Source organism: Plantactinospora sp. B5E13 (assembly GCF_039871775.1).
Taxonomy (GTDB): Bacteria; Actinomycetota; Actinomycetes; order Mycobacteriales; family Micromonosporaceae; genus Plantactinospora.
Genome location: NZ_JBDPLT010000010.1, coordinates 1 through 54564, shown reverse-complemented (window position 1 = coordinate 54564; position 54564 = coordinate 1). Strand labels below are relative to the sequence as shown.

The 54564-nt window shown below is 69.2% G+C and carries 64 protein-coding genes, 3 tRNA genes and 1 pseudogene; 10 read left to right on the top strand and 58 right to left on the bottom strand.

The window, feature by feature from the left end:
* Positions 1 to 12: 12 nt before the first annotated feature.
* The 34 genes from rpsD to rpsL all read right to left on the bottom strand — a co-directional run bounded on the left by rpsD (position 13) and on the right by rpsL (position 20934).
* Positions 13 to 639 (bottom strand): 30S ribosomal protein S4, encoded by a 627-nt coding sequence (gene rpsD, locus ABGB05_RS11870; RefSeq protein ID WP_347653295.1) that lies wholly within the window; start codon positions 637 to 639, stop codon positions 13 to 15.
* Positions 640 to 655: 16 nt separating this feature from the next.
* A complete protein-coding gene (rpsK, locus tag ABGB05_RS11865) occupies positions 656 to 1063 on the bottom strand; it encodes a 30S ribosomal protein S11 (protein WP_030329919.1) in 408 nt (135 codons plus the stop codon).
* 208 nt (positions 1064 to 1271) lie between these two features.
* A complete protein-coding gene (gene rpsM / locus ABGB05_RS11860) occupies positions 1272 to 1652 on the bottom strand; it encodes a 30S ribosomal protein S13 (RefSeq protein ID WP_347653294.1) in 381 nt (126 codons plus the stop codon).
* Between the two features lie 232 nt (positions 1653 to 1884).
* Entirely contained in the window at positions 1885 to 1998 is a 114-nt protein-coding gene (rpmJ, locus tag ABGB05_RS11855) for a 50S ribosomal protein L36 (RefSeq protein ID WP_012184307.1), read from the bottom strand.
* Between the two features lie 120 nt (positions 1999 to 2118).
* On the bottom strand, positions 2119 to 2340 hold the full coding sequence (infA, locus tag ABGB05_RS11850; RefSeq protein WP_123554963.1) for a translation initiation factor IF-1: 222 nt from the start codon (positions 2338 to 2340) through the stop codon (positions 2119 to 2121).
* A gap of 215 nt (positions 2341 to 2555) precedes the next feature.
* Positions 2556 to 3122, bottom strand: coding sequence for a DUF1707 domain-containing protein (locus tag ABGB05_RS11845; RefSeq protein WP_347653293.1), 567 nt, complete (start codon positions 3120 to 3122; stop codon positions 2556 to 2558).
* 130 nt (positions 3123 to 3252) lie between these two features.
* Positions 3253 to 4107, bottom strand: a complete 855-nt coding sequence (gene map, locus ABGB05_RS11840; protein WP_347653292.1) for a type I methionyl aminopeptidase — start codon at positions 4105 to 4107, stop codon at positions 3253 to 3255.
* Between the two features lie 9 nt (positions 4108 to 4116).
* Complete coding sequence (locus tag ABGB05_RS11835) at positions 4117 to 4770, bottom strand: adenylate kinase (RefSeq protein WP_331215504.1); 654 nt, start codon at positions 4768 to 4770, stop codon at positions 4117 to 4119.
* Positions 4771 to 6102, bottom strand: a complete 1332-nt coding sequence (secY, locus tag ABGB05_RS11830) for a preprotein translocase subunit SecY (RefSeq protein WP_347653291.1) — start codon at positions 6100 to 6102, stop codon at positions 4771 to 4773. It abuts the gene before it with no gap.
* 234 nt (positions 6103 to 6336) lie between these two features.
* Entirely contained in the window at positions 6337 to 6780 is a 444-nt protein-coding gene (rplO, locus tag ABGB05_RS11825; protein ID WP_347653290.1) for a 50S ribosomal protein L15, read from the bottom strand.
* Positions 6780 to 6962, bottom strand: a complete 183-nt coding sequence (gene rpmD, locus ABGB05_RS11820) for a 50S ribosomal protein L30 (protein WP_331215502.1) — start codon at positions 6960 to 6962, stop codon at positions 6780 to 6782. The genes rplO and rpmD overlap by 1 nt, the downstream gene beginning before the upstream one ends.
* Complete coding sequence (gene rpsE, locus ABGB05_RS11815) at positions 6962 to 7576, bottom strand: 30S ribosomal protein S5 (protein WP_331215501.1); 615 nt, start codon at positions 7574 to 7576, stop codon at positions 6962 to 6964. Before rpsE ends, rpmD begins: the two co-directional genes overlap by 1 nt.
* A gap of 30 nt (positions 7577 to 7606) precedes the next feature.
* Positions 7607 to 7996 carry a 50S ribosomal protein L18 gene (gene rplR / locus ABGB05_RS11810; RefSeq protein WP_347653289.1) on the bottom strand — a complete coding sequence of 130 codons (390 nt, stop codon included), beginning with the start codon at positions 7994 to 7996 and terminating at the stop codon, positions 7607 to 7609.
* Positions 7997 to 8060: 64 nt separating this feature from the next.
* Complete coding sequence (gene rplF / locus ABGB05_RS11805; RefSeq protein ID WP_347653288.1) at positions 8061 to 8603, bottom strand: 50S ribosomal protein L6; 543 nt, start codon at positions 8601 to 8603, stop codon at positions 8061 to 8063.
* A gap of 13 nt (positions 8604 to 8616) precedes the next feature.
* On the bottom strand, positions 8617 to 9024 hold the full coding sequence (gene rpsH, locus ABGB05_RS11800) for a 30S ribosomal protein S8 (protein ID WP_347653287.1): 408 nt from the start codon (positions 9022 to 9024) through the stop codon (positions 8617 to 8619).
* A 139-nt stretch (positions 9025 to 9163) separates the two neighbouring features.
* Complete coding sequence (locus tag ABGB05_RS11795; protein ID WP_007073023.1) at positions 9164 to 9349, bottom strand: type Z 30S ribosomal protein S14; 186 nt, start codon at positions 9347 to 9349, stop codon at positions 9164 to 9166.
* A gap of 4 nt (positions 9350 to 9353) precedes the next feature.
* Positions 9354 to 9920, bottom strand: coding sequence for a 50S ribosomal protein L5 (rplE, locus tag ABGB05_RS11790; RefSeq protein ID WP_347653286.1), 567 nt, complete (start codon positions 9918 to 9920; stop codon positions 9354 to 9356).
* Positions 9920 to 10234, bottom strand: coding sequence for a 50S ribosomal protein L24 (gene rplX, locus ABGB05_RS11785; protein ID WP_347653285.1), 315 nt, complete (start codon positions 10232 to 10234; stop codon positions 9920 to 9922). Before rplX ends, rplE begins: the two co-directional genes overlap by 1 nt.
* Before the next feature lie 2 nt (positions 10235 to 10236).
* Complete coding sequence (rplN, locus tag ABGB05_RS11780) at positions 10237 to 10605, bottom strand: 50S ribosomal protein L14 (RefSeq protein ID WP_007073026.1); 369 nt, start codon at positions 10603 to 10605, stop codon at positions 10237 to 10239.
* Between the two features lie 114 nt (positions 10606 to 10719).
* On the bottom strand, positions 10720 to 11001 hold the full coding sequence (gene rpsQ / locus ABGB05_RS11775; protein WP_347653284.1) for a 30S ribosomal protein S17: 282 nt from the start codon (positions 10999 to 11001) through the stop codon (positions 10720 to 10722).
* Positions 10998 to 11234, bottom strand: a complete 237-nt coding sequence (rpmC, locus tag ABGB05_RS11770) for a 50S ribosomal protein L29 (RefSeq protein WP_331215496.1) — start codon at positions 11232 to 11234, stop codon at positions 10998 to 11000. Before rpmC ends, rpsQ begins: the two co-directional genes overlap by 4 nt.
* Positions 11234 to 11659, bottom strand: coding sequence for a 50S ribosomal protein L16 (rplP, locus tag ABGB05_RS11765; RefSeq protein ID WP_347653283.1), 426 nt, complete (start codon positions 11657 to 11659; stop codon positions 11234 to 11236). The genes rpmC and rplP overlap by 1 nt, the downstream gene beginning before the upstream one ends.
* Before the next feature lie 3 nt (positions 11660 to 11662).
* Complete coding sequence (rpsC, locus tag ABGB05_RS11760; protein WP_347653282.1) at positions 11663 to 12532, bottom strand: 30S ribosomal protein S3; 870 nt, start codon at positions 12530 to 12532, stop codon at positions 11663 to 11665.
* A complete protein-coding gene (gene rplV, locus ABGB05_RS11755) occupies positions 12532 to 13011 on the bottom strand; it encodes a 50S ribosomal protein L22 (protein WP_347653281.1) in 480 nt (159 codons plus the stop codon). The genes rpsC and rplV overlap by 1 nt, the downstream gene beginning before the upstream one ends.
* Before the next feature lie 37 nt (positions 13012 to 13048).
* Positions 13049 to 13330 carry a 30S ribosomal protein S19 gene (rpsS, locus tag ABGB05_RS11750; RefSeq protein WP_091290357.1) on the bottom strand — a complete coding sequence of 94 codons (282 nt, stop codon included), beginning with the start codon at positions 13328 to 13330 and terminating at the stop codon, positions 13049 to 13051.
* A gap of 12 nt (positions 13331 to 13342) precedes the next feature.
* Entirely contained in the window at positions 13343 to 14182 is an 840-nt protein-coding gene (gene rplB, locus ABGB05_RS11745; protein ID WP_347653280.1) for a 50S ribosomal protein L2, read from the bottom strand.
* A 12-nt stretch (positions 14183 to 14194) separates the two neighbouring features.
* Complete coding sequence (rplW, locus tag ABGB05_RS11740) at positions 14195 to 14497, bottom strand: 50S ribosomal protein L23 (RefSeq protein WP_347653279.1); 303 nt, start codon at positions 14495 to 14497, stop codon at positions 14195 to 14197.
* Positions 14494 to 15147, bottom strand: coding sequence for a 50S ribosomal protein L4 (gene rplD / locus ABGB05_RS11735; RefSeq protein ID WP_347653278.1), 654 nt, complete (start codon positions 15145 to 15147; stop codon positions 14494 to 14496). Before rplD ends, rplW begins: the two co-directional genes overlap by 4 nt.
* Positions 15144 to 15809 (bottom strand): 50S ribosomal protein L3, encoded by a 666-nt coding sequence (gene rplC, locus ABGB05_RS11730; RefSeq protein WP_347653277.1) that lies wholly within the window; start codon positions 15807 to 15809, stop codon positions 15144 to 15146. The genes rplD and rplC overlap by 4 nt, the downstream gene beginning before the upstream one ends.
* A gap of 11 nt (positions 15810 to 15820) precedes the next feature.
* Positions 15821 to 16129, bottom strand: coding sequence for a 30S ribosomal protein S10 (gene rpsJ / locus ABGB05_RS11725; RefSeq protein ID WP_007073037.1), 309 nt, complete (start codon positions 16127 to 16129; stop codon positions 15821 to 15823).
* A 342-nt stretch (positions 16130 to 16471) separates the two neighbouring features.
* Entirely contained in the window at positions 16472 to 17665 is a 1194-nt protein-coding gene (tuf, locus tag ABGB05_RS11720; RefSeq protein ID WP_347653276.1) for an elongation factor Tu, read from the bottom strand.
* A gap of 227 nt (positions 17666 to 17892) precedes the next feature.
* Positions 17893 to 19998 (bottom strand): elongation factor G, encoded by a 2106-nt coding sequence (gene fusA / locus ABGB05_RS11715; RefSeq protein ID WP_347653275.1) that lies wholly within the window; start codon positions 19996 to 19998, stop codon positions 17893 to 17895.
* An 89-nt stretch (positions 19999 to 20087) separates the two neighbouring features.
* Positions 20088 to 20558, bottom strand: a complete 471-nt coding sequence (gene rpsG / locus ABGB05_RS11710) for a 30S ribosomal protein S7 (protein WP_347653274.1) — start codon at positions 20556 to 20558, stop codon at positions 20088 to 20090.
* Position 20559: 1 nt separating this feature from the next.
* Complete coding sequence (gene rpsL / locus ABGB05_RS11705; protein ID WP_101368150.1) at positions 20560 to 20934, bottom strand: 30S ribosomal protein S12; 375 nt, start codon at positions 20932 to 20934, stop codon at positions 20560 to 20562.
* 429 nt (positions 20935 to 21363) lie between these two features.
* On the opposite strand from rpsL, the gene ABGB05_RS11700 reads away from it, so the two are divergent.
* Entirely contained in the window at positions 21364 to 21531 is a 168-nt protein-coding gene (locus tag ABGB05_RS11700; RefSeq protein ID WP_347653273.1) for a hypothetical protein, read from the top strand.
* Between the two features lie 45 nt (positions 21532 to 21576).
* On the opposite strand, the gene ABGB05_RS11695 is transcribed toward ABGB05_RS11700, so the two are convergent.
* From ABGB05_RS11695 to ABGB05_RS11605, 19 genes are all read right to left on the bottom strand, one after another.
* Positions 21577 to 22542 (bottom strand): hypothetical protein, encoded by a 966-nt coding sequence (locus ABGB05_RS11695; protein WP_347653272.1) that lies wholly within the window; start codon positions 22540 to 22542, stop codon positions 21577 to 21579.
* A 259-nt stretch (positions 22543 to 22801) separates the two neighbouring features.
* Positions 22802 to 23155 (bottom strand): hypothetical protein, encoded by a 354-nt coding sequence (locus tag ABGB05_RS11690; protein ID WP_347653413.1) that lies wholly within the window; start codon positions 23153 to 23155, stop codon positions 22802 to 22804.
* 99 nt (positions 23156 to 23254) lie between these two features.
* Positions 23255 to 27151, bottom strand: a complete 3897-nt coding sequence (locus tag ABGB05_RS11685) for a DNA-directed RNA polymerase subunit beta' (RefSeq protein ID WP_347653271.1) — start codon at positions 27149 to 27151, stop codon at positions 23255 to 23257.
* 127 nt (positions 27152 to 27278) lie between these two features.
* Positions 27279 to 30710 (bottom strand): DNA-directed RNA polymerase subunit beta, encoded by a 3432-nt coding sequence (locus tag ABGB05_RS11680; RefSeq protein WP_347653270.1) that lies wholly within the window; start codon positions 30708 to 30710, stop codon positions 27279 to 27281.
* A gap of 651 nt (positions 30711 to 31361) precedes the next feature.
* Complete coding sequence (gene rplL, locus ABGB05_RS11675; RefSeq protein WP_347653269.1) at positions 31362 to 31745, bottom strand: 50S ribosomal protein L7/L12; 384 nt, start codon at positions 31743 to 31745, stop codon at positions 31362 to 31364.
* Between the two features lie 56 nt (positions 31746 to 31801).
* The gene (gene rplJ, locus ABGB05_RS11670; RefSeq protein ID WP_347653268.1) at positions 31802 to 32344 is read right to left on the bottom strand and encodes a 50S ribosomal protein L10; all 543 of its coding nucleotides are present in this window, start codon (positions 32342 to 32344) and stop codon (positions 31802 to 31804) included.
* 442 nt (positions 32345 to 32786) lie between these two features.
* Positions 32787 to 33476 (bottom strand): hypothetical protein, encoded by a 690-nt coding sequence (locus ABGB05_RS11665; RefSeq protein ID WP_347653267.1) that lies wholly within the window; start codon positions 33474 to 33476, stop codon positions 32787 to 32789.
* Positions 33473 to 34354, bottom strand: coding sequence for an ABC transporter ATP-binding protein (locus tag ABGB05_RS11660; RefSeq protein ID WP_347653266.1), 882 nt, complete (start codon positions 34352 to 34354; stop codon positions 33473 to 33475). Before ABGB05_RS11660 ends, ABGB05_RS11665 begins: the two co-directional genes overlap by 4 nt.
* A gap of 102 nt (positions 34355 to 34456) precedes the next feature.
* Positions 34457 to 35170, bottom strand: a complete 714-nt coding sequence (gene rplA / locus ABGB05_RS11655; protein ID WP_347653265.1) for a 50S ribosomal protein L1 — start codon at positions 35168 to 35170, stop codon at positions 34457 to 34459.
* 80 nt (positions 35171 to 35250) lie between these two features.
* A complete protein-coding gene (rplK, locus tag ABGB05_RS11650) occupies positions 35251 to 35682 on the bottom strand; it encodes a 50S ribosomal protein L11 (protein WP_347653264.1) in 432 nt (143 codons plus the stop codon).
* Between the two features lie 295 nt (positions 35683 to 35977).
* Complete coding sequence (gene nusG, locus ABGB05_RS11645; RefSeq protein ID WP_347653263.1) at positions 35978 to 36694, bottom strand: transcription termination/antitermination protein NusG; 717 nt, start codon at positions 36692 to 36694, stop codon at positions 35978 to 35980.
* Between the two features lie 38 nt (positions 36695 to 36732).
* Positions 36733 to 37062, bottom strand: a complete 330-nt coding sequence (gene secE / locus ABGB05_RS11640; protein ID WP_347653412.1) for a preprotein translocase subunit SecE — start codon at positions 37060 to 37062, stop codon at positions 36733 to 36735.
* Positions 37063 to 37388: 326 nt separating this feature from the next.
* Positions 37389 to 37461, bottom strand: a tRNA-Trp gene (locus tag ABGB05_RS11635).
* Between the two features lie 184 nt (positions 37462 to 37645).
* The gene (locus ABGB05_RS11630; protein WP_347653262.1) at positions 37646 to 38038 is read right to left on the bottom strand and encodes a MaoC family dehydratase; all 393 of its coding nucleotides are present in this window, start codon (positions 38036 to 38038) and stop codon (positions 37646 to 37648) included.
* A 1-nt stretch (position 38039) separates the two neighbouring features.
* Entirely contained in the window at positions 38040 to 38486 is a 447-nt protein-coding gene (locus ABGB05_RS11625; RefSeq protein WP_347653261.1) for a MaoC family dehydratase N-terminal domain-containing protein, read from the bottom strand.
* Positions 38487 to 38715: 229 nt separating this feature from the next.
* On the bottom strand, positions 38716 to 38883 hold the full coding sequence (gene rpmG / locus ABGB05_RS11620; protein ID WP_046567246.1) for a 50S ribosomal protein L33: 168 nt from the start codon (positions 38881 to 38883) through the stop codon (positions 38716 to 38718).
* A gap of 133 nt (positions 38884 to 39016) precedes the next feature.
* Positions 39017 to 39089 (bottom strand) — tRNA-Met (locus ABGB05_RS11615).
* 26 nt (positions 39090 to 39115) lie between these two features.
* Positions 39116 to 39188, bottom strand: a tRNA-Thr gene (locus tag ABGB05_RS11610).
* Positions 39189 to 39301: 113 nt separating this feature from the next.
* A complete protein-coding gene (locus tag ABGB05_RS11605; protein ID WP_347653260.1) occupies positions 39302 to 41839 on the bottom strand; it encodes a bifunctional diguanylate cyclase/phosphodiesterase in 2538 nt (845 codons plus the stop codon).
* Between the two features lie 853 nt (positions 41840 to 42692).
* Here ABGB05_RS11605 and abc-f point away from each other — a divergent pair.
* Together abc-f and ABGB05_RS11595 are read left to right on the top strand one after the other, a co-directional pair.
* Positions 42693 to 44363, top strand: a complete 1671-nt coding sequence (abc-f, locus tag ABGB05_RS11600; protein WP_347653259.1) for a ribosomal protection-like ABC-F family protein — start codon at positions 42693 to 42695, stop codon at positions 44361 to 44363.
* Complete coding sequence (locus ABGB05_RS11595; protein WP_347653258.1) at positions 44356 to 45249, top strand: virginiamycin B lyase; 894 nt, start codon at positions 44356 to 44358, stop codon at positions 45247 to 45249. The genes abc-f and ABGB05_RS11595 overlap by 8 nt, the downstream gene beginning before the upstream one ends.
* Before the next feature lie 160 nt (positions 45250 to 45409).
* Here ABGB05_RS11595 and ABGB05_RS11590 read toward each other — a convergent pair whose 3' ends face one another.
* Positions 45410 to 46669, bottom strand: a complete 1260-nt coding sequence (locus ABGB05_RS11590; RefSeq protein WP_347653257.1) for a hypothetical protein — start codon at positions 46667 to 46669, stop codon at positions 45410 to 45412.
* A 69-nt stretch (positions 46670 to 46738) separates the two neighbouring features.
* A complete protein-coding gene (locus ABGB05_RS11585; RefSeq protein ID WP_347653256.1) occupies positions 46739 to 47638 on the bottom strand; it encodes a BTAD domain-containing putative transcriptional regulator in 900 nt (299 codons plus the stop codon).
* 140 nt (positions 47639 to 47778) lie between these two features.
* Here ABGB05_RS11585 and ABGB05_RS11580 point away from each other — a divergent pair, with 140 nt between their 5' ends.
* From ABGB05_RS11580 to ABGB05_RS11570, 3 genes are all read left to right on the top strand, one after another.
* Complete coding sequence (locus ABGB05_RS11580; protein ID WP_347653255.1) at positions 47779 to 48282, top strand: hypothetical protein; 504 nt, start codon at positions 47779 to 47781, stop codon at positions 48280 to 48282.
* A gap of 72 nt (positions 48283 to 48354) precedes the next feature.
* Complete coding sequence (locus tag ABGB05_RS11575) at positions 48355 to 48780, top strand: YciI family protein (RefSeq protein WP_347653254.1); 426 nt, start codon at positions 48355 to 48357, stop codon at positions 48778 to 48780.
* The gene (locus ABGB05_RS11570; protein ID WP_347653253.1) at positions 48777 to 49973 is read left to right on the top strand and encodes a DUF6596 domain-containing protein; all 1197 of its coding nucleotides are present in this window, start codon (positions 48777 to 48779) and stop codon (positions 49971 to 49973) included. Before ABGB05_RS11575 ends, ABGB05_RS11570 begins: the two co-directional genes overlap by 4 nt.
* Before the next feature lie 55 nt (positions 49974 to 50028).
* On the opposite strand, the gene ABGB05_RS11565 is transcribed toward ABGB05_RS11570, so the two are convergent.
* Positions 50029 to 51219 carry an epoxide hydrolase family protein gene (locus tag ABGB05_RS11565; protein ID WP_347653252.1) on the bottom strand — a complete coding sequence of 397 codons (1191 nt, stop codon included), beginning with the start codon at positions 51217 to 51219 and terminating at the stop codon, positions 50029 to 50031.
* Positions 51220 to 51633: 414 nt separating this feature from the next.
* On the opposite strand from ABGB05_RS11565, the gene ABGB05_RS11560 reads away from it, so the two are divergent.
* From ABGB05_RS11560 to ABGB05_RS11545, 4 genes are all read left to right on the top strand, one after another.
* Positions 51634 to 52248 carry a hypothetical protein gene (locus ABGB05_RS11560; RefSeq protein ID WP_347653251.1) on the top strand — a complete coding sequence of 205 codons (615 nt, stop codon included), beginning with the start codon at positions 51634 to 51636 and terminating at the stop codon, positions 52246 to 52248.
* Between the two features lie 13 nt (positions 52249 to 52261).
* Positions 52262 to 53149 carry a methyltransferase domain-containing protein gene (locus ABGB05_RS11555; protein WP_347653250.1) on the top strand — a complete coding sequence of 296 codons (888 nt, stop codon included), beginning with the start codon at positions 52262 to 52264 and terminating at the stop codon, positions 53147 to 53149.
* A gap of 56 nt (positions 53150 to 53205) precedes the next feature.
* The gene (locus tag ABGB05_RS11550) at positions 53206 to 53484 is read left to right on the top strand and encodes a hypothetical protein (RefSeq protein WP_347653249.1); all 279 of its coding nucleotides are present in this window, start codon (positions 53206 to 53208) and stop codon (positions 53482 to 53484) included.
* Between the two features lie 177 nt (positions 53485 to 53661).
* On the top strand, positions 53662 to 53985 hold the full coding sequence (locus tag ABGB05_RS11545) for an integrase core domain-containing protein (RefSeq protein WP_347653248.1): 324 nt from the start codon (positions 53662 to 53664) through the stop codon (positions 53983 to 53985).
* A gap of 136 nt (positions 53986 to 54121) precedes the next feature.
* Here ABGB05_RS11545 and ABGB05_RS11540 read toward each other — a convergent pair whose 3' ends face one another.
* A complete protein-coding gene (locus ABGB05_RS11540) occupies positions 54122 to 54436 on the bottom strand; it encodes a DUF2750 domain-containing protein (RefSeq protein ID WP_347653411.1) in 315 nt (104 codons plus the stop codon).
* Between the two features lie 6 nt (positions 54437 to 54442).
* Positions 54443 to 54564, bottom strand: a pseudogene (locus ABGB05_RS11535) (IS630 family transposase); the annotation flags it as partial.

Genomic DNA, 54564 nt, shown 5'->3' with positions numbered 1-54564 from the left:
GGGGGCCAGAAACTAATTGCGGTAGAGCTCGACGATCAGCTGCTCCTGGACCTGGGTGTCGATGACCCCACGGGCCGGAAGCGTGTGCACGAGCACCTTCATCTGGCTGGGGATGGCCTCCAGCCAGGCCGGCACCGTCTTCGAGCCGGCCTCGGCCTGTGCGACCAGGAACGGGGTCAGCTCCTTGGACTTGCCCCGGACCTCGACGATGTCGTGCTCCTTGACCCGGTACGACGGGATGTCGACCTTCTTGCCGTTCACCGTCAGGTGACCGTGCTTCACGAGCTGACGCGCGTGGTCACGGGACTTGGCCAGGCCGGCCCGGTAGACGACGTTGTCGAGCCGCGACTCGAGGATCTGCAGGAGGATCTCGCCGGTCTTGCCCTTCTTGGCGACGGCCTCCTCGTAGTACCCGCGGAACTGCTTCTCCAGCACGCCGTACACCCGGCGGGCCTTCTGCTTCTCACGCAGCTGCAGCAGGTACTCGGTCTCCTTGGTACGACCCCGGCCGTGCTGTCCGGGCGGGAACGGCCGGGACTCGAACGGGCACTTCGGGCCATCGCACTTGCTGCCCTTGAGGAACAGCTTCATCTTCTCCCGACGGCAGCGACGGCAGTCGGGACCGGTGTAACGAGCCATCTTTGTCTACTACCTCTCAGACCCGACGACGCTTCGGCGGACGGCACCCGTTGTGCGGCTGTGGCGTGACGTCGGCGATCTGGCCGACCTCCAGACCCACAGCCTGCAGCGAACGGATGGCGGTCTCCCGGCCGGAGCCGGGGCCCTTGACGAACACGTCGACCTTGCGCATGCCGTGCTCCATCGCCCGTCGCGCGGCGGCCTCGGCGGCCAGCTGGGCGGCGAACGGGGTCGACTTGCGGGATCCCTTGAAGCCGACCTGGCCAGCGGAGGCCCAGGAGATGACGGCACCGGTCGGGTCCGTGATCGAGACGATGGTGTTGTTGAACGTGCTCTTGATGTGCGCCTGCCCGTGGGCGACGTTCTTGCGTTCCTTGCGCCGGACCTTCTTGACGGCGGCCCCGGCGCGAGCCTTCGGTGGCATAAGTCTGTGCGCTCCTAGTTGACTTCCCGGTGCGGGTAGGAGTCCGGACGACCTCGACGGACGCCGACCCGGATTCCGGTTAACTCTCCGGTACGGGTAGGAGTCCGGACGACCTCGACGGACGCCGACCCGGATTCCGGTTAACTCTCCGGTACGGGTAGGAGTCCGGACGACCTCGACGGACGCCGACCCGGATTCCGGTTAAGTTTTACTTCTTGCCGGGCTTCTTCTTGCCGGCGACGGTCCGCTTCGGGCCCTTCCGGGTCCGGGCGTTGGTACGGGTCCGCTGACCACGGACGGGCAGGCCCCGGCGGTGCCGGATGCCCTCGTAGCAGCCGATCTCGACCTTGCGGCGGATGTCCGCGGCGACCTCGCGGCGCAGGTCACCTTCTACCTTGAAGTTCGCCTCGATGTGGTTCCGGAGCTGCAGCAGCTCCTCGTCCGTGAGGTCCTTGGCGCGCTTGTCCGGGGAGATGCCGGTGGCGGCGAGCGTCTCGAGCGCCCGGGTCCGTCCGACCCCGAAAATGTAGGTGAGCGCGATCTCCATCCGCTTGTCGCGGGGGAGGTCGACGCCGACTAGCCGTGCCATGTGCGGGCGTACTCCTCGTGGTGTTCGCGGAGGTCTGGACCCGCCCCACCCCGCCTGCCCCGACGGGCCCCGGCCTCCGACCGGGGGTCAGCCACGACTCGCGTTCTCGCCAGGCGTTCTCGCCAGACGTTCTCGCTGCTCGCGGCTGGGACGAGCTTGTGTTGTTGTGCGGGATCTACGACCCGGGTGACCACGACGCGCCGCCGGCGGCGTGCCGGCCGGCGACCGTGGTTCAGCCCTGGCGCTGCTTGTGGCGCGGGTCGGTGCAGATGACCATGACCCGGCCGTGCCGGCGGATCACCCGGCACTTGTTGCAGATCCTCTTGACGCTCGGCTTGACCTTCACGGTTGCCTTACTTCCCATCTAGTACCCGGCAGCGCGACGCCGTCGAGTCGTGAGGACGGACACGGATGTCCGGTCGTCGTCAGGCGAACCCCTCCGGACCGGCGAGCGGTCCGGTGACGTTCACTTGTAGCGGTAGACGATCCGCCCGCGGCTCAGGTCGTACGGCGAGAGTTCGACGACAACCCGGTCCTCGGGCAGGATGCGGATGTAGTGCTGCCGCATCTTGCCGCTGATGTGAGCCAGCACCTTGTGGCCGTTGGCGAGCTCGACCCGGAACATCGCGTTCGGGAGTGGCTCGATGACCCGGCCTTCCATCTCGATGGCTCCGTCTTTTTTCGGCATGTCCTCCGCTGTCCTGACGTCGGTTACTCCGGACGGCTCACAACGTCTTCCTGGATGATGGCCATCCAGGCCAGCCGCGGACCCCGGCTCCCACCGAAGCGCGGGTGGGCATGCCGGAGTGGACGCTGTGCGCCGATCAGCCAGTGTACGCGCGCACGTGCAGCAGCGCCAACCCGAGGTGGCTCGGGTTGGCTGATCGGACGAATCCGACTATATCAGGCGGCCTCCCCGTCACCCGGCCGCTCGGTCCGACGGCGCTCCCGGCGCTCGGCCCTGGCCCGCTCCCGAGCCGCCCGGCGGGCGGCCCGGCGCTGCGGCGCACCGTTGGCCAGACCCGAGACCGTCACCACCAGCAACACCACTCCCCAGGGCCCGGCGACCCAGCCCGGCCAGAAGTAGTTGATATCGCCGGCCATCACGCAGATGACCGCCCAGATCCCGACGACCACCGCGACCGTGCTGAAGTAGGGACCCCAGGTTTCCCGCAGCCAGTCCCGTACCACGGTGCCGGGAGAGGACGGCGTAGGTCCGGTCGAACCGCCCGGGACGGCCACCCCTCCGGTTCCGGTCGGCGCCAGCCGTGACCGCTCCTCCGGCGCCGGGGCGGGCAGGTCGGCGAGCAACCCGTCCAGGTCACCGTACGTCTTCGCCGCGTACGTCCGCTGGAGTCGGTTGTCGTACTCGCCGAGGTCGAGCCGGCCCTCGTCCAGGGCGCGACGGAGCCGGTCGGCGACCGCCGCCCGGTCCGAGTCCGCGGCACGCATCCGGTCCCGCTGCTCCATGACTCAAAGTTTGCCATCACCGGGCCACCGGGCACAGCAGTGCATGATCGGCCTGCTGCTTCCGCAGAACCGGAACCGGGCTCGCCCCGGCCCGGCACCCGGCGCGAGCGGCGCCCCAGCCCGGCGGAACTCAGCCCGCCGGGGCGGAAGGAGCCGGTTCGCGGGCGGTCACCAGGTCACCGAGCCGGGCGCGGCCACCGTCCGGCGCGGTCAACACCCAGACCCCGTCGTCGAGCAACGCCATCGAGTGCTCGACGTGCGCCGCGACCGAACCGTCCCGGGTGACCACCGTCCAACCGTCGGACAACTCCACGCTCCGCGGCGAACCCATCGTGATCATCGGCTCGATCGCCAGCGCCATTCCGGGGACCAGGCGCGGCCCGCGTCCCGGCCGACCATGGTTGAGGACGTGCGGGTCCTGGTGCATCTCCGTACCGATGCCGTGCCCGCCGTAACCCTCGACAATGCCGTACCGGCCGGCGGCCCGGACCGCCCGCTCCACCGCGAACGAGATGTCGGTGAGCCGGCCCCGGCGGTTGAGCATGCCCCGGGCGGCGGCGGCGATCCCGGCCCACATCGCGTCCTCCGCGACCTCGGCCATCCGGAGCAACTCCGGGCGCACCTCGCCGACGCCGACGGTGATCGCCGCGTCGCCGTGCCAGCCGTCGAGTACGGCGCCGCAGTCGATCGAGATCAGGTCCCCCTCCCGGAGCACCTGGTCGGCGGCGGGGATCGCGTGCACGATCTGCTCGTTCACCGAGGAGCAGATCGTCGCCGGGAAGCCGTGGTAGCCCTTGAACGAGGGAACCGCGCCGGCGCCGCGGATCACCGACTCGGCGATCGCGTCGAGGTCGGCGGTGGAGACCCCGGGCGCGACCGCGGCCCGCATCCGGGCCAGCGCGTCCGCGACGACCAGCCCGGCCGCCCGCATCTTCTCGATCTGCTCCGGGGTCTTCAGCTGGATGTCCAGCTGGTGACGACGCATGGAACCAGCCTATCCGCCGTACGAGCGCAGGGCGTCGATCGCCCGGACGGTGACGTCCTCCACCGGCCCGGTCGCGTCGATCCCGACGAGCTTGCCCTGCGCGCCGTAGTAGTCGATCAGCGGAGCGGTCTTGCTCGCGTACTCCCGGAGCCGCTCGGCGATGGTCTCCGCCTTGTCGTCGTCGCGCTGGAAGAGCTCGCCGCCGCACCGGTCACAGATCCCCGGCGTGGTGGTCGGGTCGAACTCGACGTGCCAGATCTTCTGGCAGCCCCGGCAGGTACGCCGACCGGAGAGCCGCCGGATCACCTCGTCGTCGTCGACCACCAGCTCCAGGACCAGATCCAGGGCGGTGCCCAGGTCGGCCAGGAGCTTGTCCAGCGCAGCGGCCTGCGGAGTCGTCCGGGGAAAGCCGTCGAGCAGGAAGCCCTCGGCGGCGTCCGGCTCGGCGAGCCGGTCCCGGACCATGTTGATCGTCACCTCGTCGGGCACCAGCTTGCCGGCGTCCATGTACCGCTTCGCCTCGACCCCGAGCGGGGTCCCCTGGCTGACGTTCGCCCGGAAGATGTCCCCGGTCGAGATCTTCGGCACGGCGAGGTGGGCGGCGATGAACTCGGCCTGGGTCCCCTTGCCCGCCCCGGGGGGACCGACCAGAACGAGTCGCATCTACCGCAGGAACCCTTCGTAGTTCCGCTGCATGAGCTGGCTCTCGATCTGCTTCACCGTCTCCAGGCCGACGCCGACCATGATCAGAACGGCCGTGCCACCGAACGGGAAGTTCTGGAACTGCTGGTTGTCCAGCCAGATGAAGAAGAAGTTCGGCAGGACGGCCACGAGACCCAGGTAGAGCGAGCCCGGCAGGGTGATCCGGCTCAGGATGAAGTCGAGGTAGTCAGCGGTGGGCTTGCCCGGCCGGATACCCGGCACGAACCCGCCGTACTTCTTCATGTTGTCCGCGACCTCGGTCGGGTTGAACGTGATCGAGACGTAGAAGTACGTGAAGAAGATGATCAGCAGGAAGTAGACGATGATGTACGTCGGGCTGTCCGGCTGCACCAGGTGGTTCTGCACCCAGGTCTGCCAACCGTTCAGGTTGTTCTGGTCGAAGAACTGGAGCAGCAGCGTCGGCAGGTAGAGCAGCGACGAGGCGAAGATGACCGGGATGACACCGGCCTGGTTCACCTTCAGCGGGATGTACGTGGAGGTGCCGCCGTACATCCGCCGGCCGATCATGCGCTTCGCGTACTGGACCGGGATCCGCCGCTGCGCCTGCTCGATGAAGACCACCAGGGTGATGACGACCAGGACCAGGACCAGAACCAGGGCGAACATCCCCCAGCCCTTGTTGTTCTTGATCGTCCAACCCTCGCTGGGCAGCCGCGCCGCGATCGAGGTGAAGATCAGCACGGACATGCCGTTGCCGACGCCCCGGTCGGTGATCAGCTCGCCCAGCCACATCACCACACCGGTGCCCGCAGTCATCGTGATGACCAGGACAGTGACGGTCAGCCAGCTCGGCAGCCCGGTCCCCTCGGGGATGATCGGGAACTCCTGGCACATGCCGTTGAAGAGCTGCCCGGAGCGGGCCAGCGCCACGAACGCGGACGCCTGCAGGACGCCGAGGCCGAGAGTCAGGTAACGGGTGTACTGCGTGATCTTCGCCTGACCCGCCTGGCCCTCCTTGCGGAGCTGCTCCAACCGGGGAATGACCACGGTGAGCAGCTGAAGGATGATCGAGGCGGTGATGTAGGGCATGATGCCCAGCGCGAAGACCGACAGCGACAGCAGCGCGCCACCGGAGAAGAGGTTGAGGAGGTTGAAGACCCCGTTACCCTCCCCCGTCTCCATGGTCTGGATGCACTTCTGCACGTTGCCGTACGAGACACCCGGACTGGGCAGGGTCGCGCCGAGCCGGTAGACCGCGATGATGGCTACTGTAAACAGCAGCTTCTTGCGCAGGTCAGGCGTGCGGAACGCACTGAGAAAGGCGGAGAGCAACTTCTTCCTCCTGCGCGAGGCGGGCCGCCGCTGGTGCGTGGCGGGACGGGGTGGTGTCGGGCGATCGGCCCGAAACCCATGCTGGGATCGGACTCTAACAGTCCGGCGCGCTCTCGGGCAGATCCACCCGGGAGCATTCACCGGCTCCGATATTAGCGGGGCGAACGAGCCCCCCAGTAGACCGGGGCGCCCGCCAGTTGCTCAAGAACTGGACGAGCGCCACGACCCGTCGTCTTACAGCTCGGTGACCGAGCCACCGGCAGCGGTGACCTTCTCCTTGGCCGACGCGCTGAACGCGTGCGCCGACAGCTGGAGAGAGACGCCACCCAGGTCCCCGGTACCGAGGACCTTCACCGGCTGACCCTTGCGGACGGCGCCGGCCTCGACCAGCTCCGCCGGCCCGACCTGGCCGCCCTGCGGGAACAGCTCGGCCAGCCGGTCCAGGTTGACCACCTGGTACACGACCTTGAACTTGTTCTTGAAGCCCTTCAGCTTCGGCAGCCGCATGTGGATGGGCATCTGCCCACCCTCGAACGCCGCCGAGATGTTCTTCCGGGCCTTGGAACCCTTGGTACCTCGACCGGCGGTCTTGCCCTTGGAGCCCTCACCGCGACCCACCCGGGTCTTCGCGGTCTTGGCGCCGGGAGCCGGACGCAGGTGGTGGACCTTGATCGTCATTAGTCGACCTCCTCGACCTTCACGAGGTGGCTCACGGTGAAGATCATGCCCCGGATCTCGGGACGGTCCTCCTTGACCACCACGTCGTTGATCCGCTTGAGACCGAGCGACCGCAGCGACTCACGCTGGTTGTGCTTGGTCCCGATGCCGGACCGGACCTGGGTGACCTTCAGGCGCGCCATCAGGACGTCACCCCCGCCTGGGTCGCGAGCATGGCGGCCGGCGCCACGTCCTCGACCGGCAGACCCCGCCGCTTCGCGACCGCCTCCGGCGACTCCAGCCCCTTCAGGGCCGCGACGGTGGCGTGCACGATGTTGATCGGGTTGGACGAACCGAGGCTCTTGGAGAGCACGTCGTGGATACCCGCGCACTCCAGGACGGCACGCACCGGACCACCGGCGATGACACCCGTACCGGCGCTGGCCGGCTTGAGCAGCACCACGCCGGCGGCGTCCTCGCCCTGCACCGGGTGCGGGATCGTGGAGGCGATGCGCGGCACCTTGAAGAAGTGCTTCTTGGCCTCCTCGACACCCTTGGCGATCGCCGCGGGCACCTCCTTGGCCTTCCCGTAGCCGACCCCGACCGTACCGTCGCCGTCGCCCACGATCACCAGGGCGGTGAAGCTGAAGCGACGACCACCCTTCACGACCTTCGCGACCCGGTTGATGGCGACGACCCGCTCAAGATGCGGCGTCTTCTCGGCGGGCGCGTTTCCGCGACCGCCCTCACGGCGGTTGTCGCGGCGACCACCCTCGTTGCCACCGGACCCGCCGCCACGGCGCTGTTGACCTGGCATCAGCAGCCTTCCTCTCTCTTCGTGACGGGGTTAGAACTCGAGCCCGGCTTCACGGGCAGCGTCGGCCAGCGCGGCGATCCGCCCCGCGTACTTGTTACCTCCGCGGTCGAAGACGACCTTGGAGATACCCGCGGCCTTGGCCCGCTCGGCGAGCAGCGTCCCGACCTTGCCGGCCAGGGCGCTCTTGTCGCCCTCGGCGCCACGGATCGAGGCGTCCAGGGTCGAGGCCGACACCAGGGTGTGCCCCCGGTTGTCGTCCACGATCTGGGCCACGATGTGCCGCAGCGAACGGGTGACGACCAGACGCGGCCGCTCGGCGCTGCCGAACACGGTCTTGCGGACCCGGAAGTGCCGACGCGCCCGCCCGACGGCGCGCTGGGCGGCGACGCCGCGACGGCGCTTGAGCAGCGTGGCGGTCACTTCTTACCTGCCTTTCTCCCGGCCTCGCGGCCGGCGGATGCCCTCGCCCTGGCGTTCGTGGCGGTCACTTCTTGCCCGCCTTTCCAGCCTTGCGGCGGATGACCTCGCCCTGGTACTTGACGCCCTTGCCCTTGTACGGCTCCGGCGGGCGGATCTTCCGGATGTTGGCGGCTACCTCGCCGACCTGCTGCTTGTCGATCCCGCTCACGTGGAACAACGTGGGCCGCTCGACGGTGAAGGTGATCCCGTCCGGGGCCTTCACCTGCACCGGGTGCGAGAACCCGAGCGCGAACTCGAGGTCGCTGCCCTTGGCGGTCACCCGGTAACCGGTGCCGGCGATCTCGAGGGTCTTGCGGTACCCCTCGGTCACGCCGACGATCATGTTGGCCACCAGGGTCCGGCTCAGGCCGTGCAGCTCCTTGGCGCGCCGCTCGTCGTTCGGCCGGCTGACGTGCAGCTGGCCGTCCTCGCCCCGCTCCGCCGTGATCGGCTCGGCCAGGGTGTGCGACAGCTCGCCCTTCGGGCCCTTGACCTTGACGGTCGCACCGTCGATGGTCACCTCGACACCGGTCGGCACCGGGATCGACTTACGTCCAATACGCGACATTTCTCTTCTCCCGTTACCAGACGAAGGCGAGGACTTCCCCGCCAACGCTCCGCTTGCGGGCCTGCCGGTCGGTCAGCAGCCCCTGGGACGTCGAAATGATCGCCACGCCCAGTCCGCCGAGCACCCGGGGGAGCCCGTCCGACTTGGCGTACACCCGCAGACCGGGCTTGGACACGCGCTTGATGCCGGCCAGGCTCCGCTCCCGGTTCTGGCCGTACTTCAGCTCGACGACCAGTCGCTTGCCGACGGTGCCCTCTTCGGGCTCCTCGACCGACCAGGTGGCGATGTAACCCTCGGCCTTGAGGACCTCGGCGATGTTCGCCTTGATCTTCGAGTAGGGCATCGTCACCCGGTCGTGGTACGCCTGGTTGGCGTTACGCAGACGCGTCAGCATGTCTGCGATCGGGTCGGTCATCGTCATGGATCTCGTCAGCCTTTCTCGCCGGGGTTCCCGGGGCGTTGGCCCGGGCCTACGGCGTTGCGATCCTCGCCCCGACCTTCAGTCGGGACGCGGCTGGGCCCTACCAGGGCGCTCCACCGGAATCGGGTGGGGCGCAGCGTCACCAGGAAGCCTTCGACACACCGGGCAGCTCGCCCCGGTGGGCCATCTCCCGGATGCACACCCGGCAGAGGCCGAACTTGCGGTAGACCGCCTTCGGCCGCCCGCACCGCTGGCAGCGGGTGTACGCGCGAACCGAGAACTTCGGCTTCGCGGCCGCCTTGAGGATCAGCGCCTTCTTCGCCATTCGCTCAGTTCTCCTTGAACGGGAAGCCCAGGAGCTTGAGCAGCGCCCGGCCCTCGTCGTCGGTCGTGGCCGTGGTGACCACCGTGATGTCCATGCCCCGTACCCGATCGATCCGGTCCTGGTCGATCTCGTGGAACACCGACTGCTCGGTCAACCCGAACGTGTAGTTGCCGTGCCCGTCGAGCTTGCGCCCGTCCAGGCCGCGGAAGTCACGGATACGCGGCAGCGCGATCGACAGCAGCCGGTCCAGGAACTCCCACATCCGGTCGCCCCGCAGGGTGACCTTCGCGCCGATCGGCATGCCCTCGCGGAGCTTGAACTGCGCGATCGACTTCCGGGCCCGCCGCACCTGCGGCTTCTGCCCGGAGATGGTGGCCAGGTCCCGGACGGCGCCGTCGATCAGCTTCGCGTCCCGGGCGGCCTCGCCGACGCCCATGTTGATGACGATCTTCACCAGGCCGGGTACCTGCATGGGGTTCCCGTAGCCGAACTGCTCACGCAGCTGCCCGGCGATCTCGTTGCGGTACCGCTCCTTGAGCCGCGGCATCGTCTTCGTTTCGGTTGCCGTCATCACAGGTCCTTACCGGTGCTGCGCGCGATGCGGACCTTCTGGCCGTTGTCGTCGATCCGGTACCCGACCCGGGTCGGGTTGCCGTCGGAGTCCAGGACCTGCACGTTCGAGACGTGGATCGGGGCCTCCTGGGTGACGATGCCACCGGTCTTCGCACCGCGTTGGGTGGTGGTCACACGGGTGTGCTTCTTGATCCGGTTCACGCCCTCGACCAGAACCTTGTCCTGCCGCGGGTAGGCCGCGATGACCTTGCCCTTGGCGCCCTTGTCCTTGCCGGCGATGACGACGACCGTGTCGCCCTTCTTCACCTTCACGGCTACAACACCTCCGGGGCGAGCGAGATGATCTTCATGAACCGCTTGTCCCGCAGCTCCCGGCCGACCGGGCCGAAGATACGGGTACCACGCGGGTCGCCACCGTCCTTGATGATCACGGCGGCGTTCTCGTCGAACCGGATGTACGAGCCGTCCGGCCGCCGCTTCTCCTTCGCGGTACGGACGACAACCGCCTTGACGACGTCGCCCTTCTTCACGCCCGCGCCGGGGATGGCGTCCTTGACCGTGGCCACGATGACGTCGCCGATGCTCGCGTACCGCCGACCGGAGCCACCGAGCACCCGGATGCACAGGATCTCCCGGGCACCCGTGTTGTCGGCGACACGCAGTCGCGACTCCTGCTGAATCACGTCAATCTCCTATGTCTGCCAGTTCTCAGCCGGCGGCCTCCCCGACCGCACCTCCCGGACACGGGAGGGAGGGCCGGCTGAGCTTGGCGGAACCCTGAGCCTGCGGTACGGCTCTTACTTGGCCTTCTCGAGGATCTCCACGACCCGCCACCGCTTGGTGGCGGAGAGCGGACGGGTCTCCATGAGCAGCACCCGGTCGCCCACGCCGCACGCGTTCTGCTCGTCGTGCGCCTTCAGCTTGCTGGTGCGGCGCATGACCTTGCCGTACAGCGCGTGCTTGACCCGGTCCTCAACCTCGACGACCACGGTCTTGTCCATCTTGTCGCTGACCACGAGTCCCTCGCGAACCTTGCGCTGGGCCCGCGGCGTCGCGGTGGTGGTGGTCTCTTCACTCATGATGCAGTCACCTCAGTCGGCGCGGCCGAAAGCCCCAGTTCGCGCTCACGCATGATCGTGTAGATCCGGGCGATCTCCCGACGGATGACCTGCAGCCGGCGGTTGTTGTCCAGCTGCCCGGTCGCCGCCTGGACGCGCAGGTTGAACAGCTCCGCCTTGGCCTCCCGCAACCTGCTGACCAGCTCCTCTTCGGAGAGTTCACGCAGCTCGCCGGCCTTCACGCCCGCGGCCATCAGCTTTCACCCACTTCGCGCGTAACAATGCGGCACTTCATCGGGAGCTTGTGGATCGCGCGACGCATCGCCTCTCGCGCGACCTGCTCGTTGGGGAAGGACATCTCGAAGAGCACCCGCCCCGGCTTCACGTTGGCGACCCACCACTCGGGCGAGCCCTTACCGGAACCCATCCGGGTCTCGGCGGGCTTCTTGGTCAGGGCCTGGTCCGGGAAGACCGTGATCCAGACCTTGCCACCACGCTTGATGTGCCGGGTCATCGCGATACGGGCCGACTCGATCTGCCGGTTCGTCACGTACGCGGGCTCGAGCGCCTGGATTCCGAACTCGCCGAACACCACCCGGTTGCCGCCCTTCGACGCGCCACTGCGGTCGGGGTGGTGCGGCTTGCGGAAGCCCTTCGGGGGCTTACGCGGCATCAGCATCTGTCAGCCCTCCTGCGCTGAGCTGTCCGTTCCGGCGGAGCCCGCCGGAGTCGCCGCGGCGGAACCCGCTGCGGCGCTGTCGTTCGTGGCCTCGGCGGAGATCTCCGCCTGGGCCGCCCGGCCGGCCTCGGTCCCGCCGGGAGTGGTGCCGGACGAGCCGGACCGACCACGACGCGGCCGGTCGGGACGGTCGCCCCGCTCCCGGCGCGGACGCGCCGGACCCGCCTCGGCCGGAGCCTCCCGGCCCGGTACGGCGTCGCCCTTGTAGATCCAGACCTTCACGCCGATCCGGCCGAAGGTGGTCCGGGCCTCGAAGAAGCCGTACTCGATGTTGGCCCGCAGCGTGTGCAGCGGTACCCGACCCTCACGGTAGAACTCGGTCCGGCTCATCTCCGCGCCGCCGAGACGGCCGGAGACCTGCACCCGGATGCCCCGCACGATCGGGTTCTTCATCGCCGACTGCATGGCCTTGCGCATCGCCCGCCGGAAGCTGACCCGGCTGGAGAGCTGCTCGGCCACGCCCTGCGCGACCAGCTGCGCGTCCGACTCCGGGCTCTTCACCTCGAGGATGTTGAGCTGCACCTGCTTGCCGGTGAGCTTCTCGAGCCGACCCCGGATCTTGTCGGCCTCCGCACCCTTACGGCCGATGACGATGCCCGGCCGGGCGGTGTGGATGTCGACCCGGACCCGGTCGCGGGTCCGCTCGATGTCGACCTTGGAAATACCCGCGCGCTCCAGACCGGTCGACATCATCCGACGGATCTTGACGTCCTCGGCGATGTAGTCCTTGTAGAGCTTGTCCGCGTACCACCGGGACTTCCAGTCGGTCGAGATGCCGAGCCGGAACCCGTGCGGGTGAACCTTCTGCCCCATTACTCGGCACCCTCCGTCTTGCTCTGCTGCGTCTCGGCGGCTCCGGTCTCGGCCGCCGGAGCGGTCGACTTGGCCGGGGCGGCCTTCTTCGCGGCCCGCCGGGCCGGCGTCGCCGGCGCCACGGCCTCGACCACGATGGTGATGTGACAGGTCCGCTTGCGGATCCGGTACGCCCGGCCCTGGGCCCGCGGCTGGAACCGCTTCATCGTCGGGCCCTCGTCCACGAACGCCTCGCTGACGAGCAGCGCGTCGGGGTCCAGCCGCTCGTTGTTCTCCGCGTTGGCGATCGCGCTCGCGAGCACCTTGTAGACCTGCTCACTCGCCGCCTGCGGCGCGAACTGCAGCACCGTGAGCGCCTCCTTCGCGGGCAGACCGCGGACGAGGTTGATCACCCGGCGCGCCTTGGTCGGCGAGATGCGCACGTGTCGCGCAACCGCCCGCGCGCCCGGAAGCACCGGAGCGTCGCCCTTTACTGGCATCGCTGAAACCCCTTGATCCTTTATCCGTGGTCGGCGCTCAGCGCCGGCGGCTCTTCCGGTCGTCCTTCTCGTGACCCTTGAACGTGCGGGTCAGCGCAAACTCGCCGAGCTTGTGCCCGACCATCGCCTCGGTGACGAACACCGGGACGTGCTTGCGCCCGTCGTGCACGGCGATCGTGTGCCCCAGCATCTCGGGGATGATCGTCGAACGGCGCGACCAGGTCTTGATGACGTTCTTCGAGCCCTTCTCGTTCTGCGTCTCCACCTTCTTGAGCAGGTGGTCGTCGACGAACGGGCCCTTCTTCAGGCTGCGAGGCATGTCTTATCTCCCTTAGCCGCGCTTACGGGTGGCGTAGCGGCGGCGGACGATGAGACGGTCGCTCGCCTTGCCCTTACGACGGGTGCGGCCCTCGGGCTTACCCTGCGGGTTCACCGGGTGGCGACCACCGGAGGTCTTGCCCTCACCACCACCGTGCGGGTGGTCGACCGGGTTCATCGCCACACCACGGACGGTCGGGCGCTTGCCCTTCCACCGCATCCGGCCGGCCTTGCCCCAGTTGATGTTGGACTGGTCGGCGTTGCCGATCTCGCCGATCGTCGCCCGGCAACGGACGTCGACCCGCCGGATCTCGCCGGAGGGCATCCGCAGGGTGGCGTACGCCCCCTCGCGGCCCAGCAGCTGGATGCCGACGCCGGCCGACCTGGCCAGCTTGGCGCCACCGCCCGGGCGCAGCTCCACCGCGTGGATGGTGGAACCGACCGGGATGTTGCGCAGCGGCAGGTTGTTGCCGGGCTTGATGTCGGCACCCGGACCGGACTCGACCGGGTCACCCTGCTTGAGGTCCTTCGGCGCGATGATGTAGCGCTTCTCGCCGTCGGCGTAGTGCAGCAGTGCGATCCGCGCGGTGCGGTTCGGGTCGTACTCGATGTGCGCGACCTTCGCCGGCACGCCGTCCTTGTCGACCCGCTTGAAGTCGATCAGGCGGTACTGGCGCTTGTGCCCGCCGCCGTGGTGCCGCGTGGTGATCCGGCCGTGGGCGTTACGCCCGCCCTTCTTCGGCAACGGAGCCAGCAGCGACTTCTCCGGGGTCGACCGGGTGATCTCAGCGAAGTCGGCGACGCTGGAGCCACGCCGGCCCGGCGTCGTCGGCTTGTACTTACGGATAGCCATTGTCTATACCCCTCAGCTGACCGGCCCGCCGAAGGCCTCGATGCGGTCACCGTCGGCCAGCTTCACCATCGCCCGCTTGGTGTCCTTGCGCTTCCCGAACCCGGTACGGGTCCGCTTGCGCTTGCCCTCACGGTTGAGCGTGTTGACCGTGATGACCCGGACGTTGAAGATCTGCTGGATCGCGATCTTGATCGCGGTCTTGTTGGCGTCCGGGTGCACCAGGAAGGTGTACCAGTTCTTGTTGAGCTCGCTGTAGCTCTTCTCCGAGACGACCGGCGCGATGATGATGTCCCGCGGGTCGGCGATCGTGGTCACTTGTCGCTCTCCTCACCCTGCGCCCCACCGCGGCGACCCAGGAACTCGTCCAGGGCGTCCCGGGTGAAGACCACGTCGTCGGCGACCAGCACGTCGTACGTGTTGAGCTGGCCGGCCTCCAGCAGATGCACGCTCACCTCGTTGCGCAGCGACAGCCAGTTCAGCTCGTCGGTGCTGCTGAGCACGACCAGCACCCGCCTGGCCTGGCTGACCTTGCGCAGCGTGGCGACGGCGCCCTTCGTCGACGGCTTGTCACCGCTGACGAAGGTCTCCACCACGTGCAACTGGCCGTTGCGGGCCCGGTCGGAGAGGGCACCGCGCAGCGCGGCCGCCTTCATCTTCTTCGGGGTCCGCTGGCTGTAGTCCCGCGGGACCGGCCCGTGCACGACGCCACCGCCGGCGAACTGCGGCGCGCGGATCGAACCCTGCCGGGCCCGACCGGTGCCCTTCTGCTTGTACGGCTTCTTGCCGCCACCCGCGACCTCGCCCCGGGTCTTGACCTTGTGCGTGCCCTGCCGCGCGGCGGCAAGCTGCGCAACCACGACCTGGTGCATCAGCGGGATGTTGGCCTGCACGTCGAAGACCTCGGCGGGCAGCTCGACCGAGCCGCTCTTGGTGCCCTCGGCGGTCAGTACGTCAACCGTGCTCACTTCGCCTCTCCGCCCTTCTTCGCGGCGGCCTTGGCCGCCGAGCGGACCAGCACCAGCGCGCCCTTGGGACCGGGGATGGCACCGCGAACCAGCAGCAGGTTGTTCTCCGGGTCGACCGCCTGGACGGTCAGGTTCTGGGTGGTGAACCGCACGCCACCCATCCGACCGGCCATCCGGACGCCCTTGAAGACGCGACCCGGGGTGGCGCAGGCGCCGATGGAGCCCGGCGAGCGGTGCTTACGCTCGACACCGTGACCCGCGCCCAGACCGCGGAAGCCGTGCCGCTTCATGACACCGGCGAAGCCCTTGCCCTTGGTCCGGCCGGTGACGTCGATCGTCGTGCCAGCGGCGAACGTCTCGACGTTCACCTCCTGGCCCAGCTCGTACTCGGCGGCGTCGGTGGTGCGCAGCTCGACGATGTGCCGGCGCGGCGCCACGTTGGCCTTGGCGTAGTGGCCGCTGACCGGCTTCTTGACCTTGCGCGGGTTGATCGCGCCGTACGCCAGCTGGACCGCGGAGTAGCCGTCCTTGTCAGCGGTGCGGATCTGGGTCACGACACACGGCCCGGCCTGCACCACCGTCACCGGGACAACACGGTTGTTGTCCCAGACCTGGGTCATGCCGAGCTTGGCGCCCAGGATGCCCTTCACTTGCCTGTCCATTAGTCCGGTCCCTACAGCTTGATCTCGATGTCGACGCCAGCCGGCAGGTCGAGGCGCATGAGCGAGTCGACCGTCTTGGGGGTCGGGTCGATGATGTCGATCAGACGCTTGTGCGTGCGCATCTCGAAGTGCTCGCGCGAGTCCTTGTACTTGTGCGGCGAACGGATCACGCAGAAACGGTTGATCTCCGTGGGCAGCGGCACCGGGCCCGCGACCTGAGCCCCGGTACGCGTCACCGTCTCAACGATCTTGCGCGCCGAGGAGTCGACCACCTCGTGGTCGTACGCCTTGAGCCGGATGCGGATCTTCTGTCCCGCCATGGTGGCCTCTGTTCCTTCTCTCGCCTTGTCCGTCCCGCCCGGTTGCTACCACGGAGCTCACCCCCGGGAAGCGGGATGTTCCATGCCGGGCTCGGGCGCTGCCCAACTCCCGTGCTTTCCGACCCCCGCGGTCGGGCGTGTCGCGCCCTGGGGCCAGGCTCCGCCCCGGAAAACCGGAGCGGTCCCCGCCCGTGCGGGAAGTTCGGGGGCGCCGGGAGTGGATCGCCACGCCCCGGACACCCAGCGAGGGTGGCTGACTATCGGGCAGCCAGCCACCCCGCCGGTACGCAACCTGACCAGTATGCCGTACCACCGCACGGCAATGCTAATCGGGGTTACTGTTTACTTGATGATCTTCGTGACGAAGCCCGCGCCGACCGTACGGCCACCCTCACGAATCGCGAACTTGAGGTTCTCCTCCATCGCGATCGGCTGGATCAGCTTCACGGTCATCGTGGTGTTGTCACCCGGCATGACCATCTCGGTGCCCTCGGGCAGCGTGACGACGCCGGTAACGTCCGTGGTCCGGAAGTAGAACTGCGGACGGTAGTTCTGGAAGAACGGGGTGTGCCGGCCACCCTCCTCCTTGGAGAGGATGTAGACGGTCGCCTCGAACTCGGTGTGCGGGGTGGTGGTGCCGGGCTTGACCACCACCATGCCGCGCTCGACGTCCTCGCGCTTGATACCCCGCAGCAGCAGACCGACGTTCTCACCCGCGCGGGCCTCGTCGAGCAGCTTGCGGAACATCTCGATACCGGTGCAGACCGTCTTCTGCGACTTCTCGCGGATACCGACGATCTCCACCTCCTCGTTCGGCTTGAGCACGCCACGCTCGGCGCGGCCGGTGACCACGGTGCCACGACCGGTGATCGTGAAGACGTCCTCGATCGGCATGAGGAACGGCTTGTCGGTCTCCCGCTCCGGCTGAGGAATCGCGGTGTCGACCGCGTTCATCAGGTCCATGAGCTTGGAGGTCCACTCCGGGTCGCCCTCGAGCGCCTTCAGCGCGGAGACCCGGACGACCGGCAGGTCGTCACCCGGGTACTCCTGCGACGAGAGCAGCTCACGGACCTCGAGCTCGACGAGCTCCAGGAGCTCCTCGTCGTCGACCATGTCGCTCTTGTTCAGCGCCACGACGATGTACGGCACGCCGACCTGACGGGCCAGCAGCACGTGCTCGCGGGTCTGCGGCATCGGGCCGTCGGTCGCCGCCACCACCAGGATCGCGCCGTCCATCTGCGCGGCACCGGTGATCATGTTCTTGATGTAGTCGGCGTGACCCGGGCAGTCCACGTGCGCGTAGTGCCGCGCCGCGGTCTGGTACTCGACGTGCGCGATCGAGATCGTGATACCGCGGGCCTTCTCCTCCGGCGCCTTGTCGATCTCGTCGAACGGCGTGTACGGGTTCAGGTCCGGGAACTCGTCGTGCAGAACCTTGGTAATGGCCGCCGTCAGCGTCGTCTTACCGTGGTCGATGTGACCAATGGTGCCGATGTTGACGTGCGGCTTAGTCCGCTCGAACTTCGCCTTCGCCACTGGTGTCCTCCTGTGGACTTCTTGGTTCGTACGCCCGGCGCGCCATTCGGCGCTTAGGACTCTGTCGACAGCCTTTCCGGCCGGAAGTTTCCCGGTCGGGAAGTCGTGGGTCTTGCGGCGGTGAAACCTTCAGGCCCGGTCTCGCAGCCCGGCCCGTGGACGCCGCGGGCGAGATTACCCGTCCGCGGCGCTCGCGGTATCACCGGCCCGGCGTCAGCCGAGTGAGGTCACTCGCCCGTCGCCTTCGCGATGATCTCCTTCGCCACGTTCGCGGGAACCTCGGCGTAGGAGTCGAACTGCATGCTGTAGCTAGCCCGGCCCTGGGTCTTCGACCGCAGGTCGCCGACATAGCCGAACATCTCCGACAGCGGCACCAGGGCGCGGACGACGCGGGCTCCGCCGCGCTCCTCCATCGCCTGGATGATGCCCCGGCGGGAGTTGAGGTCGCCGATCACGTCACCCATGTTCTCCTCGGGAGTGGTGACCTCGACGGACATCATCGGTTCGAGCAGCGCGGGGTCGGCCTTGCGGGCCGCGTCCTTGAGCACCATCGAACCGGCGATCTTGAACGCCATCTCGGACGAGTCGACCTCGTGGGCCTGACCGTCGAGCAGCGTCAGCTTCAGGCCGACCAGCGGGTAGCCGGCGAGTACGCCGTACTGCATCGCGTCCTGGGCACCGGCGTCGACCGAGGGGATGAACTCTCTCGGCACCCGGCCACCGGTGACGGCGTTGCTGAACTCGTACGTCGGCGAGTCGTTGGTCAGCGGCAGCGGCTCGACGCTGACGATGACCCGCGCGTACTGGCCGGAACCACCGGTCTGCTTCTTGTGGGTGTACTCGACCTTCTCCACCTTGCGGCGGATGGTCTCGCGGTACGCCACCTGCGGCTTGCCGATGTTCGCCTCGACGTTGAACTCGCGGCGCATCCGGTCGACCAGGATGTCCAGGTGCAGCTCGCCCATGCCGGCGATGACCGTCTGGCCGGTCTCCTCGTCGAGGCTGACCCGGAACGTCGGGTCCTCCTCGGCGAGCCGCTGGATGGCGGTGCCGAGCTTCTCCTGGTCGGACTTGGTCTTCGGCTCGATCGCCACCTGGATGACCGGCTCGGGGAAGGTCATCGACTCCAGGATGACCGCGTTCGCCGGGTCGCAGAGCGTGTCGCCGGTGGTGGTCTGCTTCAGACCCTGCACCGCGATGATGTCGCCAGCCTGGGCCGAGCTGCGCTCTTCCCGCTTGTTGGCGTGCATCTGGTAGATCTTGCCGATCCGCTCCTTGCGGTCCTTGGTGGAGTTGATCACCTGCGAACCGGACTCCACCTTGCCGGAGTAGACCCGCACGTAGGTCAGCTTGCCCAGGTGCTTGTCAGTCTGGATCTTGAAGGCCAGCGCGGAGAACGGCTCGCTCGGGTCCGGCTTGCGCTGCAGCGGGGTCTCGCCGTCGGTCGCGGTGCCCTCGATCGCCGGGATGTCCAGCGGCGACGGCAGGTACTCGACCACCGCGTCCAGCATCGGCTGGATGCCCTTGTTCTTGAAGGCCGAGCCGCAGAGCACCGGGTTGGCCTTGCCGGCGATGGTGGCCCGGCGGATGGCGGCCCGGATCTCCTCGACGGAGAGCTCGCCACCGTCCAGCGACTCGAGGTACTTCTCGGTGAACTCGTCGTCGACGCTGGAGAGCGTGTCGAGCAGCTTCTCCCGCCACTCGGCGGCGGAGTCGGCGAGGTCGGCCGGGACGTCCTCGATCGCGTAGTCCTCGCCCTTCTGGGTCTCGCCACGCCAGGTCAGCGCGCGCATCCCGATCAGGTCGACGACACCGATGTGGTCGCCCTCGAGGCCGATCGGGATCTGCAGCACCAGCGGGGTGGCGTTGAGCCGGTCGACCATCATCTGCACGCAGCGGAAGAAGTCCGCGCCGGTGCGGTCCAGCTTGTTGACGAAGCACATCCGGGGAACGTTGTACTTGTCGGCCTGACGCCAGACGTTCTCGGTCTGCGGCTCGACACCGGCGACCCCGTCGTACACGGCCACCGCACCGTCGAGGACCCGCAGCGACCGCTCGACCTCGACCGTGAAGTCGACGTGGCCGGGCGTGTCGATGATCTGGACTGTGTGGCCCTTCCACTCACACTTGGTGGCGGCGGAGGTGATGGTGATCCCCCGCTCCTGCTCCTGCTCCATCCAGTCCATGACGGCGGCGCCCTCGTGGACCTCACCGATCTTGTACGTGATACCGGTGTAGAACAGGATCCGCTCGGTGGTCGTGGTCTTACCAGCATCGATGTGCGCCATGATGCCGATGTTGCGTACCTTGGCGAGCGCGTCTGCGGCGGCCACTTCAATCCCTACTTATCGTCGTCTCGTCGGCGTAATCGCGACCGGTACCGGGCCCGGCGCGGCGGACCGCGCCGGACCCCGATCGGTCGTTACCAGCGGTAGTGCGCGAAGGCCTTGTTGGACTCGGCCATCTTGTGGGTGTCCTCGCGCCGCTTGACGGCGGCACCAAGACCGTTGCTCGCGTCGAGCAGCTCGTTCATCAGGCGCTCGACCATGGTCTTCTCCCGACGGGCCCGGGAGTACGTGACCAGCCAGCGCAGCCCGAGCGTGGTGGCCCGCTGCGGCTTGACCTCGACCGGCACCTGGTAGGTCGCGCCACCGACACGGCGGCTGCGGACCTCGAGGGTCGGCTTCACGTTGTCCATCGCCCGCTTCAGGATGACCACTGGGTCGGTGCCGGCCTTCTCGCGGCAACCCTCGAGGGCCTCGTAGACGATGCGCTCGGCCAGCTGACGCTTGCCGCGCAGGAGGATCTTGTTCACCAGCTGGGTCACCAGCGGCGAGTTGTACACCGGGTCCGCGACAAGCGGCCGACGCGGAGCAGGGCCCTTACGCGGCATGTCAGCTCTTCTCCTTCTTCGCGCCGTAGCGGCTACGCGCCTGCTTGCGGTTGCGGACACCCTGGGTGTCCAGCGAGCCGCGGACGATCTTGTAGCGCACGCCCGGGAGGTCCTTCACCCGGCCACCGCGAACCAGCACGAGGGAGTGCTCCTGCAGGTTGTGCCCGACGCCCGGGATGTAGGCCGTGACCTCGATCTGGCTGCTGAGCTTCACACGAGCGACCTTGCGCAGCGCGGAGTTCGGCTTCTTCGGGGTGGTGGTGTACACGCGCGTGCACACGCCGCGCCGCTGAGGGCTCCCCTTCAGCGCGGGCGTCTTGGTCTTACTCGTCTTGGCTTGGCGGCCCTTGCGGACCAACTGCTGGATCGTGGGCACCGGGTTTCTCCGCTCCCTTCGGCCGCCTAAATGCGACCGCGCGTGTCGTAGCCGCCCTCGCGAGTGGCTCTCCTACATTCCGACCAGGGCCGTCCGGTGACGGTCCCGGTACCCGCGGTCGGGCGTGTCGCCCGCTCGCGGTTTCCCGACGTCGTTGACCGGCGCCGGATTCCAGCCCATCGGCACGCTGGCGCGTCCCGACCTGTTCGACTTTGTCGTGCCACCGCTCGATGACCGCATGACGGCTCGGGCGCACGCACGAGTTGCCCGGGCATGCCCGGGCACGAGAGGAAAGAGTACCTACCCCGGGTAGGCACGTCAAAACAGGCCCCCGAAGGTCCTTGCCAGGGAGGTCCTTGACAACCTCACTGTCGACAGCCCTCGGGTCGGGGTCCGGCTCGTCGTGTCACCCGCAGCGGGCACTACCAGATGTCAGTGTACCGGCTGCCCCCGCCACCCCGCTCGGCGGGCCGCCAACCGGTCCGGGCCCGCCTTCCCCAGGTCCGGGCCGCCCTCGACAACCCGCTCCGGGCCGCCCTCGACAACCCGCTCCGGGCCGCCCTCGGCAACCGGCCGGGCCCGCCCACCGGGCCGTGACCGGGAACCCGGCCGCGCCCGTCCGTAGCCGGCGCGGCCGGACGGTCAGGCCTGGAGCAGCAGCGCCAGCGCGAGGGTGAGCAGGGTCAGCCCGAGTCCCACGGCACCGCAGCTGATCCCGGCCACGGCCACCCCCCGACCGCTGAACCGCACCGCCGACGCCCCCGTACCCGGCCGGCCGGCTCCCGGCGGTCCCGCCGACCACGGTGTGCCCGGACCGGACCGACCGATCTGCCGCTGCCCGAACACCCCGAGCAGCACGCCGGCGAGACCGAGCAGACCGGCCAGCACCGCGAACGCGCCGGCCGCCCAGCCGCCCCAGGTCGTGCCGGCCCCGGTCAACCCGAGACAGCCGACCACCCCCGCCACGAGGATCGAGGCGATGCCGACGACCAGCGCCGCGACCGCCGGCCCCGAGGTGATCGGCGGCACCTCGAGCTGGACGACGCCGAACGGCGTACCCGGCACCGGGTCGACCCGGCGCGGTGCGTGCCAGGACTCGCGGGGCGGCGCCGGCACCGGCCGGGCCAGCGGCCCGCCGGCCCCCGGCGGCCCCATCGGCGGTCCGACCCGCCCCGGGTACGCGGGCGCGGGATACCCGCCGCCCGACGACGGCACACCGGAGGGGTACGAGGTGACCGGCGACCCTGGCACCGCCGGCTGGTACGGCCCGCCCGGAGCGACCGCCCCCGGGCGCAGCGGTACGCCGGACGGTGCCGGTGGCAGCGGTACGGCGGAGGGTGCCGGAGCCGACGGCGGCACGGTCGACGGAACCGGAGCCGGCGGCAGCCAGGCGGGGTTCACCGGCGGCGCGGCGGGCTCCGGCGCGGTCGGCCGGGCCCACTCGCTGAGCGGCTCGGCCGGCCGCTCCACCCGTTCGGTGACCGGCTCGCCCGGCCGCTCACCGGACAGCGTGTACGAGGGCTGGAGGTAACGGGGTTCGTATCCGGGGGCGCCCGGCGGCGTCTCCGCTGCGCGGTCCGCAGCCGGTGGCTGCTCCTCCTGCGTCACGCCCAACCCCCCTGACCACCCGGACCGGCTCGGAGCGTACCGCCCGGCACCGGTCCGTCGCCGCCCGAATCTCCGCGTCGTGTCAGGCGCCAGGCTACCGCCGGGCCACCAGCCGTCCGGCGCGGGTGAACCGAACCGTCCCGACGCCGGGGCGCCGCGGTCACGGCACTCAGCGGCCCGGTGCCGGCGCCAGGCGGGCGACCACCACCCGCACCGGAGGACGGCCGGCGTCGGGCGGCCAGCCGCCGGCCGAGGGCCGTCAGTCGATCCCCGGGGCGAAGTCGTGACCGACCGGCGTGTCCGCGAGATGCAGCACCCCGATCACGGCCAGGGCGACCAGCGTGGTCAGCGCCAACACGAATCCGGCCCAGGCCAGCCGCTCGCCCCGGCGCAGCCAGGCCGCCCCGGTGAGGTAGCCGCCCGAGGCGTACGCCTCACGGCGGGCCTCCCGGGCCAACAGCATGGTGATGGTCGCTGGCACGATGCCGCCGACGAGCGGGCCGGTCAAGAGGGCGACCAGGCCGAGGGCGAAGACCGCGCGGGACTTGGTCGACCGCACCGGGTCGGGGTCGCGCGGATGGCGCAGCGCCGGGCCGGCGTCCACGACCGGCATCGTCTCCACCCGACCAGCCTACAAACCCGACCGCCCGTCAGACGCACGGTGCCCCCCACGTCGTCGGTGGACGACGTGGGGGGCACCGGAACCTCCTGCCTAGCGGTACGACCCGAAGTCGAAGTCGTCCAGCGGCACCGCCTGGCCGCTGGCCGGCCCGAACCCGTAGTCGGTCTCCGGGTACCCGGTCATCGAGTAGACCTTGGCCTTCGCCTCCTCGGTCGGCTCGACCCGGATGTTGCGGTACTTGCTGATGCCGGTACCGGCCGGGATGAGCTTACCGATGATCACGTTCTCCTTGAGGCCGATCAGCGAGTCGCTGCGCGCGTTGATCGCCGCATCGGTCAGCACCCGGGTGGTCTCCTGGAAGGAGGCCGCCGAGAGCCAGGAGTCGGTGGCCAGCGAAGCCTTGGTGATACCCATCAGCACCGGACGACCGGCCGCGGGCTCGCCACCCTCGGACACCAGCCGGCGGTTCTCCGACTCGAAGACCGCCCGGTCGACCAGCACACCCGGCAGGAACTCGGTGGAGCCCGAGTCGATCACCGTGACCCGCTTGAGCATCTGCCGGATGATGATCTCAATGTGCTTGTCGTGGATGAGCACACCCTGCGAGCGGTAGACCTCCTGGACCTCCTGGGTCAGGTGGACCTGGACCGCCCGCGGGCCGAGGATCCGGAGCAGCTCGTGCGGGTCGATGGTGCCCTCGGTGAGCTTCTCGCCGACCTCGACGTGACCGCCGTCGTGGACGTTCGGACGCAGCTTCACACGCTTCGAGATCTTGTCGTACACGATCTCGTCGCTGCCGTCGTCCGGGATGACGATGATCTTCCGGGACCGCTCGCCGTCCTCAATCCGGATCCGGCCGGGGGTGTCGGCGATCGGCGCCTTGCCCTTCGGGACCCGGGCCTCGAAGATCTCCTGGACACGCGGCAGACCCTGGGTGATGTCCTCACCCGCGACACCACCGGTGTGGAAGGTACGCATCGTCAGCTGGGTACCCGGCTCACCGATCGACTGGGCGGCGATGATGCCGACCGCCTCACCGATGTCGACCGACTTGCCCGTCGGCAGCGACCGGCCGTAGCAGGCCGCGCAGACCCCGAGCTTCGACTCGCAGGTCAGCACGCTGCGGACCCGAACCACGTCCACGCCGGCCGCGACGATCTTGTCGACCAGGATCGAGTTGAGGTCCGCGCCCCGCTCCGCGACCAGGTTGCCGTCGGCGCCCTTGACGTCGTCGGCCAGGGTACGGGCGTGCACCCCGGTCTCGGCGTGCGTGTGCACCACCAGCTTGCCGTCGGCACCCGTCTCGCCCACCTGCATGGTGATCGCCCGGTCGGTGCCGCAGTCCTCCTCGCGGATGATGACGTCCTGCGACACGTCCACCAGACGACGGGTCAGGTAACCCGAGTCGGCGGTACGCAGCGCGGTGTCCGCGAGACCCTTCCGGGCACCGTGCGTGGAGATGAAGTACTCCAGCACGGAGAGACCCTCCCGGTAGCTGGCCTTGATCGGCCGCGGGATGATCTCACCCTTCGGGTTGGCCACCAGACCACGGATCGCGGCGATCTGGCGGAGCTGGAGCAGGTTACCGCGGGCACCCGAGTTGATCATCTTCCACAGCGGGTTCTCCTGCGGCAGCGCCGTCTCCATCTCCTTGGCGACCTCGTTGGTCGCCTTGGTCCAGATCTCGATCAGCTCGAGGCGCCGCTCCTCCACGGTCATCAGACCGCGCTGGTACTGCTTGTCGATCTGCTCGGCCTGCTTCTCGTACTGCTCGAGGATCTCCCGCTTGCGCGGCGGCGCGATGACGTCCTCCATGCCGATCGTCACGCCGGACCAGGTGGCCCAGTGGAAGCCGGCCTCCTTGAGCCCGTCGAGCGTCGCAGCCAGCGCCACCTTCGGGAACCGCTCGGCGAGATCGTTGACGATCGCGGAGAGCTGACCCTTGCGGATCTCGTAGTTCACGAAGCGGTAGCCCTGCGGCAGGGTCTCGTTGAACAGCACTCGACCGAGGGTCGTCTCCACGGTCAGCGGCTCACCCGGAACCCAGCCCTCCGGCGAGGTCCAGCGCGCCGAGGCCGGGCCGTTGTCGACCTCGACGACGCCCCGCAGCCGGATCTTCACCGGGGTCTGCAGGTGCAGCTCACCGTTGTCGAAGGCCATCCGGGCCTCGGCGTCCGAGCTGAACACCCGGCCCTCGCCCACCTCACCCGGGGTCAGGTGGGTCAGGTGGTACAGGCCGATGACCATGTCCTGGGTGGGCATGGTGACCGGCTTGCCGTCGGCCGGCTTGAGGATGTTGTTCGACGACAGCATCAGGATCCGCGCCTCGGCCTGGGCCTCGGCCGACAGCGGTACGTGCACCGCCATCTGGTCACCATCGAAGTCCGCGTTGAACGCGGTGCAGACGAGCGGGTGGATCTGGATCGCCTTGCCCTCGACCAGCTGCGGCTCGAAGGCCTGGATGCCCAGCCGGTGCAGGGTCGGCGCCCGGTTCAGCAGAACCGGGTGCTCGCCGATGACCTCCTCCAGCACGTCCCAGACGACCGGCCGCTGCCGCTCGACCATCCGCTTCGCGGACTTGATGTTCTGCGCGTGGTTCAGGTCGACCAGCCGCTTCATCACGAACGGCTTGAACAGCTCCAGCGCCATCTGCTTCGGCAGGCCGCACTGGTGCAGCTTGAGCTGCGGACCCACCACGATGACCGAACGACCCGAGTAGTCGACCCGCTTGCCGAGCAGGTTCTGCCGGAACCGGCCCTGCTTGCCCTTGAGCATGTCGGAGAGCGACTTCAGCGGACGGTTACCCGGACCGGTGACCGGCCGGCCGCGGCGGCCGTTGTCGAACAGCGCGTCGACGGCCTCCTGCAGCATCCGCTTCTCGTTGTTGACGATGATCTCGGGCGCGCCCAGGTCGATCAGCCGCTTGAGCCGGTTGTTCCGGTTGATCACACGGCGGTAGAGGTCGTTCAGGTCCGAGGTCGCGAACCGGCCACCGTCGAGCTGCACCATCGGGCGCAGGTCCGGCGGGATCACCGGGACGCAGTCCAGCACCATGCCGAGCGGCGAGTTACGGGTGTTGAGGAACGCCGCGACGACCTTGAGCCGCTTCAGCGCCCGGATCTTCCGCTGCCCCTTGCCGCTACGGATGGTCTCGCGGAGGTTCTCCGCCTCGGCGTCCAGGTCCATGTTCTGGACCAGCGCCTTGATCGCCTCGGCGCCCATGCCGCCGGTGAAGTACTCACCGAACCGGTCGCGCAGCTCGCGGTAGAGCAGCTCGTCGGTGACCAGCTGCTTCGGCTCCAGCTTGCGGAAGGTGTCGAGGACCTCGTCCAGACGGTCGATCTCGCGCTGGGCCCGGTCGCGGATCTGGCGCATCTCGCGCTCTCCGCCCTCCTTGACCTTGCGCCGGACGTCCGCCTTGGCACCCTCGGCCTCCAGCTCGGCCAGGTCGGCCTCGAGCTTGGCGGCCCGCTTCTCGATCTCGGAGTCGCGGCTGTTCTCGGCCTGCCGCTTCTCGGCGAGGATCTCGTTCTCGATGGTGGAGAGGTCACGGTGCCGCGCCTCGGTGTCCACCCCGGTCACCACGTACGACGCGAAGTAGATGATCTTCTCGAGATCCTTCGGCGCCAGGTCCAGCAGGTAGCCGAGCCGGCTCGGCACACCCTTGAAGTACCAGATGTGCGTCACGGAGGCGGCCAGCTCGATGTGTCCCATCCGCTCACGCCGTACCTTGGAGCGGGTCACCTCGACCCCGCAGCGCTCGCAGATGATGCCCTTGAACCGGACCCGCTTGTACTTACCGCAGTAGCACTCCCAGTCCCGCTGCGGACCGAAGATCTTCTCGCAGAAGAGCCCGTCCTTTTCCGGCTTCAGGGTGCGGTAGTTGATCGTCTCAGGCTTCTTGACCTCGCCGTGCGACCACTGACGGATGTCGTCGGCGGTGGCCAGGCCAATCCGCAACTCGTCGAAGAAGTTGACGTCGAGCACGTTTATGTATCCCTCGTGTCGTGTCGTAACTGTTGCTAGCCCTCTGGGTCAGGGTCCGGGCGGCTCAACCCGCGGAGGGATCAAGCCTGACCGCCCAGAGCGGGTTGAGCCGCCCGGACCCCCTACCTCACACCTCTTCGACCGAGCTCGGCTCGCGCCGGGACAGGTCGATGCCGAGTTCCTCCGCGGCCCGGAAGACCTCGTCGTCGGTCTCGCGCATCTCCAGGGCCACACCGTCGCTGGAGAGCACCTCAACGTTGAGGCACAGCGACTGCAGCTCCTTGAGCAGCACCTTGAAGGACTCCGGGATGCCCGGTTCCGGAATGTTCTCGCCCTTGACGATCGCCTCGTAGACCTTGACCCGGCCCAGGACGTCGTCGGACTTGATCGTCAGCAGCTCCTGCAGGGCGTACGCGGCGCCGTACGCCTGCATCGCCCAGCACTCCATCTCGCCGAACCGCTGGCCACCGAACTGCGCCTTACCACCCAGCGGCTGCTGCGTGATCATCGAGTACGGGCCGGTCGACCGAGCGTGGATCTTGTCGTCGACCAGGTGGTTCAGCTTCAGGATGTAGATGTAGCCGACCGCGATCGGGTCCGGCAGCGGTTCGCCGGAGCGACCGTCGAAGAGCTGCGCCTTCCCGCTCGCGCCGATCAGCTGCTTGCCGTCCCGGTTGGGCAGGGTCGACGAGAGCAGACCGGAGATCTCCTCCTCCTTGGCGCCGTCGAAGACCGGCGTCGCCACGTTGGTGTCCGGCTCCGACTCGTGCGCGTCGATCGACCGCAGCGCCCGCTTCCAGTCGGCGTCGTCACCGTCGATCTTCCAGCCGGTCTTGGCCACCCAGCCGAGGTGTGTCTCCAGCACCTGGCCGATGTTCATCCGGCTCGGCACACCGAGCGGGTTGAGCACGATGTCGACCGGGGTCCCGTCCTCCAGGAACGGCATGTCCTCGACCGGCAGGATCTTGGAGATGACACCCTTGTTGCCGTGCCGGCCGGCGAGCTTGTCGCCGTCCTGGATCTTCCGCTTCTGTGCCACGTAGACCCGGACCAGCTCGTTGACTCCCGGCGGCAGCTCGTCGCCGTCCTCCCGGGAGAAGGTCCGTACGCCGATGACCGTGCCGGTCTCGCCGTGCGGCACCTTCAGCGAGGTGTCCCGGACCTCACGCGCCTTCTCGCCGAAGATCGCGCGGAGCAGCCGCTCCTCCGGGGTCAGCTCGGTCTCGCCCTTGGGCGTGACCTTGCCGACCAGGATGTCCCCGGTCACCACCTCGGCACCGATCCGGATGATGCCGCGCTCGTCGAGGTCGGCGAGCATCTCCTCGCTGACGTTCGGGATGTCGCGGGTGATCTCCTCCGGACCGAGCTTGGTGTCCCGGGCGTCGACCTCGTGCTCCTCGATGTGGATCGAGGTGAGCGCGTCCTGCTGGACGAGGCGCTGCGACAGGATGATCGCGTCCTCGTAGTTGTGACCCTCCCAGGGCATGAAGGCGACGAGCAGGTTCCGCCCGAGCGCCATCTCACCCTCGTCGGTGCACGGCCCGTCGGCGATGACCTGGCCGGCCTCGACCCGGTCACCCTCGAACACGACCGGCTTCTGGTTGACGCAGGAGCCGGCGTTCGACCGACGGAACTTGTGCAGCAGGTACGTCCGCCGGTGGCCGTCGTCCTGGTGCACCGTCACGTAGTCGGCGCAGAGGTCCTCGACCACACCGCCGACCTCGGCGACGACCACGTCACCGGCGTCGACCGCGGCCCGGTACTCCATGCCGGTACCGACCAGCGGCGACTCCGCCTTGATCAGCGGCACCGCCTGACGCTGCATGTTCGCGCCCATCAGGGCCCGGTTGGCGTCGTCGTGCTCGAGGAACGGGATCATCGCGGTCGCGACCGAGACCATCTGCCGCGGCGAGACGTCCATGTAGTCGACCGCGGTCGGCGCGACGAAGTCGACCTCGCCACCCTTGCGGCGGACCAGGACCCGGTCCTCGGCGAACTCGCCGTCGCTCTTCAGCGGGGCGTTCGCCTGGGCCAGGACGAACCGGTCCTCCTCGTCCGCGGTCAGGTAGTCGATCTGGTCGGTGACCCGGCCGTCGACGACCTTCCGGTACGGCGTCTCGATGAACCCGAACGGGTTGACCCGTCCGAAGGTCGAGAGCGCGCCGATCAGACCGATGTTCGGGCCTTCGGGCGTCTCGATCGGGCACATCCGGCCGTAGTGCGACGGGTGCACGTCCCGGACCTCGAAGCCGGCCCGCTCCCGGGACAGACCACCCGGGCCGAGCGCGCTCAGCCGGCGCCGGTGGGTCAGGCCCGCCAGCGGGTTGGTCTGGTCCATGAACTGGGACAGCTGCGACGTACCGAAGAACTCCTTGATCGCCGCCACCACCGGGCGGATGTTGATCAGGGTCTGCGGCGTGATCGCCTCGACGTCCTGGGTGGTCATCCGCTCGCGGACGACCCGCTCCATCCGGGAGAGACCGACCCGGACCTGGTTCTGGATGAGTTCGCCCACGGTACGCAGGCGCCGGTTGCCGAAGTGGTCGATGTCGTCGGCCTCGTAGCCCTCCTCACCGGCGTGCAGCCGGCAGAGGTACTCCACGGTGGCGACGATGTCGTCCTCGGTCAGCGTGCCGGTGGTGATCGGCACGGAGACTTCGAGCTTCTTGTTGAACTTGTACCGACCGACCTTGGCGACGTCGTACCGCTTCGGGTTGAAGAAGAGGTTGTCGAGCAGGGTCTGGGCGTTCTCCCGCGTCGGCGGCTCACCCGGCCGCAGCTTGCGGTAGATGTCGAGCAGCGCCTCGTCCACCCCGGCGATGTGGTCCTTCTCCAGGGTGGTCATCATCAGCTCGGACCAGCCGAACCGCTCGCGGATCTGCTCGTTGCTCCAACCGATCGCCTTGAGCAGGACGGTGACCGCCTGCCGGCGCTTACGGTCGATACGGACACCGACGGTGTCGCGCTTGTCGATATCAAACTCCAGCCAGGCACCCCGGCTCGGGATGACCTTGACGCTGGACAGGTCGCGGTCGGAGGTCTTGTCCGGCTGCTTGTCGAAGTAGACGCCCGGGGACCGGACGAGCTGGCTGACCACGACGCGCTCGGTGCCGTTGATGATGAAGGTGCCCTTCGGCGTCATCATCGGGAAGTCACCCATGAACACCGTCTGGCTCTTGATCTCGCCGGTGGTGTTGTTGGTGAACTCCGCGGTCACGAAGAGCGGCGCGCAGTAGGTCAGGTCCTTCTCCTTGCACTCCTCGATCGAGGCCTTGACCTCGTCGAAGCGCGGCGCGGAGAACGACAGCGACATGGTGCCGGAGAAGTCCTCAATGGGACTGATCTCGTCGAGGATCTCAGCGAGACCCGATCGGGCGTGCGGGTCGTCGGCCGACCGGCCCTGCCAAGCCTCGTTGCCGACCAGCCAGTCGAAGGACTCGTTCTGGATGGCAAGGAGGTTGGGGACCTCGAGGTGTTCGGTGATCCTGCCGAAGGAGATTCGGCGGGGCGCGAAAGCGCTCGACGTACGACTGGTCTTCGCAGGGCGGGAAGCTGCCAAGATGCGTCCTTCCGAGGACCGGTGCTGCAGAACGGCTGTTACGCGTGCACTCCAATGGCCCCACTAGAAACACCCAAAATCGGGCATTCCGAGCAGGGGTCAAGTCGGAAGGCAGCGCAAACTAGCAGTGTAGCCGAGCGGCTAACCGCTGTCCAGCCCACCACGGCAGGGCGTCGGAAAACGTGTCGCCGGCCCTCGGTCGGCAGCGCTCAACACGCCTCACACGTCCCGTACGCATCCCGCTAGGCCACAAGACCGGCGGCTGATGGTGCTGCCGCCGTCTTACCCAGGTGTCGGCCGTCGCAAGCGCGGAAGGTCTTGCTGATGTCAGCGTGCCTGCCGGTTCGTGCCGCGTCAAGGCCTGATGCCCGGGTCGGGTAACGACTTTACCGGGGTCGCCGCGTCGCACCGGCCGTCCGTCGGCCGCCGGGTCAGCCCTCCGGCGGGCCAAAGCCCTGATCATCGACGGTCGCAGGCTGTCAGCAGACGGAGACGGGCGGCGATCCGGCGCCGGATCGCCGCCCGTCGGCGACACGCTGTGCGTCAACTCACGTCGACGCGATCGTCCACCCGGGTCCGGCCGACGGTGGCCCCGGCCGGCGGAGCCGGAACCGGGCCGTCGCCGGACCCGAACGGACGAGATGGTGCGAGTTACTTGAGGGTGACCTTCGCGCCCTCGGCCTCGAGCTTGGCCTTGGCCTTGTCGGCGGTCTCCTTGTTGGCCTTCTCCAGAACCGGCTTCGGCGCGGCCTCGACCAGGTCCTTGGCCTCCTTCAGGCCCAGGCCGGTCAGCTCACGCACGACCTTGATGACCTGGATCTTCTTGCCACCGTCGGCCTCGAGGATGACGTCGAACTCGTCCTTCTCCGGCTCGGCCTCGGCCGCGGCGGCAGCCGGGCCGGCGGCCGCGACGGCGACCGGCGCGGCGGCGGTGACGTCGAAGGTCTCCTCGAACTGCTTCACGAACTCGGAGAGCTCGATCAGCGTCATCTCCTTGAACGCGTCGAGCAGCTCGTCGGTGCTGAGCTTCGCCATGTCTGGCGTCCTTTCCTTACGTCTTACACGAATATGGGGTACGTCGGAACGGGCCGTCAGGCGGCCTGCTCCTCCTTCTCACGCTTCTCCTGCAGGGCAGCCGCCAGGCGGGCGGTCTGCGCCAGCGGCGCCTGGAACAGGGCAGCGGCCTTGCTCAGGCTGCCCTTCATCGCGCCGGCCATCTTGGCCAGCAGAACCTCACGGGACTCGAGGTCGGCGAGCTTGTTGACCTCGTCCGCGGAGATCGCCCGGCCCTCGAAGACACCGCCCTTGATGACGAGCTTCGGGTTGGCCTTCGCGAACTCCCGCAGGCCCTTCGCCGCCTCGACCACGTCACCGGAGACGAAGGTCAGCGCGGTAGGACCGGTGAACAGCTCGTCGAGTCCGGCAATGCCAGCGTCCGTCGCGGCACGCTTGGCCAGGGTGTTCTTCGCCACCGCGTAGGTGGTGTCCCGACCGAGCGAGCGGCGCAGCTGAGTCATCTGGGAGACCGTCAGACCGCGGTACTCGGTCAGCACGGTGGCTCCGGCGTTGCGGAAGTGCTCGGTGAGCTCAGCGACGGCGGTGGCCTTGTCGGCCCGAACCGGCTTGTCCGCCATGTCCCTCCTCTCTCGTTGCTTTCCAGGCTGATCACCGTCGAGGCCGCTCGACGCCGTACGGCGTGAACGGGCTCCGGGGTGTCGACAGCTCCGCCACAACAAGAAAGGCCCCGGCGCAGGGCGCACGGGGCGGGAAGGGCCACAGGATCATGGCCCGGCACGACACCGTTTCTCCCTGCGCGGGCCGCCCGTCGAACGGGACCTTCGACCGTGCCGAGGCACGGTGACCAGCGGTCTCTGGGTGGAAACCTCGGTCAAGACAGCTTGACCGAAAGTAAAGCCTACGGCATGCCGGGCGGGGCGGCCAAATCGCCCCCGGGAGCCGACTCCCGCCAGGGGCCTCACCCGGGTGCCGACTCCCGCCAGGGGCCGAATCGTCCCCGGCTCCGACTCTCCCCCGGGTGGTCGAACCCTGCCGCCCGGGTCACCCCGGCACGCCGGGTCACGCCTGTCGGCGCCGCAACCGGGCGTACCCGATGATCACCACGGCGGTCCAGACCAGCGCGTGCCCGGTCAGCAGTCCGACACTCGTCCCGGTCGGCCCCGCGGTGCTGGTCCGGGCGACCGCCAGCACCGGCGGCGCGAGCCACGGCACCACCGAGTCCCGCAGCCCGAAGACGAACGCGCCGACCACCCCGCCGACCAGGACCGCCAGCCCGGAGAGCGGGCTGGCCACCGCCGCCCGACTGGACAGCGCCCCCAGCCCGACCGCCGGCGGCAGGACGAGCAGATGTGCCCAGAGCCCGACCGCCAGCCCCGACCCGACGGAGGTTTCGGCGGCGCCGTCCGGAATCCGCACCCCGCCCACCAGCCAGGGCACCACCAGTGCGATCGCCACCACGGCCAGGGCGACTGCCCCGGCGGCGAGCAGACCACCGACCAGCTCCGCCCGCCGCCCGGCGGCCACCACCGCGAGCCGACGCTGGACGTCCGGTTCGGTGTCCAGCAGCAGCCGCGTCTGCCAGGCCAGGACCGGGAAGAGCACCACCGCGGAGACCCCGTACGCCTCGGCCGGCGGCGCGCCCGCCTCACCGTGCAGCACCACCAGCGCCAGGAGCCCCGCCAGCAACGGTGGCAACGCCCGGGCGGTCCGGACGAAACCGGTCAACCGGAGCATCACCAACGCGGTCATGACGTCTCCCCCCGGCCACCGTCCTGCTGCTGGATCAAGCCTGCCGCCGCCCCGGGCGCCGCCGACGGATCGGCCGCCACCCCGACACCCACCCCCGACGGCACCGACGGTGGCGGCACCCCGTCGTCCGGGCCGGGCGGTCGTACGCCGAGCACCCGGTGGCCGGCGGCGCGCAGGTCGGCGACGACCTGGGCGACCCGCGGGGCGGCCACCGCCACCTCGACCACGGAGATGTCGTCGGTACCGTCCGATCCGGCGGTCGGCGGGGACACCACCGACACGGTCCCGTCGGCGACCGTCCACCGCTCGGCGTCGGGCAGCCGGACCGTCTCGCCCCGGTGGTCACTCACCAGTACGGCGCCGCCGGTGTCGCGTACCTCGCGGATGAGTTCCGGGACCAGGTCGCGGGTCGCCGCGTCCAGCCCCTCCCAGGGCTCGTCCAGCACCAGCAGTTCCGGTGGGCGGAGCAGGGCCTGGGCGAGCCCGACCTTCTGGGCCGTCCCCTTCGACAGGGCGGAGAGCCGGACGTCCCGGTACGGGGTGAGCCCGAGCCGCGCCAGCCAGCCGTCCACGACCGGCCCCAGTGCCGGCCCGGGGATGCCCCGGACCCGCCCCATCCCGGTGAGGTACTGGCCGATGGTGTACGGCTGGTTGGCCGGAAACCGCTCCGGCACCCAGCCGATCGTGGCCGGCCGGTCCCGGACCGCTCCCCGGGTCGGGGTCAGCACCCCGGCGGCCATCTGGAGCAGCGTCGACTTGCCCACCCCGTTGCGTCCCAGCACGATCGCCACCCGGCCGGGGCCGAGTTCCGCCTCGACGTCTCGGAGCACCCAGGGTGCCCGCCAGCCGTACCGTAGCCAGACCCGGTCCAGACGCATACGGAGAAGACTGCCAGAAACCGGCAGAAAAACCGACGCGGGGCGCCGGGCGTCCGCCCGCCCGGCGCCCCGCGTCAACGGAACGACCTACTTCGGCGAGGCTCAGGCCTCGGCCGCCTCCCGGAGGTTCTTCACCACGTTCGGGTCGACCGGAACGCCCGGGCCCATGGTGGTGGTGAGGGTGACCTTGCGGAGGTACTTGCCCTTGGCCGCGGACGGCTTGGAGCGCAGCACCTCGTCGAGGACGGCGGCGTAGTTGTCCACCAGCTGCGCCTCCGAGAACGAGGCCTTGCCGATGATCAGGTGCAGGTTCGAGTGCTTGTCCACCCGGAAGGTGATCTTTCCACCCTTGATGTCCGTGACCGCCTTGGTGACGTCCATGGTCACCGTGCCGGTCTTCGGGTTCGGCATCAGGCCGCGCGGGCCCAGGATCCGCGCGATCCGGCCGATCTTGGCCATCTGGTCCGGCGTGGCGATCGCCGCGTCGAAGTCCAGCCACCCCTCCTGGATCCGGGCCACCAGCTCGTCGGTGCCGACCTCGTCCGCACCGGCGGCGGTCGCCTCCTCGGCCTTGGCGCCGGCGGCGAAGACGATCACGCGGGCCGTCTTACCCGTGCCGTGCGGCAGGTTGACGGTGCCCCGGACCATCTGGTCCGCCTTACGCGGGTCGACGCCGAGGCGCATCGCGACCTCGACCGTGGCGTCGAACTTGACCGAGGTGGTCTCCTTGGCCAGCCGGACCGCCTCGACCGGGGTGTAGAGCTTGTTCCGGTCGATGGCGTCGGCTGCCTTGCGGTAGCTCTTGCTGCGCTGCATTGGTGAACACTCCTGTGGTGTCTGGCGGGCCGCAACCACGCGGCCCTCCCACGATCAGCTTGGGTCGGGGGGGGGGTGGCTTATTCCTTGACCGTGATGCCCATCGACCGGGCGGTGCCGGCGATGATCTTCTCGGCCTGGTCGACGTCGTTGGCGTTGAGGTCCGCCATCTTCTTCTCGGCGATCTCCCGCAGCTGGGCTCGGGTCACCGAGCCGACCTTCGTGCTCTGCGGCACGCCGGAACCCTTCGGCACGCCGGCGGCCTTGAGCAGCAGCCGGGCGGCGGGCGGGGTCTTCAGCACGAAGGTGAAGGTCCGGTCCTCGTACACGCTGATCTCGGCCGGCACGATGTCACCGCGCTGCGACTCGGTCTGCGCGTTGTACGACTTGCAGAACTCCATGATGTTGACGCCGTGCTGACCCAGTGCCGGGCCGACCGGCGGCGCCGGGGTGGCCTGGCCCGCCGGGAGCTGAAGCGTGAACGTCTTGACGAGCTTCTTCTTCGGAGGCATGTCTCTTCCTGGGCTTGAAACTGGAAACGTGCACCTGACGGCACCCGGTGACGCGCACGGTCAAGCGCGCCTGCGGACGGGCGACGGTCAAGAGTAGCGCAGGAGGCGATCCGGCGGGTTGCCGAGGTCGCCTGCCGAGCTGTCGATCACCGGTCGGCCCCGTCGCCGGACGGACTCCGGCCCGCCCGACGCCGCCCGGCCGGTCCGACGCCACCCGACGGGCTCCGGCCCGTTCGACGCGACCGGTCCGGTACCCGGTGGGAGCCGGACCGGACCGTCGGCCGGCGGCGGATCGTCAGATCTTCGCGACCTGGTTGAAGTTGAGCTCGACCGGGGTCTCCCGACCGAAGATCGACACCAGGACCTTGAGCTTCTGCTGGTCCGGGTTGATCTCGCTGATCGTGGCCGGCAGCGACGCGAACGCACCGTCGGTGACCGTGACCGAGTCGCCGACCTCGAAGTCGAGGACCTTGATCTCCGGCTTGGCCTTCTTGGTCTCGGTCTCCACCGCCGGGGCGAGCCACTTCAGCACCTCGTCGAGGGAGAGCGGCGCCGGTCGGTCGGCCCGGTCGGTCGCGCCGACAAAACCGGTCACTCCCGGGGTGTTGCGGACACAGGAGTACGACTCGGGGGTCAGCTCCATCCGGACCAGGATGTAGCCGGGGAAGACCTTGGCCTGGACCTGCGACCGCTTGCCGTTCTTGACCTCGACCTCCTCCCGGGTCGGCACCTCGACCTGGTAGATGAACTCTTCCATGTCAAGGCTGGTGATCCGGGTTTCCAGGTTGGTCTTGACCTTGTTCTCGTAACCGGCGTACGAGTGGACCACGTACCAGTCGCCCGGCGCGTAGCGCAGCTTCTGCCGCAGCTCCGCGACCGGGTCGAAGTCCTCGTCCGGCTCGGTCATCCCGAACTCCGGCTCGTTGGCGGCCTCGACCGACTCTGCACCGCTCGCCGTCGCCACCGCGGACTGCTCGTCCGTGGTCTCGGCGGTCTCGTCGTACTCAGGCACGCTCGCTCACTTCCGTCACTAGCAGGTGGGGCAGGTGGTCAGCTGGAGCCGCCGAAGACCCACAGCACGCCCTTCGCGAAGGCGAAGTCCAGCCCGGCCACGATCGTCAGCACCACGGCGACGAACACAACCACCACGGCGGTGTAGGTAAGCAGCTCCTTACGGGTCGGCCAGATGACCTTACGCAGTTCTGCCACTACCTCGCGGAAGAACCGGGCAAGCCGGCCGAAGATTCCGACCCGCCCGTCGGTCCTGGTCTTGCGGCTGTCCGCCGAGTCGGTCCTGGTCCGCTCCCGGGTGGCGGTGCCACCGCGCGAGACCGGCTCCTCCGCCTCGTCGTCGGCGTCATCGTCGACGACGTCATCGATCGCCTCGTTCTCGAGACGGTCGTTGTCGTCCTCGTCGCGCCGATTCTTCTCGGCCACTTCGCCCTCCGTCGCCGGGTGGTGGGTACACGCGTCGGTGAACGCGTGCTGCGCTGGTCACGCCGGCCCCGGAGTCTCCGCCGCAGGCGCTGACCGCCCTCGACCGAACCCCCGGACGACCGTCCCCCGGAACGGCCCGCGGCCGGCGGAGGCGGAGGAACGGACCTCGGCGGACACTCCGCTCGGTCAGCCCCGCCGACACCACCAACACGGGCCGGTCGCCAGTGGTGGTGGCGACGCCGATCCCGGGATCGGTCAGGCCGTAGGCGCAGGGGTGACAGGACTTGAACCTGCAGCCTGCGGTTTTGGAGACCGCTGCTCTGCCAATTGAGCTACACCCCTGTGGGGGCAGGTGAACCCTGACCAGGCTGGCACGCCAACAGTGCTGCACGTTACCCGAGCATGCACGCCTGAACAGGGGGCACTTTGCCCCACGGCGGACCAGTGTACGGGTAGAGGCACGAGTTTCCCAACCGGTCCTCCGTACCTGCCCCGTGACCGGCCCGCCGACCGCCGTCCGGCAACCTCAGGCCGGGGTACGGATCACGGCCCGGGCCTGGGCGAGAACCTTCTCTCCCTGGCAGGTCGCGGTCAGGTCGAGCCGGGTCAGCCCGTCCTCGGTCACCTCGCGGACCACCGCGCTCACCTCGATCTCGGTGCCCTCGTCGTCGTCCGGGACGACCACCGGCCGGGTGAACCGGACGTTGTACTCGACCACCGCGTCCGGGGCGCCGGCCCAGTCGGTCACCGCCCGACCGACCAGCGCCATGGTGAACATGCCGTGCGCGATGACTCCGGGAAGCCCGACCTTGGTGGCGAACCGGTCGCTCCAGTGGATCGGATTGAAGTCGCCCGAGGCCCCCGCGTAGCGGATCAGGTCGGCCCGGGTGATCCGGAAGGTCCGGGTGGTCAGTTCCATGTCAGGCCTCTCCGCGTACGACGAGCTTCGACCAGACGGTGACCACCGGCTCCCCGGCGGGCGTGCTGACCTCGGTCCGGGTGGTCAGGAAACCGTGCCCACCCCGGGCGGTGATCTCCTCGACCGTGTTGACACAGACCAGCTCGTCGCCGGCGACCACCGGCCGGGCGTACTGGAACCGCTGGTCACCGTGGACCACCCGGCTGTAGTCGATGCCGAGCTCCGGGTCGTCGACGATCTGGCGGCTGGCCGACATGGTGAGCGCGATCGGGAAGGTCGGCGGCGCGACGACGTCGGCGTGGCCGAGGGCCCGCGCGGCGTCCGGGTCGTGGTAGGCCGGGTCCGTGGCGCCGATCGCGGTGGCGAACTCTCGGATCTTTTCGCGCCCCACCTGATAGGGGGCGGTCGGCGGGTAGGTACGGCCGACGAAGGACGGGTCCAGGGACATGCCGCCGAACCTACACGGCCGGTTCGGCACGGCCGGTGAGCCCGGGACGGGCCGGCCCGGAGTGTGGTCCCGGACCGGTCAGCTCCCGACCGTCGGCCGGCCCGGACGCCGGCCTCCCCGCCCGGAAACGACATCGCCGCCCCGACGACGGCGAGCGGGCCTGGGGCACGCTCGCCGGGTCGGGACGGCGATCAGAGAAACCGGGAGGCCGACCGGGGTCGGCCCGGTGTCAGCGGGTCTCGCGGTGCAGGGTGTGCTTGCCGTCCCGGGGGCAGAACTTCTTCAGCTCGATGCGGTCCGGGTCGTTACGGCGGTTCTTACGCGTGATGTAGTTGCGCTCCTTGCACTCCACGCACGCCAAAGTGATCTTGGGACGGACATCGGTCGCCTTGGCCACGGCGGGGCGCCTTCCTCGATAACGGACTCAACTACGACGTACCAGCGTAGACGCCTGCCACGCGGACACGCAAAGTGGGCGCCGGCGGCGCCCCTTTTTGTTTCGGTTCCGGACTTTTCCGGCTACCGAAAAGTAGCGGTGGCCGGACTTGAACCGGCGACACAGCGATTATGAGCCGCTTGCTCTGCCATCTGAGCTACACCGCCGTGGACGGGTCCAGCTGAACCCTCTGAGCCCCCTTACGGAATCGAACCGTAGACCTTCTCCTTACCATGGAGACGCTCTGCCGACTGAGCTAAGGGGGCGCGCACGCGATCTTTCCGGTGGCGCGCAGAGGTAAGAGTACACGGCATGCGCCGAGAGGTGAAATCAGATCCCCCCACCCCGGGACGGGGCGTCGGCGACGGCGCCCGGACGCTCAGGGAACGGCCCGCAGCCGGCGTACGTCGCCGATGGCCGGAGGCGGCTCGGCCTCCGTCTGGGCGGCGTACCAGGCCTCCAGACGCTCGTACGGCAGCGGGCGGCTGAACAGGAAGCCCTGGCCGATCCGGCAGCCGATGTCCTGCAGCAGTTCCAGGGTGAGCTCGCTCTCCACCCCCTCGGCGACCACGGCGAGACCGAACTGCTGGGACAGCGTCACGATCGCGTTGACGATCGCCAGGTCCACCGGGTCGGTCGCCATCCCCTGCACGAACGACCGGTCGACCTTGACCTCGTTGATCGGCAGCCGACGCAGGTACGACAGCGACGAGTGGCCGCTGCCGAAGTCGTCGACGGAGAGTCGTACCCCGATGTCGCGCAACCGGCGCAGGCCCGGCACGGCCCGCTCGGTGCCGTCCAGCACCCCTGCCTCGTTGATCTCCAGGGTCAGCAGGTCGGGGGCGACGTCGTACTCGGTGAGCAGCTCCTGCACCCGGGCCGGGAACTGCAGGTCGGACAGCGTACGCGCGGAGAGGTTGACGGCGACCGGAAGCGGCTCTCCCCCGGCGGTCCAGTCCCGGCTGCGCCGCAGCGCCTCGCTAATCACCAGCTCGGTCAGATGCCCGAGCTGACCGGTGTGCTCGGCCACCGCGACGAAGTCCTCCGGGGCGACCGCACCGTGCCCCGGATGCTCCCACCGGGCCAGGCACTCCACGCCGAGCAGCCGTCGGTCGGTGAGCGAGACCTTCGGCTGGTAGTAGACCTCCACCTCGGCGTTCTCCAACGCGCGGCGCAGGTCGCCGGCGAGGCCGAGCCGGCGTGACGAACGCGACTCCAGCCCGGGGCTGAACAGCTGGACCCCGTCCGGTGACGACTTTGCCCTGGTCACCGCGAGGTCGGCCCGCTGGAGCAGGGTCGCCGGATCGTTACCGTGGTCGGGGTGGACCGCGACCCCGACCACCGTGTCGACGTCCAGGACCAGCGCGTCGAAGACCATCTGGTCCCGGATCTGCCCCCGCAACTCGCCAGCGAGCGCGACCGCTGCGTCGACGCTCTCCAGCCGGAGCGTCACCACGAACTCGTCACTGCCGACCCGGCCGACCAGGGCGCCCGGCGGTGCGGCGGCGCGCAGCCGGGCGGCGACCTCGATGAGCACCTTGTTACCCGCGGCGTGTCCCACCGACTCGTTGACCTGGCGGAGCCCCGCCACGTCGAAGAGCAGTACCGCCACGACCTCGTCCGGCGCCCGGACCCGGACCGCCTCCTCGAGGGCACTGGTCAGGCGACGCCGGTTGGGCAGATTGGTCAACCCGTCGTGGTACGCGTCGTAGCGCAGCCGGTCAACCAGCCGCGAGTTCTCCAACGCCACGGCGGTGTGCGCCGCGATGGTCTCGAGAACCTGGACGTCGGCCGGGGTGAAGTGGCCGACCGGTCGGCCACCGATCCGGTTGACCACCTCCAGTGTTCCGATCACCACCTGACCGGAGCGCAGTGGCGTCACGATGACCTCCTTGACACCTGCATCGCGCAACGCCTCGCGCATCCGCTGGTCCCCACCGAGATTCCTGCCCACAGTGACCGTCCGACCCTGTTCGCGGGCGGTTTCCCGGATCATCACCGGTGTCCGCGAAAGATCGAGCAGCCCCGGATCCTCGACCCGGGCGGTGAGCAGCACCTCCGGGTGTCGGCCCTGGGCCGGTACCCACAGGGTGGCGTACTCGGCGTGCATGATCGTCCGGACCCGACCCAGCAATGCGTCGGCCAGCGCGTCGTCCTGGCTGCTCGCGCTCATCGCCTTGGTCAGTTCGTAGACGTCGGTGAGCGCGCGGTGCTGCCGGAAGAACTGGCCGTACGACCGGTAGAGCAGGACTCCCCCGCCGAACAGGGCGAGCAGCGGCAGTACCGACCACGGGTTCGCCCGCACACAGATCACTATCACCAGGCCGACGGCGACGTTGATCCCGACGGTGACCAGGCCGGGCCCGGAGGTACGTACCACCTCCCAGCCGGCCTGCGCGCCGTGCATCAGGGCGAAGACGGCGGCAACGGCGGCAAGGGTGGCCAACGAGTGGCTGCCGACGGCAGCAGCCAGGATCGCCCAGGTGCCCGGTCCGAAGCCCCGCATCTCGGGCAGGGCCAGTAGCACGATGCCGGCCATCGAGACGGCCGCCGCTCGCCGCACCACGTTGAACCAGAACTTCGTCGCCACGGTTCGACGGCGCAGGTAGGCGATCAGCGCACTCAGCGTAAAGATCACCGCCACCGTCAACGGTGGCACCAGGACGAACGCGAAAAGCAGGCAGATCTCGGTGATCGTGATGATCGCCACCTGGCGCTGCACGACGACATGCAGGACCGGCCACTCGGCCAGTAGGACAAGGCCCAGCAGTCCGATCGCAAGAGGCCAGTTCCGGAACGGCTGGTCCTCCGACATTCCGAGCACGACCGCCAGTACGACCGCCACCATCGCGAGCGGTCCGGTGATCAACCAGGCACGTTCAGCTGAGCTCCGGGTCGGTGTCGGGCGGTCAGGCATGTCTCTCCTGGTGTTCGGAGCCCTCCCGGCGTGGTTGGCCGCCTAAACCCAACCCCATTCGGTGGCAAGGACAGCGTGAGTGCGAGCTGGCGAGTCGGCTGTCGTCGAGTCGACGGAATCTGCGACCGAACGCTGGCCAAGGTCCGTGAATCCGCCCGCGCTGGCGGCGTAGCTGCCAATGGCGAGCACCGCGAGCAGCAGGAGCGAGCCCACAAGCCGGCCCAGCCTCCATGCAGGCATTGGTTGCTCCCGTCGAGGTGAGGTGGAGGAAGTAGATATTCCATGCTGGTGCCACAGTCGGCAGTCACCGCAAAGGCGTCACCCACCCGAGGAACCATGCATCCGGGGAAGTCCAACCGTTCGGTAGGGGTAACGTCGCCTCTTGGCCGCAACCATCTCAGCGGCAGAAGGCCGACATGATTCACTCGGCGCTCAATGCGACTCACCGCCCGTAGATGGTTCGGCCCTAGCAAAAGCCCACCGAGAAGGTATTCCGTTCAAACAGCGCCTACCAGCTAAGTCGGGTATTGCGGGCAGAACACCATCAGGCAGGCATCACACTGTCCAACCAATAGTCAGATATGCCGGAACGTACTGTCCACTGCAGAGCGCGAGCGGCGCCCGGCCACACCCCGGGCCACCGTCCGGCTGCTCGGTGTCACCCACAGGATTGAACCGGCGTCGCAGGGCGACTCGGGAAATTCGCCTTGCCGGGTGGGTCGCACCGTGCAAGGATCTTATGGCCACAGTCGTCGCGTTTAGGAGTCCGCCGATGCTCTTGTGAAGCGTTCCCCGTGTCCCGTGCCGCGTCCCCGGACGACGGCCATGACCGCCAACGCTTCGGAGTGTCCGGATGCCCACCCAACTCAGCCTCCACGCCGTCACCAGGTCGTACGGCGAACGCGTCGTCCTCGACACGGTCAGCTGCGCCATCGCCCCGGGCGAGTGCAGTGGGATCGTCGGCGAGAACGGTTCCGGCAAGTCCACCCTGCTGCGGCTGCTCGCCGGTCAGGAGAAACCCGACGAGGGACAGGTGACCGTCGTCGCCGACGGCGGCCTGGGACACCTCGAACAGGAGACACCACTGCCGGCGTACCTGAGCGTTCGCCAGGTCATCGACGACGCGCTTGCCGAACTGCGCAGCATCGAGACCCGGCTGCGGACGCTGGAACCTCAACTCGCCGACGGCGACGAGCGCGACCTCGCCGAGTACGGCAACCTGCTGACCGTCTTCGAGCTACGCGGCGGGTACGACGCCGACGCCCGCGTCGAGCAGGCGATGCACGGCCTCGGGTTGGCCACCGTCGACCAGGACCGGCAGCTCGGCACCCTCTCCGGCGGCGAGCAGGCACGACTGCACCTGGCGGCGGTGCTGGCCGCCAATCCGGAGGTGCTGCTGCTCGACGAGCCGACCAACCACCTCGACGACGCGGCACTGACCTGGCTCGCCGACCACCTGCGCGGTCGTTCCGGGACCACAGTCGTCGTCTCGCACGACCGTGTCCTCCTCGAACAGGTCGCCGACACACTGATCGAGGTGGACGGTGACCGCCGCACCCTGGTTCGCTACGGCGGCGGGTACGCCGGCTATCTGGCCGGGAAGGCGGCGGCGCGGCGCCGCTGGGCCGAGGCCCACCTGCACTGGCGGACCGAGGTCGACCGGCTGCGGGAGATCGCCGCGACCACCGCCCGCGCGGTCGCGCCGGGTCGGCTGATGAAGGACCGCAACAAGATGGCGTACGACCGACACGGCGGCCGCGTGCAACAGTCGGTGGCGAGCCGGGTCCGCAACGCCGAACAGCGGTTACGGCGGCTGATCGCGCACCCGGTGCCGCCGCCCCCGGAGCCTCTCCGGTTCACCCTGGGGGTGTGTCCCGGGCCGACGCCGCCCGCCGACGCAACACCACCAACCGATCGGGCACCGCTGCTGGAGGCGGTGGCGGTGACCGTCCGGGACCGCCTCCACGACGTCCACCTGACGGTACGGGCCGGTGACCGGCTGCTGCTCACCGGACCGAACGGGGCGGGGAAGAGCACCCTGCTCGCCGCGCTGGCCGGCACCCTGCGACCCGACTCCGGACGGGTGGTCCGCCGAGGTCGGATCGGTCACCTGCCGCAGGAGGTGACTGTCGACGACCCTCGGGAGACCCTGCTCGGCGCCTTCGGGCGCGGGCTGCCCGGAACCGCCGACGAGCACCTCGCCCGACTGCTGGCCCTGGGACTGTTCGACCAGGACCGGATCACCGTCCCGGTGGGCCGGCTCTCCACCGGTCAACGTCAGCGGCTGGCGCTGGCCCGGCTGCTCAGCGTGCCGGTCGACGTACTGCTGTTGGACGAGCCCACCAACCACCTGTCGCCCGGGCTGGTCGAGGAGTTGGAGACGGCCCTGGACGACTACCCCGGGGCGCTGGTGGTGGTCAGCCACGACCGGCGGTTCCGGCAACGCTGGCGTGGCGCACACCACACCATCTCCGGCGGCCGGCTCGGCCCCGCCCGATCAGTGGAAGGAAACGGCGATGAGTGAACACACTGGACCCTCGGTCCGGGAGATTCCGGTCTCCGGAGCCGGTGAAGGGCCGTACGGGATCACGACCGGCCCCGACGGCGCGCTCTGGGTCACCCTGGTGCACGCCGACACGATCGTCCGGCTGACCCTGGACGGCCGTACCGAGCGCTACCCGGTCGACGGTGCCGCCGGGCCGTCCGTGATCACGGTGGGGCCGGACGGGGCGCTGTGGTTCACCCGGATCCGGGACCACCGGATCGGACGGATCTCGCCGACCGGCGAGGTGGCGTCGTACCCGCTGCCGACGCCGGAGTCCGGGCCGTACGGGATCACGGCCGGCCCCGACGGTGCGCTCTGGTTCACCGAGATGAACACCGACCGGATCGGTCGGATCAGCGTCGCCGGCGAGGTCACCGAGTATCCGCTGCCGACCAGGCAGGGCATGCCCGCGATGATCAGCGCCGGACCGGACGGCGCGCTCTGGTTCACCCTCAACCAGGCGAACGCGATCGGCCGACTCGACCTCGACGGTACGACCGCCGTCCATCCGCTGCCGACGCCGGCAGCCGCACCGGTCGGCATCACCGCCGGCTCCGACGGCGCACTCTGGTTCGTCGAGATCGGGGCGGGGCAGCTCGGCCGGATCACCCCGGACGGACAGATCCAGGAATTCCCGCTGCCGGACCGGGACGCCCGTCCGCACGCCATCGTGGCCGACCCGGCCGGCGGCTGCTGGTTCACCGAGTGGGGCGGCAACCGGGTCGGCCGGATCACCGCCGACGGCAAGATCCGGGCGTACGAGCTGCCGACTCCCGGATCCGAGCCGCACGGCATCACCATCGGCCCGGACGGCGTGCCCTGGGTCGCGCTGGAGATCGGCCGTGTCATTCGGATGGTGCCGTGACGGACACCCGCTCGGCGATGTCTCCGGCCCGCGGACCCGTACGACAGCTCGCCGCTGGTCGTCTGATCGTCGGTATGTCGGTATGTCGGTTCACGGTGAACGTCGACAGATCAGGGCGGGCACGGGACGATTTCCCCGTGCCCGCCCGTACCGGTCGGGATCACACCCCGCCACTGCTGCCGATCATGATGCCCCAGTAGGCCATGATGTCGTAGATGTTCACGTGGAAGGCCTGCGTGTAGCACTGCCGGTTCTGCACACCCTGGCAGGCCCCGGTGGTGCTCGGAGTGCCAGCGGTGATGACCCCTCGGCCGTAGATCGCGGTGCCGCCGTTGGCCGCCACCGCCTGGGCGACCGGACCGCCGCTGTCACCCTGACCGATCGACGCCACACCGTCGGTGTTCACCGTGTAGAAGCCCGGCCCGACCGTTCCGACGCCGTTCAGGTTGATGTAGACGTTCACCGCCCCGACCCCCACCACCGACGCCCCGGAGTGCGAGCCGGAGGCGAAGACCCAGGAGTTCAGCGCCGGGTTTCCGGCGCCGTAGATCGGCACTCCGGTGTTGGACTGGTAGTCGCCCACGTACATGTTCAGGTCGTAGTAGCTGCCGCTGATCAGCATGCTGTCGAGCGGCGCGTGCCCCCGGCCGGAGGTGCCGACCCTCCAGCCACCTGGAGTGTCCCACTCGGCGAACGTCCCGCAGTGGTTGGAGGTCACCATGACGTTCTGGTTGGTGGTCGTCCTGGCCGCGAAGGCGGTGCTGCACCGGTAGACCCGTCCGGTGCCGGCCGGCCGCTCGATCGCGTTGCCGCTCCAGTACGGCACCTCGTCGGCCCACCGGTTCACCGCCGGCTCCGGGCGGGAGGTGGTGGTGAAGGTCAACGGGATCTCGCTGGCGATCGCGGACGACGTGGCCAACCCGGCCGAGGCGGCGCGGTCCAGTGCCACGGTCAACCCGGTGAAGTCGGTACGCGGCGCGACCGAGGCCACGGTGGCCTGGTTCTGCTCGGCAATCCGCCGCGCCTCACGGTCCAGTTCGGCCAGTGAGTACGGCACGGAGACGGTGGCCAGCCGGACGCCCTTGGCCATCATCGCTCCGGTGGTGAGCGACGCCGGCACGTCGCCCTTCCAGTAGAGGATCACCTGCCGGGCGGGGATGTCGACCGCGACACCGGCGAAGCCCGGGAGGCGCTGCTTCGCGACCTGCTCCTGAATCCGATCGGACAGCGCCACGAGCGGTGCCTGCGCCCGCTCCACGTCGGTGGCACCCACGCTGCCGGCCGAAACGAGTTGTCTCGGGGTGTCCGGCTTCCCGACCGGAGCGGCCCCGGCAGGCGTACCGGCCGCCAGGCCGAGTGCGCCGATCGCGAGGAAAACCAGCAGTCGACGCGAGGGCCCAGGGCTGCGATGCCAAGTCATGTCAGACCTCGTCCTTTCCACGGAGCGGCTGGAACTGCCGGCCCGCCACGCGGGACGGCGGCACCATGGTCACATGCGCCAATGGACGCGGACTGGTCGGTGACTGGACCGACGTGCCGCCCCGACCCGGCCGCCGCGCGGACCGGGACGCATCATCGCCCGGCGCAGGCCCGTCAACTCCGGTCCCGGCTCCACCCCGAGCTCCCGGGCGAGCCGCTGCGCGATCCGTCGGTAGACGGCCAGCCCTTCGGCCCGCTGTCCGATCGCCCAGTGCAACCGGATCAGCCACGCGTGGATCCCCTCGTGCAGGGGGGCCGCCGCGGCCGCCCGGGCCACCGCGGCCAGTACCTCGTCCGCGGCGCCCAGCCCCAGCGCGGCCTCGGCGTGCCAGCACACCGCCGTCAAGCGCTCGTTGGCCGTCGCGGTGAGCAGCGGATGGTTGGCGAGGGCGGGAATGTCCGCGAGCAGGGGTGATTGCCAGGTCCGCATCGCCTCGTCGAGCAGGAGGACGACCCGCTGGTGGTCACCCTGACGGCGGGCCGTCCGGGCAGCGTCCACCATGGTCCGGAACCGGCGCAGGTCCACGCAGGCCGGGTCGACCCGGAGCGCGTAGCCGTCGCCCACCCGTACCAGCAGGTCACTCGGCATTCGTGGTGGGCGTTCCGGTTCCAGGGCACGCCGTAGCCGCTTCACGTACGTCTGAATGATGTTGGTTGCCTCACGTGGTGGTTCGTCCGTCCAGAGTGCCTCCACGAGTTCTCGATGAATCACCGGCTGTCCGGCGGAGAGTGCCAGCACCGCGAAGAGGGCGCGTTGTCCCGCCGGACCGAGAGGTATTTCCTCGGAACCCCGCCACGCCGCCGTCCGCCCGAACAACTGGACCACCAACCGCCTCGCCGCCGCACCATCCTTCGCATACGACCGATCCGTCGCCACCGGCGACACGCCAAAGGCATCCACGTCAGTCATCGATGAGCTCTCCCCCGTGCATCGACGCGCCTGAGTCGGAAAGTCTCGCACGAGGAGACGCTGTCTACCCGTTTTCGTCGTCTAGGCTCGTCGGGACGTACCGTGGGGAAGCCGTAGCAGCAGAAGAGGGTTCGAGCGGAATGAAGCTTGACCAGCGGAGCCGTCGACGTACCCGGATCCTGCTGATCTCCGTCGCGGCGCTGGTCGCGGCGACGTTGACCGGCTGGTACCTGGTGGCATCCCGGGCCGGCGGGCCGGCCGGCGAGCAGACCGTCACCAGCGCCGGGGTACGCATCTCCGTGCCGGCGGGGTGGGACCGCAACGCCACCGAATGCGGCACACCGGTGCGGGACACCTACCTCGTCGACGTCACCGACGTCGCGGCCTGCGCGTTGACGCCCGCGCCCCGGGTCGACTACGCCGAGATCCGACGGGCCACGAACCTCGCGCTCGACCCGGTTGCGGCGGTCGCGACGACTGACGGCACGGCGGCCGGCCATCCGGTACGGCGCGGCGCGGACGTACTGCCGGACGGCCGGGCCCGGCGGGTGGTGCTGATCCCCGACCGTCAGGTTGTCGTCGTCGCGGTCGCGGACGATCCGGCGACCGCCGACGCGATCGCCGACTCGGTACGGCTCGACTGACGTCCGGGACGGCCGGGGATGAGGTTCAGTCGCCCGGATGTCGGATCGGGGCTCCCGCCGGTCGTCTACGAAATGACGACCGCCGCCCGGTCGGCGGTGCACGGTGACGAGGTCGACCGGTACGCGCCGCTGACCGGCAACCGAGAGGACCGGACGATGAAGTACGTGCTGATGTTCGTCGACACCGAGCAGTTCGCCGCCGACCTGCGGGCCATGGACGGTGCGGAGCAGGAACGCGCCTACCTGCGGGTGCAGCAGTGGTTCGCCGACCACAGCGACAAGATCACCCACCACACCCATCTGCTGCCGGCGCACACCGCGACGACCGTACGCCTGGCCGGCGGCGAACCCCTGGTCTCCGACGGCCCGTTCGTCGAGGGCAAGGAGGTGGTCAGCGGTTACGTGGAGATCGACGTCGCGGATCTGGACGAGGCGCTGGCCATGGTCCGGGCCTGGCCCGCCTGCCCGGTCGTCGAGATCCGGCCGATCGCTGGATGACCGTCGTGCCGCACGACGAGCTGGCCCGGGTGGTACGTGACCACGCGGGCCGGCTCGCGGCGTCCCTGGTGCACCTCACCGGTGACTTCGGCGCCGCCGAGGACCTGGTGCAGGACGCGGTGGAAGCGGCGCTACGGCACTGGCCGGTGGACGGGATCCCGGACCGGCCGGACGCCTGGCTCCACACCGTCGCCCGACGCCGTGGGCTGGACGTACTGCGCCGGGATGCCCGGCACCGCGGCAAACTCGCCCTCCTGGGTCGGCCCGCCCAGCCCGACCCGGGCGACCTGCTCCGACTGATCTTCACCTGCTGCCATCCGGCGTTGCCGCGTACCGCCCAGGTGGCGCTCACCCTCCGGGTGGTGTGCGGGCTGACCACGGCCCAGATCGCGAAGGCGTTCCTGATCCCGGAAAGCACCGTCGGTCAGCGGATCACCCGCGCAAAACGAAAGATCAGCGAAGCGGGTATCCCGTACCGGGTCCCCGGTCCGGACGAGCTCGGTGAGCGGCTCGCCGTGGTGCTGGCCGTGGTCTACCTTCTCTTCAACGAGGCCTACCTGCCGAGCAGCGCCGAGCCGGCGCGGGGTCGGGACCTGGCCGACGACGCCGAGTTCCTGGCCACGACGCTGCACAACCTCATGCCCGGCGAGCCGGAGGTGACCGGGCTGCTCGCCCTGATCCGGCTACACCGGGCCCGGGCAGCGGCCCGGTTCGACGTACACGGTCGTCTCGTCCGGCTGGCCGACCAGGACCGGACGCGCTGGGACCACCAGGCGATCACCGAGGCGACCCGGCTCATCAGCGCCGCCGCCGCGCGACGGCGCCCCGGCCCATACCAGCTCCAGGCGGCGATCGTGGCCTGTCACGCCGAGGCATCCCGGTGGGAGGAGACCGACTGGGCGCAGATCCGGGTGCTCTACGACATGCTGCTGCACCTCGCCCCGTCACCGGTCACCCGGCTGCACCGCGCGATCGCCAACCGGTACGTCGCCGGCCCGGCCGCCGCGCTCGCCGAGGTCGACGCGCTGCCCGGAACACTGGACAGCTACCACCTGTTCCACGCCACCCGGGCCGAACTCCTGCGTGACCTGGATCGGCTCGACGAGGCACGGGCGGCTGACGAGGCGGCACTGGCGCTGACCGCCAACCCCGCCGAACAGTCCCTGCTCCGTCAGCGACTCAGCTGGGCCTGATCACCGGGGGCCGGGCGGGCGAGCCGGTTGACCGTCCCGGCCCGCGGGTTCACAGTCAGCGCATCGGCCGGAACGCGGCCCGGACCTCGGCGGAGAAGAGCGCCGGCTCCTCCCAGGCGGGGAAGTGGCCGCCGCGGTCGACCTCGTTGAAGTAGGCGAGGCCGGGGTAGACCATCTCGGCCCAGCTGCGCGGGGCAGCCCAGATCTCGCCCGGGAACGTCGTGAAGCCGACCGGCACCGAGACCGGCGGAGGAGCCTGGCCGGACGCCCTGGCTTTGGCCACGAACCGTCCAAATTCCCAGTACCACCGGGCGGCCGAGGCGCCGGTGCCGGTCAGCCAGTACAGCGTGATGTTGTCGACGATGCTGTCCCGGGTGAGGCTGCCCGCCGGCTCGCCGTCGACAAAGGCGCGGGAGATCTTGTAGTAGCTGTCCGTGTCGTGGTCGAGCATCCAGGCCGCCAGCCCGACGGGTGAATCGAGCAGCGAGTAGCCGATCGTCTGCGGTCGGGTGGACTGCTCCAGGAAGTAACCGAAGCCGTCCGTCGTGAACGTCTCGAGCGCCTTGCGCGCCGTGCGTTCCGGCTCGGACTCCACCGGCAGTTGGTCCTTGATAGCAATGGCACCGGAGAGCAGGTTGACATGGATGCCGAGCAGCCCTTCGGGCGCCTGGCGGCCCATCGCGTCCGTGACGTTGGCGCCCACGTCGCCGCCCTGGGCGACGTAGCGCGGGTAGCCGAGGCGGTTCATCAGCTCCGCCCACGCGTGGGCGATGCGGCCGGACTCCCAGCCGAGCTCGGTCGGCTCACCCGAGAAGCCGTAGCCCGGCAGGGACGGCAGCACCAGGTGGAACGCGTCGTCGGAGGTGCCGCCGTGCGCGGTCGGGTCGGTGAGTGGGCCGATGACCCCGAGCAGCTCGACGACCGAGCCCGGCCAACCGTGCGTCATGATCAGCGGCAGGGCGTTGTCGTGCCGCGACCGCACGTGGATGAAGTGGATCTCGACGCCGTCGATGGTGGTCGTGTACTGCGGCAGGGCGTTCAGCCTCGCCTCGCACGCGCGCCAGTCGTACTCGGTAGTCCAGTAGCGGGCCAGTTCCTGGACCGTCGCCAGCTGAACCCCCTGCGACCGGTCGGTGACCAGCTCCCGACTGGGCCAGCGGGTGGCCGCGATCCGGCGGCGCAGATCAGCAATCGCTTCTTCCGGGATGTCGAGCCGGAAGGAACGGACTTTCCTGTCGTTGGACATGTTCTCCACCCGCCGGATCAAATCGACCGGCGCGCCGGGGCGCCGGCAGGGCTCACATGCGTCCATCGTCGCACCGGTCCGGCAACCGGCGGACCAAAACGGCCGTCTCAGGGCCGATAACCCCGGTGCGGCTGTACGCCGGCTCGGGGAGCGGCCCAGGTGTGTGGGCCCGGAAGAACCGACCGATCGTCGTGCCGGGGGTGCCGTCCGGTTCCACTGTCCGGCGCAATCCGCAAGGTCGAGAAACCCAATCTCCACGCTGGCGGTGCGGGCTCGATTCCCGCGAGAGGCGATCTGATGGAGAAAGGGTGATTGGCCTTGTGGCGGAAGCTGTCCAGCCAACGGACGGCACATATCCAAGACCTGCACGGCGGCACCACCGTTCACACACAACTGGTTCGTACGATCACCCCCGTGACCATCGACGCCAGCGTGCCCCGCCGTCGACAGCAGCTCACCTGGATGCCAATTCCGATCGCCGTGCTCAACGCCGGGCTGCTGCTCAACGCCGCCGTGACGGTCTGGGACCTGCTCCACATCAAGGAACTGCTCAACTACGGCGACAGCCAGAACGGGGCGATCGCCTTCCTGCTGGAGGCGGCCTTCGCCTACCTGCGGCTGGGCGTGACGGCGGTGCTGGTACCGACCCTGTGGATCGCCGCTCGGCGGGCACGCGTACCCGGGTCGCGGTCGCCCCGGATCATCGGGCCGATCTGCGGGTTCTTCGCCGTGTGCGGCGGTGGTTGGGTGCTGACGCTACCGATCAACGACGGCAGCGACCCGAAGCGTCTCGGCATCGTGCACGACGCCCGGGTGCCGAGCTGGGTCAGCGTGTCCGATGTCGTGGCGCCGTACGCGGTCCTCATCGGTGCCACGGGCGCGGTGCTGCTGGTCCTCTGGGCGTTCACCACCTGGGTGAGAACAGGTACGCGCGCCCGTGACGTTGGTGGTCGTACAGGTCTTACGCGTCCCACTGGTTCCGCATCCACCGGGATCACCGCGTCCGACGCTGCCGACCGGGATGCGTGATAGGTTGCCGCCTATGCGCTCGAAGTCACTCGAAAGCGCCGCAACCGAGCATGTCAGCCGCGTGGCGGACTACTACGACGCCAACACCCGGCGCTTCCTGCGCTTCGGCGAAAGTTCGAGCAACGATGCCATCCACCGGGGCCTGTGGATGCCGGGGGTCACGGACACCGCCGAGGCCGCGAACGCGGTGAACCGCCTGGTGGTCGAGCGTCTGAGCGGCCACGTACCGGCCGGCGAGGGACGAGTGCTTGATCTTGGCTGCGGCGTGGGCGCGACGGTGGTCAAACTGGCCCGGGCGATGGACGCCCAGGTCACCGGCGTGACGATCAGCCAGGTGCAGGCCGAGATCGCCGAGAGGCGGTTCTCGGCCGAGGGGCTGACCGAACGCTGCCGCGTTATCCGCGAGGACTTCGCCCAGCTCCCCGCCGAGCCGCAGTACCACGCCATGGTCGCCATCGAGGCTGTGATCCACTCGCCGTCGTTGGCGGAACTGGTCCCATCCCTGGCCGCACGCCTGGTGCCGGGCGGTCGCCTGGTCCTGTGCGACGACTGGATGACCGACAAGGATCGAGGGCTTCCGGCCCGCGAGCGCTGCCTGGACCAGTTCCGCGCCGGCTGGCGCGTCGGCGGCCTGCATACCGTGGCGGAGTTGGCCGCCATCGGCGAGTCCGCCGGCCTGCGCCTGCGCGAAAACCTGGATCTCACCAGCTACCTGCACCTCGGACGCCCACGGGACCGGGTGATCAACGTGCTCGTGGGCGCTGCGGGCGTGCTGCCTCCAGTGCGCGACCGGCTGGTCGAGAAGCCCTTCTGGGCCAACATGATCGGCGGCTCGGCACTGCAGGCGGGGCTGGCGCGGCGCTGGCTCGAATACCGCCTGCTGGTGCTCGAACGGGTCTGACCGCCGTCGGGACACAGGAGGGGCGCCGGAGGTGTCCGGCACGTACCATCCCCGCTGTGAAGTACGCGGTGGCACCGTCCCGATGGTTGGTCAGGCTGAGGTCGGGGGTCCAACTGGAGGTGTGGGCGAACGGCTACAGCGTGGACGAGGGCCACTACGTCTTCGGCACGGTCTTCGACGGCGTGCCGGAGGAGTTGGCCGGAGCACCGCTCGCCGCCTGGCCGCCGCTGCAGGCTGGCAGCTTCCAGATCCTCGTCGCGAGGATCCCCGAAGACGAGGTCGCCGATGTCGAATCCGGTGTCGATGCGGAAACCTCCGTCCCCGGCTCCGATTGACGATCCCCACCCGGGTCCGGCGGCGGGCGGCGGATCGAGGTCCAGCCTCGGGCCAGCAGGCGTCACTACGCCGGTGGGCTGCCGCAATCACGACGGCGTGAGTCATGCGGACGACCGCAACCAGGTTCGGTCTCCCGGATCGTGCTGCTCGGGAACCGCGCACAGGCAATCGGGGTCTTGACCAGGTCAGGGCGGGGCACAGCAGGCGAGTACTACTCGGCCGACTTCGCCCGGGCCTGCGACCGCTGGAAGGTACGCCAGTCGATGGGCCGGGTCGGGTCGTGCTTCGACAACGCCGTCGCCGAGGCCACCTTCTCCACCATCAAGGTCGAGTACGTGCACCGCCGTCACTTCCGCACCCGTACCGAGGCCCGTCTGGAGATCGCCACCTGGATCACCGACTTCTACAACCGGCGCCGCCGGCACTCCGTCTGCGACTGGCGCTCACCCATCGACTACGAACGATCAGAGACCCGCGCCCTGGAGGCCCAGGCCGCATAAACGGAGCCCTCCACGATTCCAGGGGATTGACACGTCAGGCCGGAAACACCCTTAGATCCACACACCCAATCCCAAGGCCCCGGCCGCCGGCGCCGCAGTCCTTGGCACCTATCGGGGGAAGGGGGCAGCCTGGCGGTCAATCAATCGCAGCTGTAGGCGATGAGCCGCCTTCGAGCCCGGTGAACCAGCCGAGCATGTCTTGAGGGCTCACGTCGTAGCCGGTGGCTCGTTCCCCGCTCCAGTTGACGCCGATCAGGACTCCCTGCTCCGCTAACCAGGGCACAAAATCGCCCAGCCACTGATCGAACGGCATGGAGACGATCTCGAGCCCGTTGTAAGCGGGCACCTGTTCGACTACACGTTGCGCTCGTGACCGCAGCGACCAGAAGGGCATCGCCCGGCTCCCATCGGGTTTGTGGGGCGCGATGTAGGAGCCGTCATCCTCTAGTATCCTGTCTCAGTTTTGGCTTGCCGCTTGCTGGAGAGCGACTCGTCCACGTCGGACCTTGGCCAGGATTGATTCGGCGGTGGCGGTCCAGACGAATGGTTTCGGGTCGTCGTTGTGCACGCGTAGGTAGT

Bases quoted from the DNA above. Each gene is read 5' to 3' on its own strand.
- rpsD (WP_347653295.1), bottom strand. From the start codon at position 639: ATGGCTCGTTACACCGGTCCCGACTGCCGTCGCTGCCGTCGGGAGAAG.
- rpsK (WP_030329919.1), bottom strand. From the start codon at position 1,063: ATGCCACCGAAGGCTCGCGCCGGGGCCGCCGTCAAGAAGGTCCGGCGC.
- rpsM (WP_347653294.1), bottom strand. From the start codon at position 1,652: ATGGCACGGCTAGTCGGCGTCGACCTCCCCCGCGACAAGCGGATGGAG.
- infA (WP_123554963.1), bottom strand. From the start codon at position 2,340: ATGCCGAAAAAAGACGGAGCCATCGAGATGGAAGGCCGGGTCATCGAG.
- ABGB05_RS11845 (WP_347653293.1), bottom strand. From the start codon at position 3,122: ATGGAGCAGCGGGACCGGATGCGTGCCGCGGACTCGGACCGGGCGGCG.
- map (WP_347653292.1), bottom strand. From the start codon at position 4,107: ATGCGTCGTCACCAGCTGGACATCCAGCTGAAGACCCCGGAGCAGATC.
- ABGB05_RS11835 (WP_331215504.1), bottom strand. From the start codon at position 4,770: ATGCGACTCGTTCTGGTCGGTCCCCCCGGGGCGGGCAAGGGGACCCAG.
- rplO (WP_347653290.1), bottom strand. From the start codon at position 6,780: ATGACGATCAAGGTCCACCACCTGCGTCCGGCTCCCGGCGCCAAGACC.
- rpmD (WP_331215502.1), bottom strand. From the start codon at position 6,962: ATGGCGCGCCTGAAGGTCACCCAGGTCCGGTCCGGCATCGGGACCAAG.
- rpsE (WP_331215501.1), bottom strand. From the start codon at position 7,576: ATGCCAGGTCAACAGCGCCGTGGCGGCGGGTCCGGTGGCAACGAGGGT.
- rplF (WP_347653288.1), bottom strand. From the start codon at position 8,603: ATGTCGCGTATTGGACGTAAGTCGATCCCGGTGCCGACCGGTGTCGAG.
- rpsH (WP_347653287.1), bottom strand. From the start codon at position 9,024: ATGACGATGACCGACCCGATCGCAGACATGCTGACGCGTCTGCGTAAC.
- ABGB05_RS11795 (WP_007073023.1), bottom strand. From the start codon at position 9,349: ATGGCGAAGAAGGCGCTGATCCTCAAGGCGGCCGCGAAGCCGAAGTTC.
- rplE (WP_347653286.1), bottom strand. From the start codon at position 9,920: ATGACGGCAACCGAAACGAAGACGATGCCGCGGCTCAAGGAGCGGTAC.
- rpsQ (WP_347653284.1), bottom strand. From the start codon at position 11,001: ATGAGTGAAGAGACCACCACCACCGCGACGCCGCGGGCCCAGCGCAAG.
- rpmC (WP_331215496.1), bottom strand. From the start codon at position 11,234: ATGGCCGCGGGCGTGAAGGCCGGCGAGCTGCGTGAACTCTCCGAAGAG.
- rplP (WP_347653283.1), bottom strand. From the start codon at position 11,659: ATGCTGATGCCGCGTAAGCCCCCGAAGGGCTTCCGCAAGCCGCACCAC.
- rpsC (WP_347653282.1), bottom strand. From the start codon at position 12,532: ATGGGGCAGAAGGTTCACCCGCACGGGTTCCGGCTCGGCATCTCGACC.
- rplV (WP_347653281.1), bottom strand. From the start codon at position 13,011: ATGCCAGTAAAGGGCGACGCTCCGGTGCTTCCGGGCGCGCGGGCGGTT.
- rpsS (WP_091290357.1), bottom strand. From the start codon at position 13,330: ATGCCTCGCAGCCTGAAGAAGGGCCCGTTCGTCGACGACCACCTGCTC.
- rplB (WP_347653280.1), bottom strand. From the start codon at position 14,182: ATGGCTATCCGTAAGTACAAGCCGACGACGCCGGGCCGGCGTGGCTCC.
- rplC (WP_347653277.1), bottom strand. From the start codon at position 15,809: ATGGACAGGCAAGTGAAGGGCATCCTGGGCGCCAAGCTCGGCATGACC.
- rpsJ (WP_007073037.1), bottom strand. From the start codon at position 16,129: ATGGCGGGACAGAAGATCCGCATCCGGCTCAAGGCGTACGACCACGAG.
- rpsG (WP_347653274.1), bottom strand. From the start codon at position 20,558: ATGCCGCGTAAGGGCCCTGCTCCGCGTCGGCCGCTTGTCGCGGACCCG.
- ABGB05_RS11700 (WP_347653273.1), top strand. From the start codon at position 21,364: ATGTCAGTGTACCGGCTGCCCCCGCCACCCCGCTCGGCGGGCCGCCAA.
- ABGB05_RS11690 (WP_347653413.1), bottom strand. From the start codon at position 23,155: ATGCCGGTCGTGGACGCCGGCCCGGCGCTGCGCCATCCGCGCGACCCC.
- rplL (WP_347653269.1), bottom strand. From the start codon at position 31,745: ATGGCGAAGCTCAGCACCGACGAGCTGCTCGACGCGTTCAAGGAGATG.
- rplJ (WP_347653268.1), bottom strand. From the start codon at position 32,344: ATGGCGGACAAGCCGGTTCGGGCCGACAAGGCCACCGCCGTCGCTGAG.
- ABGB05_RS11665 (WP_347653267.1), bottom strand. From the start codon at position 33,476: ATGACCGCGTTGGTGATGCTCCGGTTGACCGGTTTCGTCCGGACCGCC.
- ABGB05_RS11660 (WP_347653266.1), bottom strand. From the start codon at position 34,354: ATGCGTCTGGACCGGGTCTGGCTACGGTACGGCTGGCGGGCACCCTGG.
- rplA (WP_347653265.1), bottom strand. From the start codon at position 35,170: ATGCAGCGCAGCAAGAGCTACCGCAAGGCAGCCGACGCCATCGACCGG.
- rplK (WP_347653264.1), bottom strand. From the start codon at position 35,682: ATGCCTCCGAAGAAGAAGCTCGTCAAGACGTTCACGCTTCAGCTCCCG.
- ABGB05_RS11630 (WP_347653262.1), bottom strand. From the start codon at position 38,038: ATGGAACTGACCACCCGGACCTTCCGGATCACCCGGGCCGACCTGATC.
- ABGB05_RS11625 (WP_347653261.1), bottom strand. From the start codon at position 38,486: ATGTCCCTGGACCCGTCCTTCGTCGGCCGTACCTACCCGCCGACCGCC.
- ABGB05_RS11605 (WP_347653260.1), bottom strand. From the start codon at position 41,839: ATGCCTGACCGCCCGACACCGACCCGGAGCTCAGCTGAACGTGCCTGG.
- abc-f (WP_347653259.1), top strand. From the start codon at position 42,693: ATGCCCACCCAACTCAGCCTCCACGCCGTCACCAGGTCGTACGGCGAA.
- ABGB05_RS11595 (WP_347653258.1), top strand. From the start codon at position 44,356: ATGAGTGAACACACTGGACCCTCGGTCCGGGAGATTCCGGTCTCCGGA.
- ABGB05_RS11590 (WP_347653257.1), bottom strand. From the start codon at position 46,669: ATGACTTGGCATCGCAGCCCTGGGCCCTCGCGTCGACTGCTGGTTTTC.
- ABGB05_RS11585 (WP_347653256.1), bottom strand. From the start codon at position 47,638: ATGACTGACGTGGATGCCTTTGGCGTGTCGCCGGTGGCGACGGATCGG.
- ABGB05_RS11580 (WP_347653255.1), top strand. From the start codon at position 47,779: ATGAAGCTTGACCAGCGGAGCCGTCGACGTACCCGGATCCTGCTGATC.
- ABGB05_RS11575 (WP_347653254.1), top strand. From the start codon at position 48,355: ATGACGACCGCCGCCCGGTCGGCGGTGCACGGTGACGAGGTCGACCGG.
- ABGB05_RS11570 (WP_347653253.1), top strand. From the start codon at position 48,777: ATGACCGTCGTGCCGCACGACGAGCTGGCCCGGGTGGTACGTGACCAC.
- ABGB05_RS11565 (WP_347653252.1), bottom strand. From the start codon at position 51,219: ATGTCCAACGACAGGAAAGTCCGTTCCTTCCGGCTCGACATCCCGGAA.
- ABGB05_RS11555 (WP_347653250.1), top strand. From the start codon at position 52,262: ATGCGCTCGAAGTCACTCGAAAGCGCCGCAACCGAGCATGTCAGCCGC.